47 protein-coding genes and 1 pseudogene are annotated in these 55,127 nt (G+C 35.7%); 28 read left to right on the forward strand and 20 right to left on the reverse strand.

Features of this window, described 5'->3' with window-relative positions; all coding sequences use genetic code 11:
* Window positions 1-876 (forward strand): S41 family peptidase (locus tag ACH2CJ_RS14745; protein WP_394993711.1); only part of this gene is annotated, 876 nt, incomplete at its 5' end.
* 131 nt (window positions 877-1,007) lie between these two features.
* Window positions 1,008-2,465: a S41 family peptidase gene (locus ACH2CJ_RS14750; protein WP_394993712.1), complete on the forward strand. Its 1,458-nt coding sequence runs from the start codon at window positions 1,008-1,010 to the stop codon at window positions 2,463-2,465.
* 49 nt (window positions 2,466-2,514) lie between these two features.
* Here ACH2CJ_RS14750 and ACH2CJ_RS14755 read toward each other — a convergent pair whose 3' ends face one another.
* Window positions 2,515-2,925 carry a hypothetical protein gene (locus ACH2CJ_RS14755; protein WP_394993713.1) on the reverse strand — a complete coding sequence of 137 codons (411 nt, stop codon included), beginning with the start codon at window positions 2,923-2,925 and terminating at the stop codon, window positions 2,515-2,517.
* Between the two features lie 37 nt (window positions 2,926-2,962).
* A complete protein-coding gene (locus tag ACH2CJ_RS14760) occupies window positions 2,963-3,577 on the reverse strand; it encodes a 2OG-Fe(II) oxygenase (protein ID WP_394993714.1) in 615 nt (204 codons plus the stop codon).
* A gap of 203 nt (window positions 3,578-3,780) precedes the next feature.
* Here ACH2CJ_RS14760 and ACH2CJ_RS14765 point away from each other — a divergent pair, with 203 nt between their 5' ends.
* The 7 genes and pseudogenes from ACH2CJ_RS14765 to ACH2CJ_RS14795 all read left to right on the forward strand — a co-directional run bounded on the left by ACH2CJ_RS14765 (window position 3,781) and on the right by ACH2CJ_RS14795 (window position 12,288).
* Complete coding sequence (locus tag ACH2CJ_RS14765; RefSeq protein ID WP_394993715.1) at window positions 3,781-6,306, forward strand: DEAD/DEAH box helicase; 2,526 nt, start codon at window positions 3,781-3,783, stop codon at window positions 6,304-6,306.
* Window positions 6,307-6,573: 267 nt separating this feature from the next.
* Window positions 6,574-7,866, forward strand: coding sequence for an OmpA family protein (locus ACH2CJ_RS14770; protein WP_394993716.1), 1,293 nt, complete (start codon window positions 6,574-6,576; stop codon window positions 7,864-7,866).
* Window positions 7,867-7,983: 117 nt separating this feature from the next.
* A complete protein-coding gene (gene mqo / locus ACH2CJ_RS14775; RefSeq protein ID WP_394993717.1) occupies window positions 7,984-9,477 on the forward strand; it encodes a malate dehydrogenase (quinone) in 1,494 nt (497 codons plus the stop codon).
* Between the two features lie 20 nt (window positions 9,478-9,497).
* Window positions 9,498-9,677 carry a GNAT family N-acetyltransferase gene (locus ACH2CJ_RS14780; RefSeq protein ID WP_394993718.1) on the forward strand — a complete coding sequence of 60 codons (180 nt, stop codon included), beginning with the start codon at window positions 9,498-9,500 and terminating at the stop codon, window positions 9,675-9,677.
* A gap of 15 nt (window positions 9,678-9,692) precedes the next feature.
* Window positions 9,693-10,019 (forward strand): annotated as a pseudogene (locus tag ACH2CJ_RS14785) (GNAT family N-acetyltransferase); the annotation flags it as partial.
* Between the two features lie 32 nt (window positions 10,020-10,051).
* The gene (locus ACH2CJ_RS14790) at window positions 10,052-11,173 is read left to right on the forward strand and encodes a lactonase family protein (protein ID WP_394993719.1); all 1,122 of its coding nucleotides are present in this window, start codon (window positions 10,052-10,054) and stop codon (window positions 11,171-11,173) included.
* Between the two features lie 482 nt (window positions 11,174-11,655).
* Window positions 11,656-12,288, forward strand: coding sequence for a pyridoxamine 5'-phosphate oxidase family protein (locus ACH2CJ_RS14795; RefSeq protein ID WP_394993720.1), 633 nt, complete (start codon window positions 11,656-11,658; stop codon window positions 12,286-12,288).
* Between the two features lie 20 nt (window positions 12,289-12,308).
* On the opposite strand, the gene ACH2CJ_RS14800 is transcribed toward ACH2CJ_RS14795, so the two are convergent.
* From ACH2CJ_RS14800 to ACH2CJ_RS14820, 5 genes are all read right to left on the reverse strand, one after another.
* Window positions 12,309-12,494: a hypothetical protein gene (locus tag ACH2CJ_RS14800; RefSeq protein WP_394993721.1), complete on the reverse strand. Its 186-nt coding sequence runs from the start codon at window positions 12,492-12,494 to the stop codon at window positions 12,309-12,311.
* Between the two features lie 61 nt (window positions 12,495-12,555).
* Window positions 12,556-12,984 carry a hypothetical protein gene (locus tag ACH2CJ_RS14805; RefSeq protein ID WP_394993722.1) on the reverse strand — a complete coding sequence of 143 codons (429 nt, stop codon included), beginning with the start codon at window positions 12,982-12,984 and terminating at the stop codon, window positions 12,556-12,558.
* Window positions 12,985-13,123: 139 nt separating this feature from the next.
* Complete coding sequence (locus tag ACH2CJ_RS14810) at window positions 13,124-14,479, reverse strand: ATP-binding protein (RefSeq protein ID WP_394993723.1); 1,356 nt, start codon at window positions 14,477-14,479, stop codon at window positions 13,124-13,126.
* The gene (locus ACH2CJ_RS14815) at window positions 14,476-15,165 is read right to left on the reverse strand and encodes a response regulator transcription factor (RefSeq protein ID WP_394993724.1); all 690 of its coding nucleotides are present in this window, start codon (window positions 15,163-15,165) and stop codon (window positions 14,476-14,478) included. The genes ACH2CJ_RS14810 and ACH2CJ_RS14815 overlap by 4 nt, the downstream gene beginning before the upstream one ends.
* 330 nt (window positions 15,166-15,495) lie before the next feature.
* Window positions 15,496-16,989 (reverse strand): hypothetical protein, encoded by a 1,494-nt coding sequence (locus tag ACH2CJ_RS14820; protein ID WP_394993725.1) that lies wholly within the window; start codon window positions 16,987-16,989, stop codon window positions 15,496-15,498.
* Between the two features lie 181 nt (window positions 16,990-17,170).
* On the opposite strand from ACH2CJ_RS14820, the gene ACH2CJ_RS14825 reads away from it, so the two are divergent.
* The 6 genes from ACH2CJ_RS14825 (at window position 17,171) to ACH2CJ_RS14850 (ending at window position 28,991) form a co-directional block, all read left to right on the forward strand.
* Entirely contained in the window at window positions 17,171-18,118 is a 948-nt protein-coding gene (locus tag ACH2CJ_RS14825; protein WP_394993726.1) for a nucleoside hydrolase, read from the forward strand.
* Window positions 18,115-19,017, forward strand: coding sequence for a ribokinase (gene rbsK / locus ACH2CJ_RS14830; protein WP_394993727.1), 903 nt, complete (start codon window positions 18,115-18,117; stop codon window positions 19,015-19,017). Before ACH2CJ_RS14825 ends, rbsK begins: the two co-directional genes overlap by 4 nt.
* A gap of 232 nt (window positions 19,018-19,249) precedes the next feature.
* Window positions 19,250-20,857: an ADP-ribosylglycohydrolase family protein gene (locus ACH2CJ_RS14835; protein ID WP_394993728.1), complete on the forward strand. Its 1,608-nt coding sequence runs from the start codon at window positions 19,250-19,252 to the stop codon at window positions 20,855-20,857.
* 96 nt (window positions 20,858-20,953) lie between these two features.
* Window positions 20,954-21,949, forward strand: a complete 996-nt coding sequence (locus tag ACH2CJ_RS14840; protein ID WP_394993729.1) for a GRP family sugar transporter — start codon at window positions 20,954-20,956, stop codon at window positions 21,947-21,949.
* A 139-nt stretch (window positions 21,950-22,088) separates the two neighbouring features.
* Window positions 22,089-27,131, forward strand: a complete 5,043-nt coding sequence (locus ACH2CJ_RS14845; RefSeq protein ID WP_394993730.1) for a 3-coathanger stack domain-containing protein — start codon at window positions 22,089-22,091, stop codon at window positions 27,129-27,131.
* Window positions 27,132-27,209: 78 nt separating this feature from the next.
* Window positions 27,210-28,991 carry an ABC transporter ATP-binding protein gene (locus ACH2CJ_RS14850; protein ID WP_394993731.1) on the forward strand — a complete coding sequence of 594 codons (1,782 nt, stop codon included), beginning with the start codon at window positions 27,210-27,212 and terminating at the stop codon, window positions 28,989-28,991.
* Window positions 28,992-29,251: 260 nt separating this feature from the next.
* On the opposite strand, the gene ACH2CJ_RS14855 is transcribed toward ACH2CJ_RS14850, so the two are convergent.
* The 5 genes from ACH2CJ_RS14855 to ACH2CJ_RS14875 form a co-directional block, all read right to left on the reverse strand.
* Window positions 29,252-29,758 (reverse strand): hypothetical protein, encoded by a 507-nt coding sequence (locus tag ACH2CJ_RS14855; protein ID WP_394993732.1) that lies wholly within the window; start codon window positions 29,756-29,758, stop codon window positions 29,252-29,254.
* A gap of 325 nt (window positions 29,759-30,083) precedes the next feature.
* Window positions 30,084-30,542 (reverse strand): DUF1569 domain-containing protein, encoded by a 459-nt coding sequence (locus tag ACH2CJ_RS14860; protein WP_394993733.1) that lies wholly within the window; start codon window positions 30,540-30,542, stop codon window positions 30,084-30,086.
* Window positions 30,543-30,568: 26 nt separating this feature from the next.
* Window positions 30,569-30,910 (reverse strand): YciI family protein, encoded by a 342-nt coding sequence (locus tag ACH2CJ_RS14865; protein ID WP_394993734.1) that lies wholly within the window; start codon window positions 30,908-30,910, stop codon window positions 30,569-30,571.
* 337 nt (window positions 30,911-31,247) lie between these two features.
* A complete protein-coding gene (scpA, locus tag ACH2CJ_RS14870; RefSeq protein WP_394993735.1) occupies window positions 31,248-33,389 on the reverse strand; it encodes a methylmalonyl-CoA mutase in 2,142 nt (713 codons plus the stop codon).
* Window positions 33,390-33,543: 154 nt separating this feature from the next.
* Window positions 33,544-33,837, reverse strand: coding sequence for a transposase (locus ACH2CJ_RS14875; RefSeq protein ID WP_394993736.1), 294 nt, complete (start codon window positions 33,835-33,837; stop codon window positions 33,544-33,546).
* A 527-nt stretch (window positions 33,838-34,364) separates the two neighbouring features.
* Here ACH2CJ_RS14875 and ACH2CJ_RS14880 point away from each other — a divergent pair.
* Complete coding sequence (locus ACH2CJ_RS14880) at window positions 34,365-35,420, forward strand: hypothetical protein (RefSeq protein WP_394993737.1); 1,056 nt, start codon at window positions 34,365-34,367, stop codon at window positions 35,418-35,420.
* 103 nt (window positions 35,421-35,523) lie between these two features.
* On the opposite strand, the gene ACH2CJ_RS14885 is transcribed toward ACH2CJ_RS14880, so the two are convergent.
* Together ACH2CJ_RS14885 and ACH2CJ_RS14890 are read right to left on the reverse strand one after the other, a co-directional pair.
* The gene (locus ACH2CJ_RS14885) at window positions 35,524-37,251 is read right to left on the reverse strand and encodes a lamin tail domain-containing protein (RefSeq protein WP_394993738.1); all 1,728 of its coding nucleotides are present in this window, start codon (window positions 37,249-37,251) and stop codon (window positions 35,524-35,526) included.
* The gene (locus tag ACH2CJ_RS14890) at window positions 37,252-37,716 is read right to left on the reverse strand and encodes a hypothetical protein (protein WP_394993739.1); all 465 of its coding nucleotides are present in this window, start codon (window positions 37,714-37,716) and stop codon (window positions 37,252-37,254) included.
* Window positions 37,717-37,875: 159 nt separating this feature from the next.
* Here ACH2CJ_RS14890 and ACH2CJ_RS14895 point away from each other — a divergent pair, with 159 nt between their 5' ends.
* The 4 genes from ACH2CJ_RS14895 (at window position 37,876) to ACH2CJ_RS14910 (ending at window position 39,710) form a co-directional block, all read left to right on the forward strand.
* On the forward strand, window positions 37,876-38,517 hold the full coding sequence (locus ACH2CJ_RS14895) for an MgtC/SapB family protein (RefSeq protein WP_394993740.1): 642 nt from the start codon (window positions 37,876-37,878) through the stop codon (window positions 38,515-38,517).
* A 117-nt stretch (window positions 38,518-38,634) separates the two neighbouring features.
* On the forward strand, window positions 38,635-39,027 hold the full coding sequence (locus ACH2CJ_RS14900; RefSeq protein ID WP_394993741.1) for a hypothetical protein: 393 nt from the start codon (window positions 38,635-38,637) through the stop codon (window positions 39,025-39,027).
* Entirely contained in the window at window positions 39,024-39,461 is a 438-nt protein-coding gene (locus tag ACH2CJ_RS14905) for a hypothetical protein (RefSeq protein WP_394993742.1), read from the forward strand. The genes ACH2CJ_RS14900 and ACH2CJ_RS14905 overlap by 4 nt, the downstream gene beginning before the upstream one ends.
* A gap of 66 nt (window positions 39,462-39,527) precedes the next feature.
* A complete protein-coding gene (locus ACH2CJ_RS14910; RefSeq protein WP_394993743.1) occupies window positions 39,528-39,710 on the forward strand; it encodes a hypothetical protein in 183 nt (60 codons plus the stop codon).
* Window positions 39,711-39,756: 46 nt separating this feature from the next.
* Here ACH2CJ_RS14910 and thrC read toward each other — a convergent pair whose 3' ends face one another.
* The 5 genes from thrC to ACH2CJ_RS14935 form a co-directional block, all read right to left on the reverse strand.
* On the reverse strand, window positions 39,757-41,082 hold the full coding sequence (thrC, locus tag ACH2CJ_RS14915; RefSeq protein WP_394993744.1) for a threonine synthase: 1,326 nt from the start codon (window positions 41,080-41,082) through the stop codon (window positions 39,757-39,759).
* 92 nt (window positions 41,083-41,174) lie between these two features.
* A complete protein-coding gene (carA, locus tag ACH2CJ_RS14920; RefSeq protein ID WP_394993745.1) occupies window positions 41,175-42,275 on the reverse strand; it encodes a glutamine-hydrolyzing carbamoyl-phosphate synthase small subunit in 1,101 nt (366 codons plus the stop codon).
* Between the two features lie 161 nt (window positions 42,276-42,436).
* On the reverse strand, window positions 42,437-43,150 hold the full coding sequence (locus tag ACH2CJ_RS14925; protein WP_394993746.1) for a carboxypeptidase-like regulatory domain-containing protein: 714 nt from the start codon (window positions 43,148-43,150) through the stop codon (window positions 42,437-42,439).
* A 10-nt stretch (window positions 43,151-43,160) separates the two neighbouring features.
* Window positions 43,161-43,994: a phosphatidate cytidylyltransferase gene (locus tag ACH2CJ_RS14930; RefSeq protein WP_394993747.1), complete on the reverse strand. Its 834-nt coding sequence runs from the start codon at window positions 43,992-43,994 to the stop codon at window positions 43,161-43,163.
* A complete protein-coding gene (locus ACH2CJ_RS14935; RefSeq protein WP_394993748.1) occupies window positions 43,966-44,193 on the reverse strand; it encodes a putative signal transducing protein in 228 nt (75 codons plus the stop codon). The genes ACH2CJ_RS14930 and ACH2CJ_RS14935 overlap by 29 nt, the downstream gene beginning before the upstream one ends.
* 141 nt (window positions 44,194-44,334) lie before the next feature.
* On the opposite strand from ACH2CJ_RS14935, the gene ACH2CJ_RS14940 reads away from it, so the two are divergent.
* Window positions 44,335-44,967: a response regulator gene (locus ACH2CJ_RS14940; RefSeq protein ID WP_394993749.1), complete on the forward strand. Its 633-nt coding sequence runs from the start codon at window positions 44,335-44,337 to the stop codon at window positions 44,965-44,967.
* On the opposite strand, the gene ACH2CJ_RS14945 is transcribed toward ACH2CJ_RS14940, so the two are convergent.
* A complete protein-coding gene (locus ACH2CJ_RS14945; protein ID WP_394993750.1) occupies window positions 44,942-47,056 on the reverse strand; it encodes a histidine kinase in 2,115 nt (704 codons plus the stop codon). The two genes, ACH2CJ_RS14940 and ACH2CJ_RS14945, sit on opposite strands and share 26 nt — an antisense overlap.
* Window positions 47,057-47,219: 163 nt before the next feature.
* On the opposite strand from ACH2CJ_RS14945, the gene ACH2CJ_RS14950 reads away from it, so the two are divergent.
* The 7 genes from ACH2CJ_RS14950 to ACH2CJ_RS14980 all read left to right on the forward strand — a co-directional run bounded on the left by ACH2CJ_RS14950 (window position 47,220) and on the right by ACH2CJ_RS14980 (window position 55,101).
* On the forward strand, window positions 47,220-48,818 hold the full coding sequence (locus ACH2CJ_RS14950; RefSeq protein WP_394993751.1) for a hypothetical protein: 1,599 nt from the start codon (window positions 47,220-47,222) through the stop codon (window positions 48,816-48,818).
* Between the two features lie 7 nt (window positions 48,819-48,825).
* A complete protein-coding gene (locus ACH2CJ_RS14955; protein ID WP_394993752.1) occupies window positions 48,826-51,309 on the forward strand; it encodes a WD40/YVTN/BNR-like repeat-containing protein in 2,484 nt (827 codons plus the stop codon).
* A 165-nt stretch (window positions 51,310-51,474) separates the two neighbouring features.
* On the forward strand, window positions 51,475-52,659 hold the full coding sequence (locus tag ACH2CJ_RS14960; RefSeq protein WP_394993753.1) for a hypothetical protein: 1,185 nt from the start codon (window positions 51,475-51,477) through the stop codon (window positions 52,657-52,659).
* Window positions 52,660-52,739: 80 nt separating this feature from the next.
* Window positions 52,740-53,489, forward strand: coding sequence for a hypothetical protein (locus ACH2CJ_RS14965; protein WP_394993754.1), 750 nt, complete (start codon window positions 52,740-52,742; stop codon window positions 53,487-53,489).
* A gap of 13 nt (window positions 53,490-53,502) precedes the next feature.
* Complete coding sequence (locus tag ACH2CJ_RS14970; RefSeq protein ID WP_394993755.1) at window positions 53,503-53,772, forward strand: LytTR family transcriptional regulator DNA-binding domain-containing protein; 270 nt, start codon at window positions 53,503-53,505, stop codon at window positions 53,770-53,772.
* Between the two features lie 4 nt (window positions 53,773-53,776).
* Window positions 53,777-54,211, forward strand: a complete 435-nt coding sequence (locus ACH2CJ_RS14975) for a hypothetical protein (RefSeq protein ID WP_394993756.1) — start codon at window positions 53,777-53,779, stop codon at window positions 54,209-54,211.
* Between the two features lie 2 nt (window positions 54,212-54,213).
* Window positions 54,214-55,101, forward strand: coding sequence for an IS3 family transposase (locus ACH2CJ_RS14980; RefSeq protein WP_394993757.1), 888 nt, complete (start codon window positions 54,214-54,216; stop codon window positions 55,099-55,101).
* The last annotated feature ends 26 nt before the right edge of the window (window positions 55,102-55,127 follow it).

Consider the following 55,127-nt stretch of genomic DNA (forward strand, 5'->3'; position numbering starts at 1 on the left):
GACAAACCAAAAACCAGCAAAATTGAAGGTCAAAACGCTGATTTTATGGAAAAAATGTATGAAGTCCGTTATCCTGATGTAGATGAAGACACAACAGGAATTGTATCTTATCGAGTTATTGATTCGACTCAGAAAGTAGCAATGGTTGATATTCGCTCTTTTATGTATGACATGAAAAACCTTGGAAAAGGTAATTTTGAAGGCGAAACACGCAAGATTTTCAGAAAACTACAAGAGAACAACATAGAAAATTTGATACTTGATTTGCGTGGAAATTCGGGTGGAATTATTGATTATTCTATCTTTTTTCTTCGCTATTTTGTCAATCAACCATTCGACGCTTATAAATTAGGTTTTCGAGATGAAGGCTTGCAACGATTGAAACAAGACTATAAGAAATTTGATAGTTATCGTGCTAAAGAAGCTACGTCGAGGCTCAATGCTGAATTTACGATTCGAGACAAGGAGGGGTATTTACAAAGTAAATATTACCAAAAACAACGTCCGCACGACGAGTTTCTCTACAATAAAAATGTGTACGTTTTGATGAATGGTGGTACTTTCTCAGCCGCCGCATTATTAGTTTCAAAATTGCATAATATGGACGTTGGAACTTATGTAGGCATGACTTGCGGAGGTGCATACGATGGCTGCTCAGCAGCACAATTTTCGTCTATTCAACTACCTAATACAGCGTTAGAAATTTCATTACCGCTTGGCAGAATTCTTTATAATATTGATTCAAAAAAGTATAATAAACCCATTTTACAGCCCGATTTTGAAGTCAATCCAAACCTTGAAGATTTCCTAAAAAATGAAGATACCGTATTGAAATTTACTTTGAATTTGATTAAAAACAAGGTTAAGATAAGATAAAATTTAGTGAATAGGTAATTTTCGGATTGAGTGATTTTTTTTAAATATTTTACTCACAAAATCAATCACTCACTAAAATTGCATGGTCACTAAATCGTAAATCACTCAATCAAAAACCACTTAATTGCCTAATGAAGCAACTATTTCTACTTTTTTTACTTACCTCCTTATTCGTTCACGCCCAAAACAAAAAGACAATTTTCACTCCCGAAGAAGTCAAACAAGATATGTCTTTCTTGAAAAAAAGGTTTGAAAAAATTCATCCAGGAATGTACTATTATGTAAACAAAGAGGCTTATAACAAAATGTACGATTCGTTGTATAATACTGTTAATCAGCCACTTAGCTATTTGGAAACTTACCGTGTGCTTTCTATATTAGTTACTAATGTAATGGATGGACATACAAATATAAAATTTGACAAAACCAGATTTGATGTAAAAAAGGCAAAATATGTACCTTTTTATCTTCGTAAAATTAATAACAAATATTATATTTCGCTCAACTATGCCCGTGATTCCACTATTTTGCGAGGCTCTGAGGTTTTGGCTTTCAATGACGAACCAATCAACAATCTGATGGAAAAACTAAGATCTTATGTTTCGAGTGATATTGGCAATGAGGCAGTAAAAAACTATTCTACAACAGGGGCTTTTCCAAGCTATTTTATGAAAAAATATGGCGAACTTGATTCTATCAAAATCACCTATCGTTTACCTAACAATGATTCTATTATTTCTAAAAAAGTTGCCTGTCTGACAAATGCAGAAATCAATAAGACCTCAACTAAACGCTATAAATATTTGACAAGACCAAATTTGGCTCTGAAAATTATTGATAGCGTCAATCATATTGCCAAATTCGACATTACGGAGTTTACTATGACGAGCAAGTTTTTTGATTTAAATAATCGAAAATTTAAGCGAGTTTTGCGAGCAAGATTCAGTGAAATCAAGAAACTAAAAGTAGAGCATTTGATTATTGATTTCAGAGCCAACGGCGGGGGATATATCCCAAATGTAGGCCGTTTTTTAAAGTATCTTTCACCCAAACCTTTCACTTTGGTCGATACAATCTCATTCAAGAAAAAAGCCTATTTCACTCTTTTCAAGCCGCAATGGTTTGGGCCTCCGTTGGTGATGTGGATGGCTTTTCCGAAACGTAAAGGTGAGTTTATGTACCGAGTAAATAAGAAAAATAACAAACAAAAGCCCGAAAAACACTTAGCTTACCGAGGAAAAACCTATTTTATTACGGACCCTGGCTGTTACTCTGCCACAACTTTTGCACTCAGTTTAGCAAAAGATTTAGGCATTCCTGAAAAAATCATTGGTCAGCAAGTTGGTGGTGCAAGCTGGGGAAGTTTTGCAGTCAATTGGCAAGATTTTAAACTACCAAACACCAAATACATCGTGCATACACCATTAATGAAAATGAACCACCGATTGAACCAAGCTAATAAAGATTTTTTCCTGCAACCCGATTACAAAATAAATCGTAATACAGAAGAATTGATAAAAAACAATACCAGTGTCATTGATTTTACTGTTGAGTTGATAAAGACACAGAAGGCGGTGGGTGTGAAGTAAATATGAGTTGTAAGTCGGTTATATTCATGAAATATAACCGACTTATTATTTAAACAGTCAAAGAAGGGAATAAATCATACTTTACTGTATATGAATTTCCATCGCCATAGTACAAGTCGGTACCGCCTTCTGGATTTTTGATACAAACAATCGCTACAAGGCAATCGGCTTGTCTATCGCTCGAAAAACGCATAAATTCTGATATTTGCTCATTTGAAAAGACACTTTTTGGAAAAGCCTCAGTATCACTAATATTCACAAATACCAGCGTCTTGACCTCGTTTTTAACTGCTATCAGTTGTGGCATTGACATAAAATCATCGTCAATTGGTTCAGCTAAATAATTTGATTTCTCCAAATCTTCTTTTACAAACATTGTACCTTCGTAAAAAATTGCTTCGGGCGACATTCTTTTCTTTGTTGAAATAGACTCATTTGACTCGTGAACACTCTTATCCATTTTATAATAAATTAAGGTTGATTACAATTATAAAAAATTACCTCCGATTCAGCAACCAGCCCGTCACACTATAACGTTCGGCAAAGGTTTCTGTTACTTCATGGTCAAGCTTTTCACTTTCAAAACACACCAAACGCCCTGCCAATGGAGTAATAGTAATGGCTTTTTCAACACCATTTTCTTGTGCATAGATAATTAAATTCCCACCGTTTTCAGGAATCCAATGTGTATTTAAATAGTAAATCACCGACAAAACTCTGCCTTTTTGAGTTTGAAAAGTATCTCTGTGACGGCGATAATACTTCCCGACATCATATTTTGCAAAATGAATTTCGGTGTCTTTGATTCCTAAATAGCAAGTTTGGTTAAGGTAATCAACAAAAGCCTGATTTTTGTCGAGAAGCATTCGTTCGGCAGCATCAATTGAATTTGTCTCAAGCCATAAAATCTCATCACCTCTCACGAGTGATGCCTTATGCACTTCGCTTTGTTTGCCAATGCTTGCCTCCCTAAACTTCCCCGATTTGTAACGTTGAGCAAAGGTCTCTAAAAGATTTTCGACTTCATTCGATTCCAAAAAATCATCACAAATAGCATAGCCTTTGGCCACAATTCCTTCGATAAGGAATTCAAATTGTTGTTCTTGAGTCATTTTTGCCTAAAAAACCTTGTTAGTCTTGCAGATTTACAAGGTTTTTTGGGCTTGAGGTAAAGGTAAAGAATTGTTTTCCACTAAAAACGAATTTTCACAAGAATCTTTAAAAAATAACCTTCTCATTATATCACAAAACTTTTCAAATCACGAAAAATTCGTAAATTCGAGCAGTTTTTAATTACACTCTCAAAAACCTCGAGATGGCAAATAAAATTTCTTTCAAAAGTAAATCTGCCAAGAAAAAAAAGGTAGAAGCTCCTAAGAAGATTCCTTACTATCGCAAACCCGAAGAACTAACGCTTGACCAATGGCAAATTGGTTTGAGAAAACAGTTTGGGCAAGATAATGAGTTTGTAATTAATAATATTGGACAAGAAAAATTCTTTTCTGATTTTCAAGTAACAAATAATGCCACCAATAATTCATATAAAGTTGCCATTAGAAGTGCTGACGATTCTCAAAATTTTTGTGAGTGCCTCGATTTCAAAACTAATCGTTTGGGTGTTTGCAAGCACATAAGTGCTACGATGCAACATTTGAGCCGAATTCATGGGTCAAAAAAAGCTTTCAAAGAGGGCATTTTTCAAGCTCGCTATTCGTCGGTTTACTTAGATTATCGCAATGGGCGTGAGATAAAAATACGAGTTGGCTCAGAAAATCAAGCGGCTTATACTACACTGTCAAAAACCTACTTTGACCAAAATTCTGTTCTAAAACCTGCTTCATTTAGTGTTTTTGAGTTATTTTTGGAAGAAGCGAATAAACTAAGTCAAAGTTTTAGGTGCTATCCCGATGCCTTGGACTTTGTCATTGCCGAGCGTGATAAAATTCGCCGCCGTGATTATTTATGGCGAATAATGCCCGACGGCGATGAAGATAAATCATTTGATAATTTATTGAAAGTACCACTTTTTCCTTACCAACGAAAAGGTGTTTTCTTTGCTGCTTTGGCGGGTCGTAGCCTTATTGCCGACGAAATGGGTTTGGGCAAAACTCTTCAAGCCATTGCTACTGCCGAACTTTATAAAAACGAATTGGGCATCAATCGGGTGCTAATCGTTTGTCCAACTTCGCTCAAATACCAATGGAAATCGGAGATTGAAAAGTTTACTGACAACACCGTTCATGTTGTAGAAGGAACTTTATTGAAACGTAAGGCACAGTACGAATTTTCGGAAGCTTTTTATATAATTGTAAGCTATCACACCATGACTAACGACCTTGATTTGCTCAATAAAATGGAAGCAGATATGGTTATTTTGGACGAAGCTCAACGTATAAAAAACTGGAAAACGAAGGTTTCGCAACAAATAAAAAAACTCGTAACGCCTTACGCTATTGTGCTTACAGGCACCCCTTTAGAGAATAAATTGGAAGAATTATATTCCATTACTCAGTTTATTGATGTATATCGTTTAGGAACAATGTATCGTTTCCTAAATCAATATCAAACGACTGATGATGCAGGAAAAGTGATTGGTTATAAAAATCTTCGAGAAATTTCGCAACGCCTTTCTGACATATTGATTCGTCGCACTAAAAAAGAAGTTTTGTCGCAATTACCAAAGCGAATGGACAAAAATCTATTTGTACCAATGACGCAAGAACAAATGGATTTGCACAACGAATTGGGCGATAACGTAGCAAAATTGGTCAATAAATGGCGTAGATATGGTTTTTTGAATGAAATTGACCGCAAGCGTTTGATACTCTCTTTAAGCCAAATGCGAATGGTTTGCGATAGTACGTATATACTCGACCAAAAGACTCGGCACGATACCAAAATTGAAGAGGTAATGAATATTTTGGATGAGTTTTTTGATGGAACCGATGAAAAAGTAGTCATTTTTAGTCAATGGGAACGCATGACTCGCTTGGTTGCCCAAGAACTCAATGAGCGTGGTTTAAAATATGAGTATTTGCACGGTGGTATAGAAAGCTCGAAAAGAAAAGATTTATTAGATAATTTCCGAAACGACCTGAATAGTAGGGTTTTCCTCTCAACCGATGCTGGTGGTGTGGGTTTGAATTTACAATCTGCTTCATTGATGATAAACTTGGATATTCCTTGGAATCCTGCGGTTTTGGAGCAACGAATTGCCCGCATCTATCGCTTCGGACAAGAGCGAAATGTATCAATTATCAACTTGGTTTCGACAGGCACTATTGAACACAAAATGCTGGATGTGCTGAAATTTAAAGGTGCAATGGCTGAAGGGGTGCTTGATGGTGGTGAAGACACCATTTTCTTAGGCGATGATAGATTTAAGCAATTTATGAGTTCGGTAGAGAATTTAACTGATTCTCCGCAAAATAAAAATGCCATTATTGATGCCATAGAAGAGCATAAAGTGGAGGAACAAGAGCTTGCCAATATTTCAGAAAGTATTTTAATTGATACGCCCGAAGCGGAAGTCCGCTCTGGAACAACAACTTTCGTGGGTGATGATGATGTAAATGAACCCGAACAAGAGGTGAGTTTTGCCAGTTCTTCGGGAAATATCCTTACGCCAAATGACGAAATGATACAAAATGGAGTTAAGTTTTTTACACAATTGGCACAAACTTTAAGAAACCCCGATGCAACAAAAAATTTAGTAGAATCTATTACGCAAAAAGACGAATCAGGTAAAATTTATTTGAAAATTCCTGTCGAAAATGAAGAGGTTATTAGTAATACTTTACAAACCTTAGCAGCACTATTTGGAGCATTTATAAAACAGTGATTTTAACAAATAATTGAGAATGTGGAAGATATACGAATTAAGCAGAATTTTGACTGGTTCACCCAGTTGGAGTGGTTCATTTCCAATGTTTTGTTTATATTTTAACGCATAAATTACCAAAAATACTATCCTGCCGACTTCGTCAGGTTCCCTCCTCGAAAAAAGGAGAAAAAAAACACTAACAATCAATAAAATACACAAAATCCTAAAAAAACAACCCTAACCTAATCAATGAAGCGATGCCCTCTTATGCTGATTTTTCTGACAATGTTAACTACATTCGCAGTAAGTCAAGGAAGTAAAAATATAACAGTCAGAGGAATAGTTCGAGACCTCAAAACCAAGATACCTCTGACAGCCCAGATTACAATTATTTATAAAGATGCCGAAACACTCACAAAAGAAATTAATAATAATAGTGATGGCAGTTTTGAAATAAATGCATTGCCAAAACAGTTAATTCTTCAAGCAAAATCGAACAATTATATTGTTTCTAATGTGTTGATAAACTTCGAGAATTTGGAAAATATCAGCGTTGTATGCGACATACCGTTGCTGTTTGATAGCAAGTCTAAAAACAACCAACTTTATTTACAATTTGCGGCTCAAAAGAAAAGTACAGATAGTGTTTCCAAGAGTTTTATTCCTAAAAATACGCAGGTTTTTCAAGCAATTGATGCCCTTGATGGGCATATCATACCAGCACAATTTCGATTGACAAATGCCAATAAAATGGAAGTTATCAATGTAAAAACAGGGAAAGAAAATTCAGTTTTTGAACATAATTTTACACAAAAAGACAATATTGTAGTTGAAGTAACAGCCGATGGTTATCAGAATTTTTTAAGCAATATTGTTATTAATACTTTTGACGAAACTGTGCATGAAAATACCGCTAAACTCGTCAAAAAATTGTCTTTTTTGAATTTAATTATCAAAAAAGAAGAAAATTTATCAAAAATAGAGGTAATTGAAACAAGTCAGTCTAAGCCTGTTTTATTATTAAAAAAAGAAGAAATCCATTTAGGAAACCTTAATTTTGGCAGTAAATATAAGATTACAGTTAGTTCAAAAAATGCTTTACCGATTATCAAAGAATTTGAAGCCATCGAAGGGTTGAATCAAATAATTGTTAGTCTTGAACCAAAAACCAAAATAATAGCCGAAGTTGAAACAAAATCAATACAGATTGAAAAGCAAGCCTTCAAACCTGAAAGTAAAGTGGTCAATCTTGAAACACAGAGCATTTTCTTCGACCAAAGTAGCACTGTATTGAAACAAGAATCAAAACAAATTTTGGAACAAATCAGTAAAAAAATGTTAGAAGCTCCCGATATTAAAATTGAAATTACTGGACATACCGATAATATTGGAGATTCTCGACAGAACCTCTATCTTTCTGAATTTCGGGCAAAAGTTATTTCGAATTTCTTGTTCAATAAAGGTATCAAAGATAAGCGTATTACGCTGAGAGGTGATGACAGTAAACAAGCAAATGCAGGAAATGACACCGAAGAGAATCGCCAAAAAAACCGACGTGCAGAGTTGCGATTTTATTGAAACCTTAAAACGGATTTCCAATCCGTTTGTTATCGAATAGAAGAAAAAGGCGTAGTTTAAACAAGAAAATGAACAGAGTAGTCCGCAACCGAGGTAGGAAACCCGATGTACTGAATTATGAAAAAAAATCAAACAGCAAATTATAGTGAAGTAATCTTGATTGGAGCGGGTATTATGAGTGCAACCTTAGGCACTTTTTTAAAAAAACTGGAGCCTCAATGGAAAATAAATATTTTTGAACGAATGGATAAAGTAACAGCAGAATCTTCGGAAGCGTGGAATAATGCTGGAACGGGACATTCCGCTTTTTGCGAACTGAACTATACAACTGAGCAAGAAGATGGAAGCATAAATATCGAAAAAGCTATCAAAATTGCCGAATCTTTTGAAAAATCAAAAGAATTCTGGACTTCTTTGGTACAAGAAGGTATTATTGAAAATCCAAAAAATGTCATTCGTCCGATTCCTCATATTAGCTTTGTTTGGGGCGAAAACAACACTGATTTTCTCCAAAAACGCTATGAATCAATGAGTAAACATCATTTTTTCAGCGAAATGAAGCTTACTACAAATCATGCCCGACTCAGAGAATGGATGCCTTTAATTATGCAAGGGCGTGAGGTGTCGCAAGAACTGGCTGCCACTCGCATGGACATTGGCACAGATGTAAATTTTGGTGCTTTGGCTCGCTCGATGTTTGCTTATTTGCAAGAAGACGAAAACGTAAACCTTCGTCTAAACAATGAAGTGGAAGACATCAAGCGTCTTTCGAATGGCTTGTGGGAATTGACCATAAAAGATTTGGATAGTAGTGAACAAAACATTTATACGTCTAAATTTGTATTTATTGGGGCAGGTGGAGGCTCACTTCTCTTACTCGAAAAAGCCGATATTCCCGAAGGAAACGGCTACGGTGGCTTTCCGATAAGTGGGCAATGGCTCGTGTGCAACAAACCCGAACTTATTGAAAAACACTATGCAAAGGTTTATGGCAAAGCCAATGTAGGTTCACCACCAATGTCGGTTCCACACCTTGATACTCGCATGATTGATGGCAAAAAAGCCTTGCTTTTTGGACCTTTTGCTGGCTTTTCAACTAAATTCTTGAAACATGGTTCGTATTTAGATTTACCTCTTTCGGTAAAATGGAACAATATTTTGCCACTTGTTTTGGCAGGAATCCATAATATTCCATTGACAAAATACCTCATTGAGCAAGTAACTCAATCGCCCGAAGACCGTTTAGATGCACTGCTCGAATATTTCCCAAATGCACAATTAGACGATTGGGAATTAATGCAAGCTGGACAACGAGTACAAGTAATAAAAAAAGACGAAAAAGAAGGCGGTATATTGGAATTTGGCACAGAAGTGGTTTATGCCCACGATGGTTCGCTGGCTACTTTGCTCGGAGCATCGCCAGGAGCATCGACTTCGGTTTCTATCATGCTTGATTTATTGAAAAAATGTTTCCCTGACTTAGAAGCCACGCCAAATTGGCAAAGCGAACTATCAAAATTGATTCCATCGTATGGCAAATCATTGGCTACTGATACCAAATTAGCTAAAAAAACTCGTGAAAGAACTGCTGAGGTTTTGGGTTTGAAATAGAAATATTAAAAGTTTGAAAAATGCACACAATCATCGAAACCGAAAGGCTAATTTTACGAAAATTTACATTGCACGATGCCGCTTTCGTGCTTGAATTACTGAATACACCAACGTGGCTACAATTCATTGGTGATAGAAATGTACTTTCGATTGAAGATGCCGAAAATTATCTAAAAAATGGCACTTTGAAAAGTTACTAAGAACACGGCTTTGGGTTTTATGCAGTAATTGAGAAAGCCGAAATGTCGGACCGAAGCAGCAAAACAATTGGTATGTGTGGACTTATAAAACGAGATTCTTTGCCTGATATCGACATTGGGTTTGCTTTTTTACCCAACCTTGTTAGCAAAGGATTTGGCTACGAAGCAGCTTCTGCAACTCTTGATTATGCCAAAAATACACTCAAAATTGACAGAATCATTGCCATTGTAAATCCTGATAATGAAAAATCAATTGGACTTATACGTAAGATTGGAATGCAGTTTGAAAAAATGATAAAGTTTGGAGATGAAGAAAAAGAATTAATGTTATTTGAAATCTAAACAAGGCAATCTTAAACGGATAAAACAATAAAATGGCAAAAAAAGCAGCAATATTCATACTTTCCTTATTATTTAGCGTTCATTTGTACGCACAAAATAATTATGTTTTCATTGGCTCATACAATTTAGACAATACACAAGAAGGCATTTATGTTTATCAATTGACCTCAAAAGGAGCTTTAAAGAAAATCACGAGTGCTAAAATTCATAATCCCTCTTATCTGAATTTATCGCCCGATGGGAAATTTCTTTATGCTTGCACCAACACAAAAACGCCCAATGCTGGAAGCATCAGTAGCTATGAATTTGATGCAAAACAAAAAACCTTGACCTTCATTAATAGTCAAAGAAGTGGTGGCGAAAATCCTGTTTATTTGTCGGTTCATAAAAGTGGCAAATGGCTCGTCAATGCCAATTATACCGAGGGAAGTGCATCGGTATATTCACTTGAAAATGGCAAAATAAGTCCTTATATTCAGAATTTTCAATATACTACCGAACACAGTATTGACCCAAAAAGACAAGAACGCTCGCATGTACATTCGTCGGTATTTTCACCGAAAAATGATTATGTTTTTATGCCCGATTTGGGTGCCGATAAAATTAGATGTTACCAGTTCGATATTTCACAAAAGCAGCCATTGCAAGCAGCTCAATATCCATTTACCAAAACTGTGGCAGGAAGTGGTCCACGACATTTTACTTTTCATCCAAATGGAAAATTTGCCTATTGTATTGAAGAACTTTCGGGGACAGTGAGCGTTTATGCTTATGATAATGGTAAATTAGATAGTATTCAGAGAATAGAAACGCACTCAAGTCGATATGTGGATGGTTTTGGCAGTGCCGATATTCATATTTCGCCAGATGGACGTTTTTTGTATGCTTCCAACCGAGGGAAAGAAAACAATATTGCTATTTTTTCCATCGAAAATAATGGTATTCTAAAAAACATCGACTATCAATCTACCTTGGGCGAACATCCACGCATGTTTGCCATTGACCCAAAAGGTAAGTTTGTGATTGTAGCCAATCAGGTAAGTGGTAATGTGGTTGTTTTCAAGCAAAATGCTAAAACTGGTTTATTGAAAAAAGTTGGTAACAGCATAAAAATTACAGAGCCTTCTTGTGTACAAATCAGACAATACAAATAGACTTGTTGCAATGGGCGTTTCGATTTATAAAATCAAGTCATTTTTTGGTGATTAAGACTTTACGAGTTCGTAGTGAAGCTACGGACGAAAATTTAAACGAAGAGCAATCGGACAGATTTCTATGATTTAAACAAGTGAAATGCAAGCCCTAAGCCCGCATCTGACACCTTAATTATTTTTGGAATTATTGCCAATAATGCAAGCAAAAAACTATTCTTTGATTTAGATTGAAGAAAATAATGAAGCAGTTTCGGCTTGTGGTTTTCGATATCTTACCACACTTTTTGACGGTCGTTATATTTTCACAACGCTTCCCGAAGAGCGTGGTAAAGGTGAAAATTATTTGATTATAAACTAGAAAAAGCCAGATTTGAAGGTTTAAAAGCAGTTCATCTTGATTCGGGACATCAACGATATGATGCTCACAGGCTTTATCTCAACAAAGGAATGAAAATTGTTTATCACCATTTTAGACTTGAATTATGATACAACAAACCCCACGGACAACAACAAGCCGTAACGCTAAAAAAACGCAATACGACGAGGCACTTATTTACTCAATTTTAGACGAGGCTCTTTTTTGTACAATATGCTATTCGGTTGATAATCAGCCATTTTCGATTCCAACAGCCTTTGTTCGCAAAGAAAACAAACTATATATTCACGGTTCGGTGGGTAGCCATTTTTTACGAGAAATCGAATCGGGAATTCCTGTTTGCATTTCGGTGATGCTGACCGATGCTTTGGTTGTGGCAAAATCGGCGTTTAGTCATTCTGTCAATTATCGTTCAGTGATTATTTTTACAAATGCAACAAGAATTGATGATTTTGAAGCAAAAGCCTCATTTTTCAAAGAATTAACTGAGAAAATTGTGCCAAATAGTTGGGAATATCTTCGCCCTATGAAAACAAACGAAGTCAATAAAACCATGCTTTTGGTTTTTGAAATTTCGGAAGCCTCTGCTAGAATTCGAACTGGAATGCCCAATGATGAAGATGAGGATAAAAATTTACCCATTTGGTCAGGAATCATTCCTATTCCGAGTAATAGGCTCGCTCCGATTGCTGACGAATCAAGTGTAAATATTCCTTTGCCTGAGCATTTGACCAGATAAATATTAGATAGTTACAGAAATCATTGCACCGTAAGAGTGTTTTTCAGTTCTTTTTTTTTACTGAATTTCTCTCGACACCAACTCATGAGTTGCTTAAAATCATCTTTTGTTGATTGTCGTAGAGCTTTTCTTAGTTCTTTTTTGAAAATTTTAGGTTCAAAACTTACTTTTTCAAGTATTATCTTGCTGTATTCGTGCATTGTCATAGTTCAAAATATTAAAATGAATTTCCCAAGAAACAGAGATTTACTTGGAAAAATAAGGTTACTATTTAACCTCGACAATTGCCGAGTCTTTTTTACTTATATTTATCGTAGTCCGATTTATACTATCCTTAATTAGGGCCATTTTCTGGTTATATTTGGTAGTTTGAGATTGACTTTTGTAGTGATTAGGCGACAAAAGCGGATTTAAAGTCGTGGGTTTAGTAGCGGGCATTTGCACGACCAAAGCGGATTCCGATACAAAATCTACACTTCCTTGACGCTTATAGTTATGAACCGAACTAATATCGTTTTTGATTTGATAAGTTGGCTGTATAGATACCGTTACATTCTTACTTTCAGACAGGGCTTTTCTTTGCTGAAAAACTGGACGTTTGTAATTATGAGGTGAATCTATTGAAGATTTTTGGGCATAAACCGACCCAACACCTAATGCTATAAAAGCAAAAATGCACATTAGAAACGTTTTCATTGCATTATAATTTATATTTTTTTCGAATAATTATTTGTCTCTTCAATCAATAATCTGCAAATCTTTCTCTGAAGACAATGCAAAGATATACTATTTATATTAGGCAGGAATTAAGCTAACATTAGAAATAGCTTAGAATTTATTTGGGAAGCAAAAGCGTGAAAACTGTACCTTTGTCTTCGGAAGAAACTACGCTAATTTGTCCTTCATGAAGTTGTACAATTCGACGGGTTAATGATAGCCCAACGCCATGCCCTTTGGTATTTCGGGCGTTTGAGCCACGCTTAAATGGCTCAAAAATTTGTGATATTTCAGTCGCTGGTATCACAGAGCCTTCATTATGAAAAGTAATAGTTAAGGCTTGATTTTCAATCATAATTTTAACTTCAACCGTATGGTTTGGCGAGAACTTCGCTCCGTTTTCTATCAAATTAAGCAAAGCTGTGTAAAGAAAGCTCTCGTTACCTTTTACTTCTGGCATTAATTCGGCACTATCATCTAAGCTGATAAGTATCTGATAATCAGGGTTTTTCTTGCGTAACTCGGTGCGAATTTGCCAAATAATTTCTAATACATTGACCAGTGTATGCTTGAATTTTGTATCGTCGGCATCAATACTTGTGAGGTCTAAAAGATTGTTGGTCAGCTTGTTAAGTTGTTGAACATCATCTAAAACTGACTGGATCATGAGTTTCAAATCGGTATGATTATCATTCGCCAACAGCGATACTTGAATTTGTCCCGTAATAGCGGTCAAAGGCGTACGCAATTCGTGCGAAGCGTGCGAAACAAACGAGCGTTGCGTTTGAAAAGCATTTTCGAGGCGGTCGATCATTTGATTGAATCGTATCGAAAGCTGCTCTAATTCGTCGGATTTATTACCTTCATCGAGCCTTAGATTTAGCCGTGATGCTCGAATTTTATCAATTTTTTTAATCATTTGTTGAATCGGCAGTAGCATTCTTCGGGCAAACAACCAGCCCGTAATAGCACTAACACAAACCAAAATTAAAGACGAAAAGCCTAAGATTAAAGCTAAATTTCGTTGTTTCTCTAAGCCATATTTATCAACTGACGAGGCTAAAACTATGTACTCTTTTTTATCATTTTTGATAACAATTCCGTACATTTCAAGGTTATTTTCTTCCCAAAAAAGTTCTTTTTTTTCTCTTATTTGGTTCAAAATCTCATGTTTCAGATTCGGGGAATCGGAACCACTTTCATAAATCACTTTATTATCCAAATCATAGATAATAATTTCTTCTTGGTTGAGAGCCGTAACATTGTTTTTATCTAAAAGTTTGAGCAGGTCGGGGCTGATTTCGTTTTTATTGAAAATGATTGTAGCGGCCGTGAGAGCCTCTTGACGCAACCGAATTTTGTATTCTTTTTGACGATAATTTTCGCTCTCGAAATATATTACCGCAGAAAAAATCAGTAATAAAACAGAATAGATGCCAAAAAATAGCACCGACATGCGTGTACGAATTGTCATTTGTTTTTTAGCATATAGCCCATTCCAACAATTGTATGAATGAGCTTATTAGAAAAACCTTTGTCTATTTTATTACGAAGATAATTGACATACACTTCAATAAAATTAGTACCGGTATCAAAGTTAATATCCCATACTTTTTCGGCAATATCAACCTTCGATACTACTCGACCTTTATTTATCATCAGGTATTCGAGCAAACTAAATTCTTTGGCGGTCAGTTCAATCACTTTACCATCTCGGCGAGCTACTTTTTCTTTCAAATCAAGTTCTAAATCGGCCTCATGAAGTTTCTCCGAAGGTTGTTCTACGTCATTGGTTCGTTTAAGCAATGCTTTTATTCGTACCAGAAGTTCCATAAAGTCGAAAGGTTTCACCATATAATCATCAGTTCCGACTTCAAAACCAGATAATTTATCAGCTACTGTTCCTAAAGCCGTCAGCATTAAAATAGGAACTTTAATATTTTTAGATCGAATGTACTCACATACCTCTAAGCCACTCATATCGGGCAAGCCAATATCTAAAATAATGAGGTCGAAAGAATTTTCATCAAATAGTTTTTTTGCTTCGCTCCCCGACTCAGCTATTTCAGCATCGAAACTTTGAGTTTGCAAACCTTTCTTTATAAAAGTTGCCACCTTTACTTCGTCCTCAACGATAAGTATTTTTTTGTTTTCTGCCATTTTTATCTAATAAATACCCCCAATTTACTAATTCTTTTGCATTATCTTTAAACTTAAAAAAGCAGTTGAATATCAACTGCTTTTTTGCCTACTCTAAACTAAAAACTGAATTTTTCTTAACTACCTTTTATCATTGAGTTACAAAGCTACACTCTACAAATTAGAACTAAATTAAGCTCACATTAGAAAAGGCTTAGAATTAGTTAAATCCTAATCATACAAAACACAGATAATTTGGATATTTGCCCTTCAAAAAAACCTCTAAAACCTATATATTCTCAGAATTTGCTTAGATAAGGCATCAAAAATTAAAGGAAAAAATTTAATTGATTATGTTTGGCAAATTCTATCCACTAAAGCAAAATTTGCGTTTTTTATCTTGAACCAATGCTCAATTTGTAAGACTTTTAAAATCCGTTGTTGGTCAGACGAAGCATCTAAATCTTTTAGTTTTTCTTGGAAATTTTCAAAAATCTTTGAGGTGTTTTTCTGGTTTTGTATCAATTTTTTCAAAATATCAAGCAATAAATTTTCAAGAAAACTTTCTTGCTTATCGGCTTTTAGTTTTCGTTCAAACGAGCGAATTTCGTAGCGTAGATAATCAAAATTGGCTAATTCGTATTGCGTAATTAAAAACAAAAACCTTGACTGAACATAAATTTGGTACGAAAAAGTATTACGATAATTATTGAGTATAAAATTCAAAAAGCGAAGAGTTTGCTTGTATTCTTGCTGCCAAAAGTGCGTAATGGCAATTGTCAGACATAATTGAGCTTGTGAATTGAAAGGCGTATTCGTGGTAAGTTTTTCAATAAATTCTTTTTGGACTTCAAGAAATTTGGCCGCATTCTCAAATTGGTCTTTATGATTGGAAATCGTTAGTTGATGATGCAAAGTTAACAACTCAATCTGCCAATTCAAATCTTGTGAATCGGACGAAATATTTTTCAATTGATTGACAAAAAAAGGCATTTCATCGAACCGTTCCATTGCACATAAATCGGTCAAAATTCCATCTAAAAGAAAAATATAATACGTTGGCGAATCAGTCCAAAGATGCGTATTTCTCTGAAACAGTGAATCCAATTCATAAAAAATCTTTAAACTTCCTTCGTTGTCTCCAATCATCATAAAATACGCTGATTGAAAATTGAGATGAAGTTTTTGTGACTCAAACGAACGATAATTTCGATTGTTCAAAATATTGTATTCCTCTAATAATAAGTCGTTTAGCTTAGTTTTTTCTTGCAAACTATTCACCGTACCTTTTCTCCAATAGCGTATCAATATAATTTCGTGCAAACTCGAATGACGATGTACTTGCATTTCATGTTCGAGAATTTCTTCAATTTTTCGTTGTTTTTTTATCAGCTCAAATTCATCCAATCCTGCTAATTGTAAGCGTGTCAAATACTGCAATTCGAGTCGAGCAGCCATCAAAAAACACGGATATAATTCGTTACTAAGAGCCGTTTGTTTTATCTTGTCCAAATACTCAAAACTCTCTTTCACAAATCCTTTTCTGTGTAAAATTTGAGTGTCTTTCAAGTCATTTATTAAACGATTTTCGATATTTTTATCATTTTCGGCTTGCCTAAGTGCCTTCATTAAGTTATAATACAAATGTTTTCGAGCCGATTCCAGACCATTTTTAGTATATGATTTTTCTAGGCTTTCCACATCAATATCTTTACTCATCAACAAATATTCATACAATTTCAAATATTTTTTATCACCCTCCTGCATTCCTGCAAGCAAGCTAAAACTTTTCTTTTCTCCTTTCGAGAGTGAATAAATGAGATTTTTTAAAGTTAAAAGGTTCATTTGTTGTTAAACTATAAGTTTATATTAGCTATATAAATAAGTTAAAATATTGATTAACAATAGTTTAAAAATATAAATTTATTTTATAATTAGCCAAAAATACACAATATTGGTCAAATAAATATTATTAAACAATGAAAAAATTGTATTTAATTTGAATTCAATTTAAGCAATCAAACAAATGAAAAAACTTCAATTTTTACTCTTGCTTTCTTTAATATTTTTTACTCTGCAAGCACAAAAGCAAAAAGTGATTCTCGACTGCGATTTAGGCGATGATATTGACGATGCCTACGCTGTTGCATTGATGCTTTCAAGTACCGATAAATTTGAAATTTTGGGCATTACCACCTGCTACGGACGTACCAACGACCGAGCAGAATTGGCTTGCAAAATGCTCTATGAAACAGGTTTGGAGAAAATTCCTGTAGCAATGGGGCGAAATACTTCCAACAAAAATGATCGAGCCAATTGGTACGCCGAGCAATATTACTGGTCGAAAGGATTCGATAAAGTCAAGCCGATTAAGCAATCAGGTGCAGATTTTATCATTGAGCAATTGCATAAATATCCCAACGAAGTGATTCTGTTTTCGGTAGGCCCCGTTACCAATATGAAGGATATTATTGAAAAAGACCCACAGGCATTAAAATTGGCCAAGAAAATAATTGCCATGTTTGGCTCATTTTATATTGGCTATAATGGTAGTCCAACCATCAATGCAGAATGGAATGTAGTAGCAGATGTGGAATCAGCGAAAAAATTTGTCAATTCGGGAGCAAATATTGTGTATGCAGGGCTCGATATTACGGCCTTTGTAAAATGGGATAAAGCTCTTAGAGAAAAATTATTGTACCGTCAAAGTCCACTCACCAATGCTTTGTGCGGACTTACCACACTTTGGTCTTACGAGCGAACACCCACACTTTTTGATGCAGTAGCCATCGGAATGGCACTTTATCCTGACTTATTCAAAACCGAAAAAGTGTTCGTAGAAGTTGATGATAAAGGCTATACAAGAATCGATAAAACCAAAACGCCGAATGCCGAAATTGGCGTTAGCATCAATACCGAAGAGTTTTTGAAGCGAATAATGGACGTTTATTTAAAGCAAAATTTAGGGCGATGAAACAAAAAATATTCGTTATCGGTAGTTCAAATACCGATATGGTTGTAAAATCACAAAAATTACCCGCCCCAGGAGAAACAATCATTGGTGGAACTTTCTTGATGAATCCAGGTGGAAAAGGAGCAAATCAGGCAGTTGCCGCAGCAAAATTGGGGGCAGCAGTAACTTTTGTAAGCAAAACTGGCAATGATATTTTCGGAAAGCAAGCCGTACAAGGTTTTCAGCGGGAAGGAATCAATATTGATTATATTTTTACTGACCTCGAAAATCCCTCGGGTGTTGCTTTAATTTTAGTTGATGCCAAAGGCGAAAATAGTATCGCTGTAGCTTCAGGTGCAAACGGAAATTTGCAAATAGCTGAAGTTGAAAAGGCAATTGGACAAATCATGCCCAACGATACGGTTTTATTACAATTAGAAATTCCTATTCCAACAGTTGAGTTTGCTATCAAAAAATGCTTCGAACGTGGAGCAAAAGTTATCTTAAACCCTGCTCCTGCTCAGGTATTAGATGAGTCAGTTTTTAAATACCTCGACATCATCACGCCTAATGAAACCGAAGCTGAATTGCTCACAGGAATCAAAGTCATCGATTTGACATCTGCCGAACAAGCCGCCTTGAAATTTCATGAAAAAGGCGTAAAAAATGTTATTATTACATTAGGCTCACGTGGAGCATATTTGCATAACGATACCATTAATCGCCTTATTCCTGCACCAATTGTTGAGGCAACAGACACTACCGCTGCTGGAGATGTATTCAATGGAGCATTGGCAGTAGCATTATCTGAAGGACAAGACTTGGAGCAAGCCATTAGTTTTGCTTGTCGTGCAGCTGCTATTTCGGTTACTCGCATGGGGGCTCAAGCCTCTGCTCCGATGCGTAATGAGCTAAATTAAATGAGTGAATTCATAATTAGACTTCCTGCGAAAGTATTTTAAGTCGAAAAACAACATCTTTTCGGCTACAAACTGAGCAAATTTTTCAACCGTAGCGGTGCTATGCTTTCAAAATTTCCTCAATTTTCGCATGAAAATCTACTATTTTTCAATCATAAAACACTTTCGCAAGAAGTCTATTAAGTGAATGAAAAAAATTAAATTTTAAACATAAAATTTCTAATATACAAATATGAAAACCACCTCAATTCTCAGTCAAGTTTTCGGAAAAGTCTTTAAAAACAAGACTTTATTGCTATCATTATTACTATTATCAGCAACAATTGCCGATGCTCAAAAAATGATAAGTATGACCAAAGAAAACCTCAAAGACAAAATTATGGGCGGTTGGGCTGGACAAACCATTGGCGTTACATTTGGAGCTCCAGTAGAGTTTAAATTCAACGGAACTATGATAAATGATTACCAAAAAATTCCGTGGTATGATGGTTTATTAAAAAAATCTATGGTCAATGGGCCTGGAATTTATGATGATCTCTATATGGATTTGACTTTTGTTGAAGTATTTGAGCGTGAAGGGCTCGATGCTCCCGTTGAATCACATGCCAAAGCTTATGCCAATGCTGGCTACATGCTTTGGCATGCCAACCAAGCAGCTCGCTACAATATTTTGCAAGGTATTCTGCCTCCTTCCTCTGGACATTGGCTCAATAATCCTCATGCTGATTGCATAGATTATCAAATTGAAGCTGATTTTGCAGGTCTAATGTCTCCTGGAATGCCCAATACCGCTTCCAAAATTTCAGACAAAATTGGTCATATTATGAATTACGGCGATGGTTGGTATGGTGGCGTTTATATAGGTGCAATGTATTCGCTCGCTTTGACTTCAAATGACATCAATTATGTGGTAAATGAGGCTTTAAAAACCATTCCTAAGAAATCAAAGTATTATGAATGTATTGCTGATGTAATCAAGTGGCACAAAATGTATCCTAATAATTGGAAAAAGACTTGGTTTGAACTTCAGCAAAAATGGACAAATGACATTGGTTGTCCCGATGGTGTTTTTGCTCCATTCAATATTGATGCCACTATCAATTCGGCTTACGTTGTTTTGGGCTTACTTTATGGAAAAGGAGACTTTACCCAAACGATGGAAATTACGACTCGTTGTGGTCAAGATGCCGACTGTAATCCATCTTCAGCGGGAGGAATTTTAGGGGCAATGTTAGGCTATAAAGCCATTCCAGAATATTGGAAATTAGGCTTGAAAGAAATCGAAGATATGGATTTTAAATATACCTCAACATCGCTCAACGATGTCTATGAAATTGGAACCAAGCACGCTATACAAAATATCGAACGAAACGGTGGGAAAGTTTCAGGAAATACTATTACAATAAAAACTCAATTACCAACACCCGTTCGTTTTGAGGAAAGTTTTGAAGGACATTTTCCTTTAGATAAAAAATGGATAGGGAAAAATTTAGAAAATGAAGTAGAACTTGATTTTGAAGGAAACGGCTTCGTACTAAGAGGAGATACCAAACTCAAAGAAAGTAGCTCTCGAGAAACAAAAGGTGATAAATATGCTCAAATAGAAGTATATATTGACGACAAATTGAGTGAAACAATCAAACTTCCAGCAAAATTTACCACTCGCCGACTTGAAATTTGTTGGAAATATCAACTTGTAGATACTAAACATAAAGTCAAATTAAAACTCATAAATGTAGACCCTGAAATAATCTGTTATTTGTCAGAATTAATTTGGTATTCGAGCAAACCACAGAAACAAGTAACCATTGCCACTTTTGGGCCATATAAAAAGAAATAACTTGTACTTTACGAAGTACGAATTTTTACTCAAAGTCATTAAATCGCTTGCAAATATTGTAATATTAACAATTTGTAAATCGTAAATTCAAAAACCATGTTTATAATTCAAAACTATTCTATTGCTGTTGCTTTTACAATTGTAACAATGCTATGCTGGGGTTCGTGGGCAAATACGCAAAAACTGGCTTCAAAAGACTGGCGATTTGAAACGTTTTATTGGGATTATGTACTCGGAATTCTTCTCACATCAGTTGTCTTTGCATTCACATTTGGGAGCATCGGCGAAGGTGGTAGAAGTTTCATACAAGACATCGAACAAGCTGATAGTCAAAACATTCAATCAGCAATCATTGGTGGAGTAGTATTTAACGCTGCCAATATTTTATTAGTTGCCGCTATCACTATTGCAGGTATGTCGGTTGCATTTCCTGTGGGTATTGGTTTGGCTTTAGTAATTGGTGTAATTGTCAATTATCTCGACAATCCTGTGGGAGACAAAACCATGCTTTTTGGTGGAATGGCACTCATTGTTTTGGCCATTTTACTCAATGCCAACGCTTACCGAAAAATGCAAAGTGGCAAAGGTAGCGTATCAACCAAAGGCTTAGTTTTATCAGTAATAGCGGGTATTTTGATGGGGTATTTTTATAAATACGTAGCTGCTTCAATGTTTACTGACTTCAATGTTCCTGAAGTTGGAAAATTAAGTCCCTATACTGCCGTTTTCTTTTTTGCTATTGGTATTTTATTGAGCAATTTCTTGTTTAATACTTTATTGATGAAACGTCCATTTGAAGGAAAACCAATAGATTATGCCGCCTATTTTAAAGGTTCTTCCAAAAACCATTTGATGGGTATTTTAGGAGGAATGATTTGGTGCATCGGAATGTCGTTTAATATCATTGCTTCGGGCAAAGCAGGACCCGCTATTTCGTATGGCTTAGGTCAAGGAGCAACAATTGTTGCCGCTATTTGGGGAATTTATATCTGGAAAGAGTTTAAAAACGCACCAAAAGGCACTTCCACTATGCTGAATATTATGTTGCTGTGTTATATTATTGGTTTAGGAATGATTATCGCAGCGAGGTAAAATCAAATTTCTTATGCTAGCTTCTAAAAGTCTCGTTTTTAAGAATTTAATGTTTTCAAACGATTATTTTGACCTTAAAATAAATTTCACTCAAAGAAGATATTTTTTTTGACTATTTTTATGATATAAATAGCCAAAAATGAAAAAAATCTATCTTTCCTATGTACTATTCCTTGTTTCTCAATCAATTTTCGCTCAATCTTTGTCAATTTCATTTAATGGACAAACTATTTGCAAAGCAAAAGTTGGACATGTTGGTTTTCTGTCCACGGGTTCATTTAACCAAGACAATTACTTCAAAATTCAACTTTCAGATTCATCAGGTAGTTTTACAAAACCTATTGAATTAACTCGTTTTTTTAATGCTTCGTTTCAAAAAATTGCTTTTGTTTTACCCGATACAACCTATTTAGGCACTAAATATCGCATTAGAGCAGTAAGCACAAGTCCGCTGATTATTGGTAATGATAATGGAATAAATTTAGCCGTAGTTGATACTTGCAAAATTCCAACTAAGCCAATTATAAGCTTGCAAAATTTAAGTTCTAATCTCATTTGTACGCCTGCAACAACTACACTCAATTGGACAATTACAGGTGGTACTTTTTCAAACGCCAATATACTGACTGTTCAACTTTCAGACTCAAGTGGAAGTTTTCACTCTCCATATAATCTTGCTATTGCTACGGCAAATGCTATTACGCAAAACATTTCGATTCCAGATGGATTCATAGAAGGTACAAAATATCGAATTCGAGTAATTGCTACTGATTCCAGCAGAATTAGCAACAATAGTGCTAATATTTCTATCCGAACCAAGCCAAAACCAGTAATTCAAATACTTCCAAACAATGCTTGTTTAGGCGATATCGTCAGGATTATTGCCAACGACAGTGGCTTAGGCGGCTCTTCGTTTCTGTGGTCGGGACTTGGAACTGGCACAAACGATACACTTATTTTCGATAAGGCTGGCATAGCTAATGTTGGAAATTACTCGGTTCAAGTTTCTAAAAATGGCTGTTCGGTTTCTACATCAAAAGAGCTTGTTTTATCAAATTGCAAACCCGATTGGGCATGGGCGTTAGCAGATACTTTTTGGACAAATACGTTTACATATCCCTCTACCATCGTTGACACAGAGATTGACAGTGAAAATAACCTATTTATTGCTGGTTTTTTCTCTCAAAAGATGGATTTAGGTAGTACCACCATCAATGCCATTGAAGGAAATAGTGCTTTTTGTGATAATACCGAAAAAAGAACTGGTTTTTTAGCTCGTGTAAGCTCGAATGGTCAATTATCTTGGTACAGAAAATGGAATACGTTGTCAGAAACGGGAGATTATCAATATTGCGACCTGACAATTGATAATGGTCAAATATTCATCGTTTCGGAGTTTAACGCAACTTCTCCTTGTAGCACCACACCTCGAAGTCAAGCATCATTAGTGATTACTGATGAGGAGGATTTTTCTTTAGGAACAATTAATGGTTATTGCCGATATGCTATTCCGAGTACAAGTCCAACACAATATAATTACCGATATAAAGGACGCTTTGCATGGGCAGCAAAATTCGATTTAAGTGGAAACTTAGATGTTTTGTCGAACCTTACTGAGCTAAAAGCTTGTAGTAGTTCGCCTACAAACTTTGACGCTCAACCAACATATGGCTTAGGCAACAAAGGATATTATTCGTTAAAAGCACGTAATAATAAGCTATGGTTATTATATACTTGGAATCAGGGACTTCCTAACATCATAAAATTTACAAACGGCAATCAATATATCAATGAAGCTGCTGGCTTAGTAATGGCAGAGCTGAATCATGCTAACTTGAGTATCATTAAGTTTGAGAAAATGACTGTAAGTTCACCAAACGGAGCTTTGGGTTTGTCGAATCTTGATATTGATACTCAAAACAATATTATTATAAGTGGCTCAAGTGCTACAACTGGCATTGGCACTGCCTTACAAGTGATTTTTGGTACAACCCAACTCAATTTTAGCGATGCCGATTACTTTGCTGCAAAATATAATACGACTTCAAATAGTTGGTTGTGGGCAAAAAAATCACAAATTGACCAAGTAAATACCAATTCGAGTGCTGCTCCAAATATCAAAACTGACTCTCAAAACAATGTTTATTTGGGTTTTTCTTACAAACCTGTCAGCGGAGGAAATTTTGCGGGTTTAACTTTTCCTGCAACACCAATTGGTTTTGATAATAACCAAACTGCTGCCTTGCTGAAAATAAATTCGAGCGGAACTGCCCAATGGATAAAATTAAATAATCATAGATTTCGAGAAGGAAGGAATATGTTAGGAATTGATTATCAAGATAATATTTACTTCACTTCTTTTCTAAATAACTCGCCTACCTCCGAATACTTTTTGATTGATAATCATCGCTTACAGCAAAAAGACCTTACAACAATCAGCAATACTTCTGGAACACCATTTGTGGCAATTTATAAACCATCAGGCAGTTTGGTTGGCACCATCAATAATATCAAAGTTTATAATGCCCTCACGCTCAATGGTTTAGTGATAGATTCCAATAAGAATATAGTTTTCAGTGGTCAAAACTTCGGCAAAGCTTCGTTTGGACAATTGACTTTAAACACTAATCATGGCATTCAGACCAATAATAATGACAACCGGAAAAGAGCATTTATTACAAAAATAGCTAATCCACAAAGTGTCGTATTAGACAGTGTTTCTATCCATGCTTGTGTTGGATCTCCCGTACAAATTAAGTTTATTAGTGGAGGAAGTTTTGTAAATAATACGTTGTATAAAGTGCAATTAATTGGTATTCGTGGCACTAAACAAGGAAAAATAATCGAGATAGCCAATGGCATAAGTAGCCCTATCTCGTTTACTGCTCCTGATAGTTTAGCCGAAAATACATTTTATGCACGAGTTCTGACTGGAGATAATAAAATTGTTGGCACTTATCGAACCGACGATACACTTGTAATAAATAGCATTCCTCAACCTGTCATTTTGAGTAATCAGTTAGGTTATTCTTTAAATCAAAATATCTGTACAACACTTTTACCAAATTACAGAATTCAAGGTTGGGGCGGAACTCAAGGAGTTTTGAAGTACAACGGAACTACGGTTTATACAGGTTCAAATATTGATTTTCAGCCCACCACCTCACAATCAGGCACTTATAATGTCCATTGGACTCAAAATGGATGTTCGGGAGTAAGTTCCAATTTGGTGTTAAACATATATAGTCAACTTACTGCACAACTCATGGGCAACCAAACGGTTAGTACCAGTGGCTCGCCTATTTATTTATCTTTACTAGTAAACGGAGGAAAAGACTACAATGTAAATATTTCGGGTTTAGCACCATTCAATTCGGATAAAGCCTCTCAAACAATTACAGTAACACCTACTCAAACTACGACTTATAACCTCACATCGGTTTCCAATTATTGTGGCAATGCAACTGTTATCGGTTCGGCAAACGCCGCTCAAGTTATACTTTGTCCAAATTCACTTTTACTTCAAAATCCAACTGATAATTATAATACTGGCAATATTTTAAAACAAACCAATAATGTTCATGGCGAAATTATTGCCAATAATCATATTACAAATAAAGCCAAAGTAATCTATAATTCTGGCAAAAAAATTGTTCTCAATCCAGGGTTTTCAACTGCCGACAGCGTTTCTTTCAAAGCCGAAATTGGAGGTTGTAAAACCATAGCATCTATCACAGACCCTGCTTTCAAGTTAGGGTATCAAAAGCTATTCATCAATCATAGTAATTTTGACCAGACTGTATTAGAAATGACCGAATTTGCCAATAAAGGAGCAAGATTATTTGAAATGACAATTCGTTTGGAACAGATTTTTAAATCTCTCTCACAATTCAATGAAACCAATCCTGCCCTACTCAATCAATATTGGTCTTTATTCGATAAAATCGCTGGTCATGCAAGTAATATTTATGATTTTGTGGTAATCCGTGTCGCCGTTGATTACGATGATTCAAGGTATTATTTTCAAGAAAGAGATGAATCCGACCCCAATCAGCAAATTTATAATACTTATGAAAATGCCCTTTTTGATTTATTTGGAGGAGAAATAATTCAAGACCAGTTTGGAAATCCTTCACGAGTTGGATATGGTTCTGGACATGGTTCTTTTGCCTCTATTAGTGCGAAAGCCAAAATGAAAGGCTTTATTCAAAAAATTATGGAAAGATATTCGCCTATTTTAGGAGAAAGACTTTATTGGGTTTCAGTAGTTACCTCAGCACAATTTGAAACAGGGTTTAATTACGAAAATACGTGGAATGGCACCAATTTTATTAGTCCCCGTGCATGCGAATTTGATTATACGCTTGCCAATGTCAATCAGTTTAGAAGTTGGTTAGTAACCGAGCGATATGCGGGTTTGACTGCCGTAAATAGTGCTTATGGCACAAGTTACAACAATCAAAGTCAAATTCAGCCTCCCAAAGTAAACGTCACTACATTAGATAACATGACAGGTACAAATGTTCAAGCTATGTATAATTCACTTTTGTTTGAAGATTGGTACAAATTCAATTACAAACAATTAAAATCATTTTTGCTTGAATGTAAAGCTGTTGTGAAAGCACAAAACCCCAAAATAAAATTTTGTTTTGAAGCAGGTTCTAATACCGATCAACTCAGTGCGGCACGCAAAACATTCAATATTCCTGATATTAATACGTATGCCGATGTTTTGAAAACAGCTTTTCAGACCAGTAGTTTTGCTGGCTCGAAAACTTGGGATGCAGATGTTGTTCGCACAAATTTTACTGGCGAAATTGAGTCCGAAATAAATGAAGCCGACGTAGTAAATATTGGAGGAATCACTGATCCAATCATTGTTAAACAAAAGATGCTTGAATATTCAAAGACAGCTTATTTGAATCATGCAAAGTCTATTGTTTTTGTTGCCGATAAGTCTACTCAATATTACAAAAACTCGTTGGATGCTTTAGGAGAGTTTAAAACGTGGATAGACAATCATACCGAACAACTAACCGAAGGTCAAACAATTAATGTTAACCTTTCTCAATTAATCAAAAACTTTTCAAATGCTATTGCTCCATTCAATGCCATTGCTCCTACATTACCAACAAATGGCTATCAAAATAGACCAAAAATTATCATTAATCCCAATAATTAATGACTAAAAAACTAATTTCATAAGATAATTTCATTGCTTTTCCTGCAACATTTTTCAAGAAATTGGTGTTAGAAAAACATGAAACAACTCGCTTATCTCAACAAATATTTTCTTAAATACAAATGGTACCTGATTTTGGGTATCATTTTTACCATCATTTCTAATCTTTTTGGTATAATTCCTGCCCAAATTGTGCGTCATGCCCTTGATTTGGTGAAAGAAACGATTGACATTTATTTCCTTTTTGATAACTCGCAGACTCAAAAAACCATGTACGATGTATTTACAACGAGCATTGGCATCTATGGTTTACTTATTTTGGCGATGGCAATCTTAAAAGGGATTTTCTTGTTTGCTGTTCGTCAAACAATAATTGTCATGTCTCGTCACATCGAATTTGATTTGAAAAACGAAATTTATGCTCATTATCAAAGTCTGCCTTTGAGTTTTTATCGTCAAAATAATACTGGTGATTTAATGGCAAGGATTTCGGAAGATGTAGGAAAAGTGCGGATGTACGTCGGTCCGTCACTCATGTATTTGATGAATATGTTTGTTTTGGTAGTTTTGGTTCTAAGTTATATGTTTTCGGTCAATACTCGTCTTACTTGGTGGGTTTTGTTGCCGATGCCTGTACTTTCGGCGAGTATATTTTTGGTGAGTACAACCATGAATAAACGTTCAGAAGAAATTCAAAGAAGCCTTTCAAATCTTTCGACTTTTGTTCAGGAAGCTTTTTCAGGAATTCGAGTCTTAAAAGCCTTTGCTCGTGAAGATGATTCTGCCAAGCGTTTTACTGCAGAAAGTGATGTTTACAAATCAAAATCTTTGGCTTTAACTCGTGTCGATGCCCTGTTTTCACCAACAACTGCCCTACTCATCGGTTTAAGTACAGTTTTGTGTGTATATGTAGGTGGACAAGAAATTATTGCAGGAAGGTTGACGCCAGGAAATGTCACCGAATTTATCATGTACGTTTTTATGCTCACTTGGCCACTTATTGCTTTGGGCTGGACTTCAAGCCAAATCCAGCGAGCGGCGGCTTCTCAAAAACGTATCAACGAATTTCTCAATATCAAATCAGAAATCGTTTCTGCGAAGAATATTACTAAAGCCATCGAAGGCAATATTAGCTTCCAAAACATTGATTTTATTTACCCCGATTCGGGCATTCAAGCTTTAAAAAACTTTAATCTTGAAATAAAAGCGGGTGAGTCAGTTGCAATTCTTGGTACGACTGGTTCTGGAAAAAGTACAATTGCCAACCTGATGGTACGAATGTATGACACCACCAATGGTCAGGTATTATTCGATGGAATTTCGATAAAAAATTATAACGTTCAGTACCTCCGTAGTCAGATTGGTTATGTACCCCAAGAAGTATTTTTATTTTCAGATTCGATTATGAATAATGCCAAATTTGGTTCACCACATTTATCCGAAGAACAAGTTATTCAAGCTACAAAAGATGCCGATTTATACCAAAATATCATGGATTTTCCAGAGAAATTTGACACTAAACTCGGCGAAAGAGGAATTACACTTTCGGGCGGACAGAAACAAAGACTCTCAATTGCTCGTGCCATTGCTCGTGAACCTAAAATATTAATTCTTGATGATTGTCTTTCGGCAGTTGATACAAATACCGAAAACATTATCTTGAATAACCTACAACGCATCATGCAAAATCGTACTTCGGTGATTATTTCTCACCGAGTTTCTTCGGCAAAATTAGCCGACAAAATCTTGGTTTTAGACAATGGGCAGGTAGTAGAGGAAGGCACTCACGATGAACTTTATGAAAAAGGTGGCACGTATCGTGAGCTTTACGAAAAACAATTGCAGACTGAGGATGTTTAGGCATCAAACAACTTGTCAAGTATCACTTTTTTTTATAAAAAAACCTTGCAGGATTGAAAAAATCGTGCAAGGTTTTACAGTTATTACTTCCTCAAAATCAATAGACTTCCTGCGAAAGTGTTCTATGATTGAAAAATAGTAGATTTTCAAGCGAAAATTGAGGAAATTTTGAAAGCATAGCACCGATACGGTTGAAAAATTTGCTCAATTTGTAGCCGAAAAGATGGTATTTTTCGACTTAAAATACTTTCGCAGGAAGTCTAATATCTTCTGCCATTACGCTCATCGTAACGGTCGTCGCTACGACGGTCGTTTGTATTACGATTTCCTCTGCTGAAATCATCGTAAGTTACACGGTCGCCATCACGTTTTTCACGATTAATCCAACGATTCAAAACTGTTAAATCTTCAATCAAATCTTTTCGTTCACGTGGGTCTAAATTGCCATCACGTTTATAGCGATTTTCTTTGTATTCGATTTGCTCAACTTCACGCAGTAAACGCTTCGACTCACGAGAAGTAATACGTCCGCTCTCAATTCCAAATGCAATTTGGCGACGAGCCTCACGTTGATAGCTATCTATGCGATCGAAGTTATTGCCTCCTCGAGAATCTCTACGACTATCTCCCCGTCTGTCATAACCACCATTTCTATTATCGTAGCTGTCTCTGTTGTTATAACCGTTGTCTCTTCTATCATTTCCTCTTTGTGCATCGGCTGCGATAGCACTTGCTACCAACATTGCCACAATCATTAGCTTTCTCATAGTTTTATCTGTTTTGGTTTTTTTGTGCTATTAAATATTCCTTAATTATTGGAATTTAATACTTAGATGCAAAACCACAACCAAAGGTTTACTCGGCAATTTGTTAATGATTGTTAATAAAGATTAAACCTCGTTAATCTCTATTAACCCCATTTTTCTGTCAAATCATAATTCCATAAATTTCTGTTTTGATTTTAATATAAATTATGCTCTCAGCATCGTCGGCTATTTAGATATGAACAATTCCAAACAATTTACAGAGTACCGAAATAATTTTTCGGTACTCTGTTTTGAATAAATATGAAATTAGCTCTTTTTCTTGCATTTATACACCAAATTGAGTCAAATGATGGTTTAAATGCTTAAAAAGCATATTATTCCATTCGATTTTGTTCAAAGCTCCAAACGAATGAGATTCTTTGCTATCAAAATGGCTTTCGCCTAATTGCTGTGTTTTAGTAATATAATCAATCAAACGTTTTTTCTCTATCTCAAAATTTTTGGCTTCCTTGATAATAAACTGTGGAGCGGTTTGATTATTTTTTTTGTAAGGTGCTTCGTTCACTACCATATTTTTAACAAGCATTTTCAAGATGAATTTCATAAAAACATTCGGTTTTTGGTGAATGTCATCATAAATCATTTCATATGTTACATTGCAGTGAGCCAACATTTGGTCCACACTCATTTTGCCCCAAATAGGCTGAGTGCTTGGTGACAACTGATTAATTCTCTGAATGACTGCATCAGAAACTGTATTTGTAAAAATATTAGGTAGTGCCATATTTATTGTTTTTTGAGATGAAATTACTACATTTTTATTATACTTCTTAGTTCTACATTTCCGCCTACAAACAAGATTGGGCAACCTTCAGCTAACTTTAAAGCTTCATCCATTGAATCTGCTTTTACTACTATATTTCCTCCAACAATTTCTTTTAGTTCGGCATAAGGTCCGTCTGTAATAACGTTATTAGCTTTAAGTATTTTACCGCCAATTGAACTTAAACGGTTTGTACTTACAAATTTGCCTTGTGCTGCAATTCCTCCTATCCAATCTTGCCATTGCTTGATACTTGCTTGCATTTGTTCGAGTGAAGGCTTAAAATCTGGATTGTAAGGATTGCGAAAAATCATCATCAATTCGTTCATTGCTTTAAGATTTAAAAGGTTGTCACTTTTGAAGTTACAACGCTATTACTATTGGCTTTTGAGGAATTGGACAAATTTGAAGTATTTTTTTTGAAATTAAAATTTACAAAAGGTTTCACTCAACCAAAAATCGCACAAATACTTGATAATCAAGAACTTATGCGATTTGTATATTATTGTAAAATTATTAAGTAACTCTTTCTATGCCACTTTATAATTTTTCCATAACCATCATTTGACAAATAATCGGCTTGAGATAATGCTAATTAATAGTTTGGTTTGAATTTTGTTTTTTATGCTAACATTTTTTTTATTTGAATACTTAGACATATCATGCCTACTCTCCTATCAACTCCTTCAAAATCTTCTGAGCAGCAATTGAAATAACAGTTCCAGGCCCAAAAATACCTTTTACACCAGCATCATATAAATATTGGTAATCTTGGGCAGGAATTACACCACCTGCAATGACCATAATATCTTTTCGACCCAATTTCTTTAACTCTTCAATGAGCTGTGGTACGAGCGTTTTATGTCCAGCCGCCAAGCTTGATGCACCTACAACATGCACATCATTTTCGGTAGCTTGCCTTGCAGTTTCTTCGGGTGTTTGAAAAAGTGGGCCAATGTCCACATCAAAGCCTAAATCAGCAAAACTTGTGGCAATTACTTTTGCTCCACGGTCGTGTCCGTCTTGCCCCATTTTGGCAACCATAATTCTTGGGCGGCGACCTTCAATTTCGGCAAAATGATTGGCCATTTCTTTGGCAATTTTAAAATTCTCATCATCCGAAACCTCCGCTTGATATACACCTGATATTGAGCGAATTACGGCTTTGTGTCGTCCTGATACTTTTTCCATAGCATAAGAAATTTCGCCTAAAGTAGCCCGTTTTCGGGCAGCGTCAACTGCGAGGGACAATAAATTTTCTTCTTGTTCGCCATTTTTACTGGCTTCCGTTATTTTATCTAAAATAGCATTGACTTCTTCCGTATTTCTTTCGGCTTTTATTTTCTCAAGTTTTTCGATTTGCTTTCTCCTAACTTCCTGATTATCAATATCTAATACATCAATAATAGTTTCTTCGTCAGTTCTGAATTTATTGACTCCTACAATAATATCTTTACCCGAATCAATTCTTGCTTGCTTTCTTGCGGCCGCTTCTTCAATTTTCATTTTTGGCAAGCCCGTTTCGATTGCCTTTGTCATGCCACCCAAAACTTCTACTTCTTCAATCAAAGCCCATGCTTTTTCAACCAATTCTTTGGTCAAATACTCGACATAATAAGAGCCACCCCAAGGGTCAACTACTCGGCAAATCTCGGTTTCATGTTGAAGATACAGTTGTGTATTTCGAGCAATTCTTGCCGAAAAATCTGTCGGCAAAGCCATCGCTTCATCCAGCGAATTGGTATGGAGCGACTGCGTATGCCCTAAAGCCGCCGCCATTGCTTCGATAACTGTTCTGGCAACATTATTGAATGGGTCTTGCTCAGTAAGCGACCAACCCGAAGTTTGGCAGTGTGTACGTAAAGCCAAAGATTTGGCATTTTTAGGATTAAATTGCTTCACAATTTTTGCCCAAAGCAGGCGTCCTGCACGCAATTTAGCAATTTCCATGAAGTGATTCATACCAATTCCCCAAAAAAATGAAAGTCGTGGAGCAAATTCGTCTATGCCCATTCCTGCAGCAATTCCAGTGCGAATATACTCCAAACCATCGGCCAAAGTATAAGCCAATTCCAAATGTGCGGGAGCTCCAGCCTCATGAATATGATAGCCAGAAATAGAAATGGAGTTAAATTTGGGCATAAACTTGGCTGTATATGCAAAAATATCTCCTACAATTCGCATCGAAAACTCAGGTGGATAAATATAGGTATTGCGTACCATAAACTCCTTCAAAATATCGTTCTGTATCGTTCCAGAGAGTTTTTCGGGCGAAACACCTTGCTCTTCGGCTGCCACAATATAGAATGCCATGATTGGTAAAACCGCTCCATTCATGGTCATCGAAACTGACATTTCGTTTAAGGGAATTTGGTCGAAAAGAATCTTCATATCTTCAACCGTATCAATGGCAACACCAGCCTTGCCAACATCGCCCGTTACTCTTGAGTGGTCAGAATCGTAGCCTCGATGTGTAGCTAAATCGAAAGCAACTGATAAGCCTTTTTGTCCCCCAGCTAAGTTTTTTCTATAAAAAGCATTCGATTCTTCGGCAGTTGAAAAGCCCGCATATTGCCTAATTGTCCAAGGTTGCATGACGTACATCGTGCTGTATGGCCCTCTTAAAAATGGTGGAATTCCTGCTGAAAAATGCAAATGTTCAGCGTTTTTAATATCATCAGCCGTAAATTGAGTCTTAATATTTATTCCTTCGGCAGTGTGAAAAGCAGATTCGATGGTCGAGTACCGAGTGTCGACTGCTGACTGCTGACTATCGTCTAATGATATTTTTGAGAAATCTGGCTTCATTTGTTGTTGATACGTGAGGATAATTTACAGCTCGGTGCACCTATCAATTCCACAACGTTGGAAAGTTGTGTTACAAACATACGAAACAAAAAAAAGTTTGCCACTATAAGCGACAAACTTTCCTGCAATTTAAAGTAGATTTGTTTCAAAAGTTTTAGTTATATATCAAAGATTTCGTTGAGAGTGATTTGCTACTCAGCGAAGTATCATTCAATTGCTTTGGTAAATCTTTCAACCCACCTAATCCACGAGTTTCCCATGCATCAAGCCAATTGGTAATTGTGCCACGACTAACTTCAAAAATATCAGATAAAACGGTTACATTATAGCCTTTATAGCTCAACAAGATAGCTTTCGCTCGTTCACGCTCGCGATAATTGCGGCTACGGCGAGAAACATCTCTCAAATATTCAACCTGATCTTGGGTTATCTGTCTTACGTAACGCATATAAGTAAATTTATTAAGTACGATTTATATAACAATCGGGCGGTATTCCGCAATCTGTCATTTTCACTGTACATTTATCAAGACGATTAATCAAGAATAAACGCTGTGAGATTATCAAGATTTTTTTTATACATACGTAAAATGATAATAAAAGGTTGCAACATATCTTTTACTGAAACTGAAACTTTTTTCCAAATCAAACTTATATTCTTAACTTTACTCCATCCAGTTATTTATAACCTCCGCAAATTAATAGTGAAATACATAAACCTAAATGAAATACAGTCGCAGTGATTTGAATAAATTTTTGTTAAGCAAGGGTTCTATTCTCAAAATTGAATCGTGCTGAATTATATATAATATAGGTTGTCAAAAAGTATCGAAAATATTTCGGTACTTTTTTGTTTAATAAATTACCAGAATATTTGCCTTTTATCATAGTTTTCTTTGGGTATTTCCTCTTATCTCCGTTAATTTGTTTGAAAAATTTAGTTTTTATTTTCAACAAAATAAACCTCAATAAAAAAATGACACAATTAACCCCATTTGCAAGATTCCTCATCATGCTTGCCATTCTTGGAGCAATTTTTTTTGGAGGAAAGTACATCCTCGAAAATACAGGCTTTGGCAAATCTCTACTCAATAAAAGTGCTGAACAACAGACAACAACTACCGATACTAAAGCCCCTGAAGAAGGACCTGCGAACGAAAGTACTGCAACTGCCCAAGGTTCGGGTTCATCAAATTCTTCTTCTTCGAGCAATAGCGAAGCAAGTGGCTCATCATCGTTTAGTTATGTTGCACCTGAACCTATCAATGGCAAACTAAAAGGTGTAGTTGAGCTTGGAGCAAGTGGTTTCAATTCGTTTATTGTCAGAATTGATAAAAGCAAAAACTGGAAACTTGAAAAAGCCGAATTTGGGAATAGTTTAGTAACCGAAAATATGGCAACGGATGAAGATATTCGTGCGGGCTTGAAACAATATATCGGAAAAATGCTTGATTTTGGTGTAAGCGGACGTGATATTCACTTTGTAGTAAGTTCGGGTGCAGTTAAAGCAGATGTTACACAAAAAATTGTTAAAAACTTAAAAACCTTAAACTACTTTGTAAATACCGTTACGCCTGAGCAAGAAGGAGCTTATGGTTTAAAATGTGTATTGCCCCAAGAGTTTGAAGACGAGTCATTTGTAGCAGATATTGGCTCGGGGAATACCAAAATTTCATGGAAAAACGGAGGCGTTTCTGCGTTTGAAACCTATGGAGCAAAATACTTTCAAGATGGTACAGATGATGGAAAAGTATATAATGAAGTAAAGACAAAATGTGCGGGTATTCCATCAATGAAGCGAAAAACTTGTTTTATTATCGGTGGTGTGCCTTTTTCAATGGCAAAACAAGTACGAGAAGGTAAAGAACGCTATACGATTTTGAAAGCCCCGAAAGATTATAAATTGGATGATGCCAAAGGCAAGGCAGGCGTAAATATTTATAGAGCTATTAAAGACGCTACAGGTTGTGACAAATTTATATTCGACTGGGATGCTAATTTTACAATTGGGTTTTTGTTGAATTTGCCCTAAGAATTAAAAAAGAGATACCAAAAAAAAATCTTGTGGTTCTCTAAAATTTAAAAAAAACATAAAAGTCCTTTTCAATAAAAATATTGAAAAGGACTTTTATATTTCAATATCGACTTCCTACCACTACCTTACGTTTAAATTCTTTCTTTTCGCCTAAAGGATTAAACAACTCTACCAACATAATGTAATATCCCACAGGTACAACTTCGTTTCCATCATTTTTGCCGTCCCACTCAAGATTACCATTAATGCTTAGCAGTTGGTTTTGAGCCAATTGTTTCATCATTCTTCCATTTATATCAAAAATGCTGACATTTGCTACAAAACCATTTTGGTCAAGTTGAAACATCAGATTCGTTACTTCATCTTGACCGTCACCATCGGGAGTAAAAATTTCGGGTTTTATTTTGAAAACAGTTTCTTGATTATCTAAAACTTCCTGAGAATTGGCATATCCAGGCGTTGCGTAACCCTCAGAAGTTGCAGAAGAATGCCAGTTTTTACTATTAGATGATGCTAAATTATAATTGGCTTTTTCGAGGGAAACCCCCGACTTATCATCAATCAATGGATGATGGAAAGCTTCATTATAATCAAATCTATCAAATACCTTTTTCGTTTCATTCAAAAGCACTACCGAACCTGCATCATCAGGAAAAGAAGGTAATGAGGGCATATCTAAAAAATTCGATTTGACAGATTTAAAATATTGACTTTCAACAGTTTTTGCGTTGCGTGTAAGCACCAAAAATTGCTTAGGTTGCAGTATAAAATCTGTTGCGATGATTGGTTTTATATTAGCAATATTTCCAGTAACATCAATATTTGCTAAAGACCAGTTTTTGAGCGAAATCATCTTGTCTGAGCGATTATAAATCTCCACAAAATCTTCCCCACCACTTCTTGGATTAAACAAAATTTCGTTCAAAACCACATTTCCAGAATCGGCAGGCTTTACATTTCCCAAAGCTACTTTGGTTTCTATCAAAACATTTCCTGAGCAATCGGCTATGTTTTTTATCGTTAGGTTATAAATCGTATTTTCTTGCAAAACTGAATTTAAAGTCAAGTTAATATTCATATTTTGCGGACTCTCTACCCCTATTTGCTTGATTGTCAATGACTTATCGAAAACATAAGCGTTTGTACTGACTGAAGAAAGACTGTCTAGTTTTTCCGAAAAAATCACTTTGATTGTCAACGAATTAGCAATTTCAAAGCGAAGCAATGACGGTGGTGTAAGGTCTGGTTTATTAGATTTTACCGAATTTTCTTTAGCAGGTGTTCCTTGCAAAGTAGCTGTACTTGAAATCCAATTACCCTGTTCCACGCACGGGTAATTGAGGTCTATCATTTCCAACGAAAAACCTTGGTCTTTTCCTTTTTCATACCATTTATCAGAATATGTTACCGAGAAAATAGTCTTATTTTTATCATTTCGCAAAGTAAGTGTAATGCCCGTATTTAGCAATGAAAAACTACTCAACCCAATAACATTTCCATAAGGTTGAAAATCCTTTTCGTTGGTTTTACTCGAAATAATCACATAACTTTTTGCTTGAAGTAAAAAACTTGGGAAAACAACAATTGTAGTACCGTAAATAAGTTTAAATTTATTGAGGTCAATAGCCTTATCGGTGCGGTTATATAGTTCAATATATTCTTTTTCAGGCAAACCCTTTGTAGGAGTCGGGTCTGCCATTATCTCACTGATAATCAGGTCATTAAGGCTTTGAGAGAAGGAAATTTTGGCAATAAAAACAAAAAAAGCGGTGCAAGTCAGAATAAAAATCTGACGATAAGCTACTGACTTGCTCCGTTTGTCTAACATTTATTCATTTGTTTCGGTTGGTTTCGTAACTTTCGTTGGAGCAACAGGCTTAGGTTTTGCTGCAGCAGGTTTTGCCGGTGCTGTTGGTTTTGGAACAACTACTTTTGCAGGAACAGGAGCTAAAACAGGCACTTCTAATTTCATTTCTTTCTTTTTGCTCTTTTTATCTCCCTTTTTGTCTGATTTTTTAGTCGTTTTTTTATCACTTTTCCCTGCTTTTTTGGCTGATTTTATAGCATCTTCAACGGCTTTTTCAGCGAATTTTTTTGCTTTTTCTTCTGCCTTTTTAGATTCTTTTTTTGCTTTTTTTTCAGCATCCTTCTTAATTTCGGCTATTTCTTTTGCCAATTTCTCAGCCGATTTATTAATTGCTTTCTTTATTTTTTTATTAGTAGTTTCGCCCCTAATTACTGCTGCAAGTACATCTGCAATTTCAGTCGCTTTTTGTTTAATTTCTGGTTTCATCGTTATAAAGTATTTAATATTATTATATTGTTAAATAATTATTATTTAATTATTATGCAAATACAACAAACTATGGACACAAAAGCAAAAAATGTGTGTTAAGTTTTTCATAATACAGTAAAAAATAACATTAAATAAATCAAAACTCCTATTATACTCATGAATTTCATTACAGAAGATGTTATAAAATTGCTTATCTCAGCAGGAACGGGAGCAATTATTGGTTTTGAACGAGAGTATCACAGCAAATCGGCAGGGCTTCGCACCATGATTTTGATAAGTTTGGGTTCAACGCTTTTTACGCTCATTTCTATGAAACTTGGCTCAGACCCTTCTCGCATTGCAGCAAATATTGTTACAGGAATTGGCTTTGTTGGAGGCGGAATTATTTTTCGAGATAATTCTAATGGACGAGTAACAGGCATCACTACGGCAGCTGCGGCATGGGTAACTGCCGCTTTGGGAATGTGCGTAGGTTTTGGTGATGGACTTTATGAAACTGGTTTCGTATCAATGATTTTGGTTATTTTTGCTTTATATGCCCTAGTTCCTCTTCAACGAATCATTAAACGTAAAAATACTATCCGCACTTACCGCATCGTTTGCCGATTTAGGAGCAAGTCGTTGAAACACTACGAAGAGAAATTTGAGCAGTTTGGCTTAGAGGCAGAGCGTGGCACTCAAAGCAAAAACAATGAAACCATCAGTGGCATTTGGATTGTAAAAGGTCCCGAAAAAAACCACGAAAAAGCCATTAAAACATTAATGAATGACGACGAGATTTTGGAGTTTGATTTTTGATACTTTGTTTTCAGTGGGTCTAAAAGTCCTTTTGATTCAGATTTTAAACACTCGAAAAATTTCATTTACAACCTTTTAAGCCAATTTAGCATCATTATAGAAAAACAAGTCCAAACAATGAAAAATTACTTGATATTTCTCTTGGTTTCTATGAGTGTGGCCTGCCAGGTGTGTAACAAAACGAGTAGTAATTATCCAATTATTGAAGCCAATGCCATTTTGTATAATAATAATTTGGCTGTTGATGGTTGTGCCGAACATATTTCGTTGGTGGATAAGAAAGGCGATGAAATAAAAATATTACTTCCAACCGAGGCAACAAAACCATTTTTCACCAACTTGATGAATGCCGAAATTGCGAAACTTCCAAAAGATAACTATTCAGGCAACTTACGCTTTTCTGTTTTATTAAAATATAAAGAAACCCAACAAAAAGGTAAACTTGTTTGTGGTTGGAATAAAAAATCAATGGTTGAACAAATCGAAATTATATCTATATCAAAAAAATGAAAATGATACTATTAACCTTATTTATTACATTCTTGATGGCAAATTGCCAGCTTGAAAACTCGCAAGAAGTAAGTCCAGAAATGGCAAAATTGGAAGGAAAATGGAGATTATCGAAGATTGGCTATGGTTTTCCTCCTCCAAATGGGCCAACAGAATATATACCTACTTATCAAGAAATTTTAGAGTTTAATACTCTCAAAGGAACTTTTACACGTACAAAAGATGGCAAAGTCATCGAAACCAGTAACATCAAAATATCAAATCTATCAGATGGGGGTATTTCAAAAAAAGAGGCTCTTATTTTCGAAAAAGACAATACCTATTCTTTCTATTCATTTACCGAAAATCCTGTTTACCTGGTTTTATATCAACCTACACCAATTGGAGCAGTTTTAGCCGATGGTAATAGTTATTTTTATGAGAAAGTTAAGTAAAATTATATATTTTGAGGCTTTTTTGATAAATTGCGGTCAGAATTTAACTCATTTATAAAATATATTATGGAACATCATTCAGATTCTCAAAAACTTCCAAATTGGCTCATGTTAGTTATATTTATAACAATAATGACAGTTCTTTTTATTTTCGGTGATTTATTTACTTTTATCATCGGCATATTTATTATGGCTGGTATTTTTGCTGGTGGGTATGACAAAAATCCAGCTAACCACGAACATCATTAATATCAAAACTATTGTAGCACGTTTTTGAAACGTGCTACAATAGTTTTTAGAGATTCTTCATCAACCAAGCCTTAAAATCTATAAATTCTGTACTTATTGGCGTAGCTTGTTTCTTTTTGCTCAACAATGCTTCTAATCTTTCAGGAATTGCTTGTTGGCCTACCACTTCTTCTACCACATCCAAAAACTTGGCGTAATGTGCCGTCGAAAAGAAAATACCAATGACAGGTACGCCTGCCGCAGGATTTTTCAAAGTTTTTTCGTAAGCCTTCAATCCCAAATACGCCACAGCAGTATGCGGACACATCACATATCCCGTGCTATCATACACAGTTTTCATCGCTACTTTAGTTTCCTCATCAGTATAAAAATATCCTTCCAATAAATCTCTCATTTGTTGCAAATCGTTACCAAATAAAGCCTTCATTCGAGGAAAATTGCTCGGATTTCCAACATCCATTGCATTAGAAATAGTTGACAATGAAGGGTTAATGGCTTTATAAACACCTTTTTTGATATATTCTGGCACAACATTGTTTATATTGGTAGCTGCAATAAATTTCTTCACGGGCAAACCTAACTTCCAAGCAATAATTCCTGCACTGAGATTTCCTAAATTTCCACTTGGCACCGAAATAACCATTGGCAAATCAATTCCTTGTTTTTTTAGCTGTGCATAAGCATTAACATAATAAAAGGCTTGCGGAATAAGTCGAGCAATATTGATAGAATTTGCCGAAGCTAAATCAAACTTTTCGGTCAATTCTTTGTCCAAAAATGCTTGTTTAACTAATTTTTGGCAATCGTCAAATGTTCCACTTACTTCCAAAGCTCGTACATTTTCGCCAACTGTAGTCAATTGTTTCTCTTGAATATCACTTACTTTTCCGCTTGGGTAAAGAATCGTAACATCAATATTTGGTATTTTATAAAAACCTTGAGCTACAGCACCGCCAGTGTCGCCCGAAGTAGCCACTAAAATATGGATTTGTTTTTGCGATTTTTGAAGAAAATACGACATCAAACCTGCCATAAATCTCGCTCCAAAATCTTTGAAAGCCATCGAAGGACCATGAAAAAGCTCTAAACAATAAGTATTTTTTTCAATTTCAACAATCGGTGCCGGAAAATCAATCGCACTTTCAACCAATTTCCTTAAATCATCAGCAGGAACATCATCACCGATTAGTGAATTTGAAACTTCAAAAGCGATTTCTTGCAAACTCAAGTTTTCGACATTATCCCAGAAAGATTTTGGCAATTTCGGCAACTCTATTGGCATATAAAGTCCATTGTCGGGTGGCAGTCCACGGAAAATAGCTTCTTCTAAATCTACGTCGGGGCTTTGGTGGTTTGTGCTATATAATCTCATAAATAATTGTCTATATAAAAATAATCCTGCAAAGTTCTAAAACCTTACAGGATTTATTGAATGTTTCCAAAGAAAAATTTGGTATATATTTCTTAACCTAACATCTTCACGAAATCGTCAAACAAATAACGAGAATCATGCGGACCGGGTGATGCTTCAGGGTGATATTGCACCGAAAATGCAGGTTTATCTTTTCTACGTATGCCCTCAATAGTATTATCATTAAGATTTATATGAGTCAATTCGATATTTTCCATGCTTAAAACTTGGTCGGATTTTACGGCAAAACCATGATTTTGAGAAGTAACTTCACAAAGTCCCGTCATTAGGTTTTTCACAGGATGGTTCAAGCCTCGATGACCATTTTTCATTTTATAAGTATCTATTCCACTTGCTAAAGCTAGGAGTTGATGCCCCAAACAAATGCCAAAAACTGGCTTATTGGTTTCAACTATTTGTTTGATAGTTTCGACCGCATACGACATTGCCGAAGGGTCTCCCGGGCCATTTGACAAGAAAAAACCATCGGGATTAAAGGCTATAATCTCATCAAAACTTGCTTTGGCATTGAAAACCTTACAGTAACAATCTCGCTCTACAAAGTTTTTGAGGATACTTTTCTTTACGCCAAAATCTAAAACTGCTACTCTATATTTGGCATCTTCGTTACCGATAAAATAAGCACTTGGTGTACTTACCACTGACGAAAGCTCAAGACCGTCCATCGAAGGTACTTTCTTTAATTCGAGTGCTAAAACTACCGGGTCAAGAATTTCTGAAGAAATAATACAGTTCATTACGCCCGCATCACGAATATGACGAACAATCTGACGAGTATCTAAATCGCAGATGCCAACGATATTGGCTCTTTCAAAATACTCTTGGAGTGAAAAATCAGCTGTTGTACGTGAATAATAATGATTGGCGTAGGCATTGCAAACCATTCCACTAATTTTGACGGTTGAAGATTCCTCTTCATCATCTAAAACAACGCCATAGTTTCCGATATGAGAGGTAGTATTTATAACCACTTGACCAAAATATGAAGGGTCGGTATAAATTTCTTGGTAGCCTGTCATACCTGTATTAAAACAGATTTCACCAGCCGAAGTGCCAATTTTGCCAAGTGCTTTTCCTTTGAAAAAAGTGCCATCTTCAAGAAGTAGAAGGGCATCAGAGGGTTTTTGATTCATTGAAGAATGGTAAAAGAGTTCCGAAAATTACTATTGGCGGTATGCTACCCGCTATCGGAGAACAAAGGTAGTGAAAAAAAGTTTATGCAGTTGAATTTAAAATCAGATGCTTGTTTATTTCTTTTGAAAATACAATTGTTACACAAAATAGTAATAAATACTTATTTTTTCTTCCCAGTATTCCTAAAAAACTCATCTCTTGTAACATTATCGGCGGGAGCGGTATTTGCCCCAGCTTTCCATGCTTTGTCTTTCCAAGCACCACTTTTAACTGCTTTTACAAAGTTTACCCAAGCAAACGGGTTTAGCAAAGGATTCATCGTTACTTGTCCTCGGCTTTCGATTTGCTTCAAAAATTGATTGTTGGCATAACGGTAATTGGCATCTGCACTCATGCCATGCACCGATGCCATTCGAGCAATGTTTTCGGGACTGTATGTTTCTTGTAAAATCTTTCGTTCTCTATCGTCGGGTAGTTTCATATCGACCAAGGCTTGCTTAAATTCTTCCTCTGTGCTAAAAGGATAAACTTTAACTTCTTTTAACATTTTGGAATCGACTTGTAACTCTACAAATACCGAATAATCAAGCTCGGTTTTTTTTGGAATAATATGAAATTGTTTTTTGAAACCTAAGTAGCTAAAATTAATGGTATCACCTGGAAATACGCCCAAAACAAAATATCCTTTACTATTTGAGAGTGTTCCACGACCAGCTCTTGGAATCGTGATATAAGCTCCAGGTAAAGGTTCTTTGGTTTGGCTATCAATCACTAAACCCGAAAAAGTTATGTATTTTATTTCTCCTTGACTAAATGCTAAATTGCTTATAATCAAGGAAATAAACATTAAAAGAAATGTAATTTTATTTTTCATCGTGTATAATTCACCCGAAAATTTTCAGAAATGTAACAATAAAAGGCATTGAAAGCAATAGTCCGTCGAACCTATCCATAAAACCTCCATGACCCGGAATTGTATTGCCCGAATCTTTGATGGCGATACTACGCTTAAAAAGCGATTCAACCAAGTCGCCGAGGGTGCCTGTTACGAATATAATGACTGCTACGCCATACCATTGCCAACTTAACAAACTGTCGAAATACTTTGTTAGAATAAACGCTATAAGAAGTGAAGTTATTGCCCCTCCAAAAAAGCCTTCCCATGTTTTTTTCGGCGAAACTCGCTCGAAAAGTTTACGTTTTCCCAAAAATCTTCCTGCAAAATATGCTCCAGTATCATTTGCCCAAAGTATAAATAAACAACCCAAAATCAGTTGCGGAGCATAACCATTGTCGGTCAGTACCATTTCGTTGATAAGTGCAAAAGGCACGGCAACATAAATAATTCCAAGAAAAGTGTAGCCAAGGTTTGCAAAAGGTTTTTTGTCTTTTACTCGGTATAATTTTATAAAAAACGTGGTGGTGAGTAAAGGTACAATGACATAATAATATTTGAAAGACAAAATTTCTTTTTCAATTAAAAAGGTCAAGGAATTCAATACAATTCCACAAAAAATTCCATACACACTAAGAGGAAGGTTTTCATCAAGTTTGAGTAATTTATAAAATTCTCGTTGGGTGAGTATGCTTATTGCTAAAAACAAAACCCAAAAAGTCCATTCATTATATAAAACGCCGCACAAAATAATGGTAACGCCTACTACAGCAGCAATGGCTCGTTGGGCAAGGTTAGAGAGTTGGTTCAGTTTCGAGGTCATTTTGGTTGAATATGTCAATTACTACTTTTGCGATTGATTCCTGCTCGTCAAGCACTTGGATTTCATAATAGCCGATAAGATAATTACTATCTTGCTTGTTCAGAACTACCGCCATTATTTCATGCGTAAGCAGTTCGTTTTTCAATAGCTCGGCTTTGAAAACATTTTTTGTTTCAAAAACTTTTACCCAGTTTGCCATTTTTTTATTGGAATTTGTTTCAAAGATAGGAGGAAATTGTTGAAAATGGTATGAGTTTTGAAGGATGGTTAAGTGTTTTGTTTTTTTATATCACAAGAAAAGTTTTAAATTGCTTCAAAAATATGGGTGAAAGAATAATTTATGCAGATAATCTTAGTTGATGACCACCATCTTTTTGGGCAATCCCTTTACTCTTTACTAATACAAATGAAAGAAGTTGAACAAATCAACGTTTTTCAGCGTGGAGCGGAGGTTTTGGCATTTTTGGAAACGAATAAAGTTGATGTAGTTATTTCAGATTTGCAAATGCCCGAAATGAATGGGATTGAACTAACTGCCAAAATTCATGAGCAATTCTCCGATGTTAGGGTACTTATTTTGACCATTGATGATGAACCTTATAAAATCAGACAAGCCATTTCAGCGGGTGCTTCGGGCTATTTATTGAAAGATACTGATAAAGCCGAATTGGAAGAAGCCATCAGAAAACTACACCAAGGCTTGCCATATTATAGCGAAAAAGTGCTAAAAATAATTACTACCAGAGAAAAAGACAAATCACTTATAATCAAAGAATTAGCTCAACTTTCAGCTCGTGAAATTGATGTTTTAAAATTAGTTGCTCAAGAATATTCGACCAACGAAATTGCCGATTTGTTATTTGTAAGTGTCAATACCGTAGAAAGCCATCGAAAGAGCTTAATGAAAAAATTGGACGTGAAAAATGTTGTTGGACTAATCAAATTTGCTATGCGGCATAAGCTGGCTGAATAATAGGTATGCTGATATGCGTCCGAGTTCCCTCTCCTATTTTCGACTCTATTTCCAATACACCTCTCATTGCTTCTACTCTGTCTTCTACACTCATCAAGCCTTGCCCTTTCGAATAATTTTGTAGTCCTTTTCCGTTATCTCTCACAAATAATTCGAGTGTTTTTTCATTTTTTCTGAAAGTCATCGCTGCATCTGTCGCTCCCGAATGTTTCAAAATATTATTTATCAGTTCTAAGCAAATCGAGTAGAGATGAAAAGCCGTTTTTCGGTCAAGAGTAATGTCGCCCAATGCTGTTTCACCAGAAAAGTTTTCTTTTAAGCCTTTTGTATTCAAGGTAAACTCAATGGGTGTTGAAAAATTAAGCCGTTCTATCATTTTCTGCAAAGCAACTTCTAAACCATATTTTTCGAGTTCTTCGGGTAGTAAATTATGCGAAATTAGTCGTACTTCTCGGCAAGCATTTTCTACCATCTCCTGAATTTGAGTGTATATTTTTTGGTCGTGATTTGGTAATTTACCGCTATTCAAAGTTAATAAACTCACTCGAACTGCCGACAATAATGACCCAATGTTGTCGTGCAATGCCGAGGCTACTCGTTTACGCTCAATCGTTTGACCTTTCAACAAAGCCTCTTGAATTTCATGGTTTTTATTCAACAACTCTTTGTTCTTTTTTCGTAGAATAAAACTATAAGCAATTGCTGAAACCCCAAGTAGAGTAATCAAGCCAATAACTAACAAAAGTGATTTTTGTTGCTGATTTTCAAGTGTCAATTTATTCGACAAATCATTAACTTTCAGTTGTTTAGCTAACTTTTCTTGCTCGTTTTTTTGTTTATCTGATTCTATTTTTAAAGCCTGTTGAGTAGCAAGAGCATGTTCGTTTTCGAGTTTTCGACTGATAGATTCTAAACTAAAATCTTGAGCTAATTTTTCACTTCTTAGTTTAGTAATTTCATATTGTTTTTGCAGGAAATCTGTTCCTTTTTGCTGTATTAGTTTTTCGTTTTCATAACGAATCTGCATTTTTTCAATATCATATCGTCTCTGTATTTCGGTCAAATCATTTATTCGCTGTTCTTTTTGAATACTATCTCTCAGAGCGATGGCTTTCTTATAATACTCAAAGGCGACTTCGGTATTATTTTTTGATTCGTTTATTTCCGACAAATCTACTAATGCTTGAAACCTGACCGTATTGTTTTGTGAATTAATGGAGTTTTCAAGCATCAATTCGGCATATTTTTCGGCATTTTCATAATCTTTTTTTAATTTAAATAACGTTACATAACTCGAATACAATGAAGCTTTTCCTTGTAAATAATTTTTTTTTGTAAACAAAGAATCAGCTTCATCGAAATACTTTTTAGCTTCCGCAATATTGCGTTCAGCATGTAGATAATGATCCCCCATTATAGATTTTGCAAAAGCAATCTGAATATCGTTTTCTGACAATTCGCAATGCTTTATTACTTTCAAAAACATGTTTTTGGCTGTTCCTTTCCGACCTAATATTTGATAAGAAACTCCTGCAATTCTATAACATTCAGCCAATTGAAGGTGTAAATCAGGAGTTAGTTTAGGCTTTGCTACTAAGTATTCGATGGCTTTTTCGAGGTAACTTGTAGCTTTTTCATATTCCTTTATATTATAATATATCTGCCCAAAACGAAGGTTTATTTTCCAAATATCATCACATTCGATATTTGTTTCTTCACACTTTTTTAGGGTATTCAAATTAGTTTCTAAGGCTTTTGTGTAAAGGTTTTTTTTTAAGTAAAAATTAGAAAAATAAAATAAAGCCCTTAGTTGATATACATTGTTTTTGGAAATGATGGATTTTTGATAAAGTTTTTCGGCATAATGTAAGCCCGAATCAGCGGAAGTTCGACTCAGCAAAGAATAGTTTTTGCATATTTTATTCAAATAAAACATTTCTAATGTATCATTGACCACAGTAACTTTTAAAACACCAATTTCTTTGAGGCGTTGTTTGGACTGTTCAATTTCTACCAAATTAGGCAATTGAGCTTTTGAGCTAATATTAATTATAAAATAGAGAACAAGCAGCGATAGAAACTTCTTCATATAGGGCATGATTTTACCCTAAAATTATCTTTTTATTTTATACAAACATCAAAAAGCACTAAAAAATCACGGTTTCCCGTGATACGATTCACGGTTTACCGTAATTGACTGATGCTATTTAATCATAGATCTTTGTTGAAATCTTTTCTTAAACTTTATTCCCATGAAAAAAACCTTATTCTTATTTCTATTTATTAGCTTAGAAATGTTTGGGCAGTCGGTTCTTTTAACGCCAAGTGCCATGAACAAACAAAATTCTATTCTAGATGATATTACGATGCAAAGCTATTCTATTTATCCTTCCATAATTGGATTAAGGGCAAATGGAACAATTGCTTCGCCAACAGCATTAGCTACTGATGATATAATTTTTCAATTGGGCGTAAGAGGTTATACGGGTGGCGGTTTCTCTACATCAAGAGCAAATATTAGATTCAAAGCTACCCAAGCTTGGACAAATACTGCAAACGGGACATCGATCACTTTTGAAACAACGCCTAATAATTCTACTATCAAAGCTGAAAGAATGGTGATAAATCAAGATGGATATGTTGGAATAGGTATAACGCCAGCAAATTATATTTTAGATATCAATGGTAGATCCAGAATTCGGCATTTTGGTAATACTGCGGGTTTATGGTTCAACAAATCTGATAATGCCGAGGGTACATTTGCCGGAATGTATAACGACGATATTTTTGGTTTTTTTGGCATGGGTACAGTTTCCAACTGGAAATTTGGTTTCGATTTGGTAAATACAAAAATGGGTATCGGCACAATGACACCCAAGCACCCACTCACTTTTCCGAGTGCCCTTGGAGATAAAATATCTTTTTGGGGAGGTAACACTCTCGCTACCGACAATCATTATGGAATTGGAGTGCAAGGAGCGGCATTTCAGTTTTATGTGCCAACAGTTAGTGATAATATTATTTTTGGGGTTGGTAGAAGTGCTTCTTTGACCGAAAAAATGAGAATTGAGGGTAGCGGAAATGTTGGAATTGGAATCAATAATCCTAATGGCACTTTGGAAGTAGCAAGAGGAACTGGCACCAATGGCACAGCGGCTTTTTATGGAACAAGTTGGACATCACATTTTAATTACTCTACTGAAGAAACTACTTATATTAGAGGAGGTAAAAACAATGCTAAAGTTTTAATCAATGATTTAGCAGGGTTGGGCAATGTGGGTATCGGTACAGCTTCGCCAAACTATAAATTACAGGTAAATACCATAGGCAACGGAGCAGGAATTGTTCATGCCAACAATGCAGGTATTCAGGTTGGAACATACGTAGGATATGGGGCGGGTTGGTACGGCACTCTGTCAAATCACCCATTGGTATTATTTGTTAATAACGGCAATGCGGCCGTTACTCTTACAACTTCCGAGCAACTGCAAGTTGGAGGCACAACCACGCCAGCAGGCTACAAAATGAGTGTTGATGGCAAAGTTATTTGTACAGAATTGGAGGTTTTGATCACGCCGTGGCCCGATTATGTTTTTAAGCCAAATTATAAGTTAAAACCTTTACAGGAAATTGAAAATTTTATTACTAAAAATGGTCATTTGCCAAATATCCCGAAGGCAGAGGACATTGAAAACAAATCACTTGCCTTAGGAAATATGGCAAAACTTCAAATGGAAAAAATTGAAGAACTAACACTTTATTTAATCGAAATTAATAAAAGGTTGCAAAAAGTAGAAGATGAAAACCAAGTTTTGAAAAGCGAATTGAAAGCCATTAAATCTCAAAACTAATAACGCCATGAAGAAAATTCTATATTTTTTGTCATTTATTTCTTTTTTTGCCTTCGGGCAGCAAAAAGAAGAAGATTCTCCACAAGGAAGAGCCGAGTTTGAATACCGCCGCATTGCCCCACCCGATGGCTCAAAAATTCCGTTTGGTGAGTTAAACAGGGCTAATCAACAAATTGATGCCTACTTTAGAAATCGTCCAAAAACAGCCATTCCCAATATTGCATGGCAAGAACGAGGGCCAAGTAATATTGGTGGTAGAGTAAGAGCCATTATGTTCGACCCCAACACCACCAATAAAATTTGGGCAGGTAGTGTTGCAGGAGGGCTTTGGTACAACTCCAATGTATCAAATATCAATACTAATTGGACAAAAGTAGATGATTTTTGGGAAAATCTTGCAATTACTTCTATTGCTTATGACCCTACCAATACGCAACGTTTTTATGTAGGTACTGGTGAAGGTTTTGGCAACCTCGACCAAGTATTGGGCGGTGGCATGTGGCGAACCGAAGATGGCGGTGCTACTTGGAACCGACTACCTAACACAGTGCCAAACCATGATAATACTGATACTGATGTAAAGGCGGTATTTAGAAGTGTGCAGAAAGTTATTGTAAATTCGTCAGGAAGAATTTTCGTGGGTGGTAATCATGGCGTAGCGTACTCCGACGACAATGGCGATAACTGGCTGATGGTAAGCAACTTACCATCAGGTTTCTTTGTAGACGATATGGAGATTTCGAGCATCGGTACGCTCTACGTAGTCATGAGGCAATGGGGCGGCAATAATAATCCTTGGCTTAGACGCATATATAGGTCAACAAATGCCGCTTACTCAGCTTGGTCGCTCATTACACCTATCGATAATAGCATTTGGGGAGTAAGAACCGAAATAGCCCTTGCTCCATCTACAAGTGGTAATAGTCAAGTAATTTATGCCATCTGCCAAAACGATACTACTAACAATAGCAATGGTGTATTATGGTTCAAGAAAAGTAGTGACAACGGAGCCAACTGGTCTAATATTACGATTCCGAGTTTTACGGGCAATGTCAATGACCATTTTACAAGAAATCAAGCTTGGTACGATTTAATTTTGGCGGTACATCCCACCAATTCCAGCCTTGTTATTGCAGGAGGTGTTATTTTGGCTCGAACAACCAATGGTGGCACTTCTTGGCACGTATATGATAGCTTTCCTGTTCATGCCGACGAACACGGACTAAAATTCGACCCTAATGATGCTAATAATGTGCTAATCAGTAATGATGGAGGGGTTTATTATTCCACCAATTTCGGTAACTCATCTACTGCTTCGGCCAGTGTTACCTTTGAAGATAGAAACCGAAATCTTCGTATTACACAGCCTTATCATGTAGCCATGAAAAACATTGCAGGTGATAATTATCTAATCGGTGGCACACAAGACAATGGCACAATACGCACCGACCACCCTTATGTTGGCACAGGAAACGAGGTACTAGGTTCTGACGGTTGGCGGTGCTTTATTGACAACAATGAGCCTAATATCAGAATTTTATCAACACAATATATTAGTCATTATTTTTATGATGGCACCAATACTCCTGTTCAATTTATAAATGGTGGCACAGCAGCATTCTATAATCCTTGCGATTACGACGACATAAATAATACTTTTTTTGCCTTTCGAGACAGTAGCCAACAAGCAGGAAATATTTATACAAGATTTTATCGGGTTACAGGCATGGGCGGTACTCGCACCGTTAATACTTTTAAAATCAATATTGCCATACCCGTTAGTTTTATAAAAGTTGGGCGGGCAGCCAATACTATTATTGTTGGCTGTGGCGATGGGCGAATCTACCGTATTTCGAGTGTTAATCTTGCTACCGCCACGGCTACAATCTTGCGAAATGCCAGCAATACATATATTTCATGTATTGACGTTGGCGTTGATGATAATGAGATTTTGGCTATTTTTTCAAACTATAATACCAGTTCGGTGAGATATACCAACACGGGCGGCACAACTTGGATTGATAAAGATGCTGCAACCCACGGGCTGCCCAATATTCCTGTCAGATATGGCCTATTTAATCCTACCAATCGAAATCAAGTTTTAATTGCCACCGAATCGGGAGTATGGTCAACGATGAACATAACTGGAGCAAACCCTGGTTGGGAACCAACCGACCAACTACTTGCCCACGTACGGTGTGACATGCTTTTTTATCGCTCTGCCGATAATATGATTGCCGTTGCCACCCACGGGCGAGGAGCTTTTACGGCGATTCTGAATACTTGCCCAAGCGATTTGAGTTTATTTGTAGATTCTAATGGTTCGAAACATTATGAGGTTAGTAATGCGATCACCTCACAAGCTGAATTACAATTAAATAAAAAGGTAAGATATGATGCGGGCTACAAAGTAAGGCTTACCAATGGTTTTAAAGTAAAAGCTGGCACGCATTTCAAAGCCTATATTGATGGTTGCGGAGGAATAAGATAATCAAAATCACAAACTTTACTATAAGGCATCATCAAATTGTGTTACATTTTTTGAAGAAAACAGGCTTTTATTTGCGTTTTTTATTAATAATCACGGTTTACCGTAATTGACTGATGCAATATAATAACAGACCTTTGTAGAAATCTTTTCTTAAACTTTATTCCCATGAAAAAAATCTTATTTTTCTTTTTATTGATTAGTCTAAAAATGTTTGGACAGTCTGTAACCATTGTGCCAAACGACCCCAACAAAACGGTTGAAATCCGAAAATCAGGTAAAGGATTTGAACATCGTAACATTGATGGATTGGTAGGAATTGGCACTTGGGTAAATCAAGACTTTGCTTTCCTTCGAACCACAACTAACAATAATTTAAGTTTTGCGACAAACAATGGAGGACCTCAAATGACATTGATGACCAACGGGCGTTTAGGTATCGGTTTTAATCTTATACCCGATGGTCAGTTGGACGTAGAAAGAGGCACAGGAACAAGTGGCACGGCGGCTTTTCGTGGCACGCAATGGATTTCGCATTTCAATTATGCTACAAATGAAGGCACTTACATCAGAGGTGGTAAAACTGGCTCAAAAGTTTTTATCAACGATTTGGCAGGTTTGGGAAGTGTCGGTATTGGGCATAGCAATCCGAATGAATTATTAGACGTAAACGGCAGAATGAGAATTCGGCATAATGGAAGTACTTCGGGACTTTGGTTGAGCAATTCTACCAATAGTTTGAGCAGTGCTGATGGAACATTTTTTGGCATGGAAACCGATAATAAGGTAGGTTTTTACATCGGAAATGCTTGGCGTTTTGGAGTAAATAGTTCGGGTGAAATTTCAACTTCCTCTATGGTCGGTTCGGGTTTTAGAATGGTTTTAGCCAGTCCTACTGGTGTTCTTCTCTCTAATTTTCAGCCGCAAGTTTGGTCTATTACTGGTGGTGCTTTTGAGTCACTTACCAATGGCTCTGCTCAATTTTTTAAAACCTTCAATTCTGCAAATTTCACTTCGGGGTCTTCTATTATGGTTGCCCCAGTAAATCTGCCAACTGGTGTTAGTATTAGTGAAGTAGTTGTTTTTTATACAAACTCAGACCCCACAAACACTTTAAGAGTAGAGTTGGGTGCTGAGGTTTTAGCAAATAGTAGTGCGGGGTCGGTAAGCAACCCAATAATTGCATCTAGGAATTTAGGAACTGTAACTGGAATCCAAAGTGCATCTTTAACATTATCTCCCGCCGAATTATCCATCGATAATTCAAATAGAGCATATTTTATAAAAGTATCGTCAAATGTGTGGAGTAATAATATGGCCATTTATGGAGTCAAAATAACATATTCATACTAAAAATACAAACATAAAAAACTCATTAATTTTATCAAATTCTTTAGAAAATCGCTTAGATAAAAGCAAAAAATAATATAACTATGAAAACTAACACACTTTTTATCTTTTTAGCCGCATTACTTTTTGGTTTCTCATGCAAGAAATCAGAAGTTGCTACCAGTGATTTCGCTTGCGACAAAATCGCTAAAATTACCAAACAATCGTTCGGGGATTTGGCGATGACCATTGAATATGTCAATGGAAAAATCTCGAAAGTTTATCGAGCCGATGGTAAAGGTTTAGTCGAAAACTATACTTATAAGTCCGCCACCGAGCTATTAATTACCCGTAATTTTACCGATGGTAGCATAGGCAATACTTTCAATACTATTTTGAACGACAAAGGTTATTTCTTGCGATTTGTTACCGAAGGTTATTCTATTAACTATATCTATGATAATAATGGATACTTGATAAGTAATGCGACAACTTACCCTAACGCAAGTCAAAATACCAATACTACTTATAGCTATCTCAATAATAATCGAACACAAGGTTTGACCTTTACAAATAAGGTTTTGAGCTATACCGAAGATTTTACTTACTACGAAGACAAGCTCAATAAAGTTGATAATTTTGGCAATCAAAATCGCCCTGATTTTTATGGAAAGTTCTCAAATAATTTGGTAAAAACTTATAAAATCACTTATCCAGATAAGAAATTCGATTTATACGAATATTCGTATGAGCAAAATATCAATGGTTTTGTAAAAACTTTGACCGAAAAATACACCGACCAAACTGGCAAAATAACAAGCCAAGTGAATAAATACGAATACGTTTGTCTATAAAACCTCCGAAACCATGAAAAATACTATAAATAGAGAAAAAAAATATAACTCCGAAATGCTGTGGTTTAATCATCGCAAAAAGAGTGTTCATCCCGAAGAGGTTGTTTACCTCAAAAGTTATGAAAACTACACACGGTTTCATTTAAAAAGTGGACAAATCTTGTTGGCATCTTATACCATGAAGACTTATGAGCAAAAGCTTTCAACAAAAGGTGGCTTTACGAGAATTAATCGGGGAACATTACTGTCTTGTCCTGAAATAGGTTTACACAAATTTATGTAAACAAATGGCAAGAACCAAGACAAACAAGGGGTCGGGTTACAACCGACACAAGTTACATTATGATTCAGAATTCAAGTGGCGAGTATGCCACGAATATTTGAATGGAAATGAAACAAAATTAGCAGTACAGCTACGAAACGGCATCAAAGGTAAGACGATGATAGTAGTTTGGTTGCGGCAATTTGGAATAAAAGACAAGCCAAAAACGTTAACACAAAGTGAACAATTAAGTTTAAATATGCCACAGCCAAAACCAGGAATAGTACAATTTTGTGAAACAGAACTTGATAGACTAAAAAAGGAGTTAGCTGAGGCTAAATTGCGGGCTGATGCCTATCAAAAGATGATAGAAATTGCCGAACAAGAATTCAAAATAGACATCAGAAAAAAGTTCGTTGCCAAACAATCTACGCCCTCAAAGAAACTCGACCCGAAATAGGTTTGGGTCGTTTATGTAGTTTGTTTGGCATAACTCGACAAGCATATTATCAATATTTTTGGAGAGAAAGTGACTATCAGATTGAAGAAGAATTACTCATACAAGAAGTAAGAACAATTCGTAAAAGGCAACCAATGATAGGCACACGAAAGTTGTATGGAATACTTGAGACATTTATAGTCAAACATCAAATAAAAGTAGGTAGGGATGCACTTTTTGACCTTTTAGCGAAAAATGGGATGCTTGTGAGGAGAAAAAAGAGAAAGGCTCAAACAACTTTTTCTGCTCATTGGTTACGAAAATACCCTAATTTAATTAAAGGAATTGAGCCAATGAAGCCTAATCAAATATGGGTTGCTGACATTACTTACTTAGAAACAGAAATCGGATTTGTGTATATCTCACTCATTACTGATGCTTACTCAAGAAAAATTGTTGGTTATCATGTGGCTGATAATCTTTTAGCAATTAGTTCGGTCGAAGCTCTAAAAATAGCATTAACAAATATGCCTAAAAATTTAGAAAGTCTAATTCATCATTCTGACAGAGGAATTCAATATTGTTCACAAGAATATGTAAACGTATTGCAGGATTATCAAATAAAAATCAGCATGACACAAAATGGAGACCCTTTGGAAAATGCAATTGCTGAAAGGGTAAACGGTATTCTAAAAAATGAACTTTTGCCGAATGAGATTGTCAAAAACTTGGAACACGCACAAAAATTGCTAAAAGAGATAGTATTGATTTACAATGATGAAAGACCGCACATGAGCGTCGCCCTTTTAACTCCAAATCAAGCTCATCTACTTGATGGAAAATTGAAAAGATACTGGAAAAATTATTATAATAAATCAACTGTAAACCTATATCAGGATTTTCAACTATAATTGTAAACTTATTTTAGGACAAGACA

Origin of the sequence: Emticicia sp. (assembly GCF_043780375.1) — a bacterium.
Lineage (GTDB): Bacteria > Bacteroidota > Bacteroidia > Cytophagales > Spirosomataceae > Emticicia.

Coding starts and splice junctions, on each gene's coding strand:
- scpA (WP_394993735.1), bottom strand. CDS start 33,389: ATGAAGCCAGATTTCTCAAAAATATCATTAGACGATAGTCAGCAGTCA.
- carA (WP_394993745.1), bottom strand. CDS start 42,275: ATGAATCAAAAACCCTCTGATGCCCTTCTACTTCTTGAAGATGGCACT.
- ACH2CJ_RS14755 (WP_394993713.1), bottom strand. CDS start 2,925: ATGGATAAGAGTGTTCACGAGTCAAATGAGTCTATTTCAACAAAGAAA.
- ACH2CJ_RS14790 (WP_394993719.1), top strand. CDS start 10,052: ATGGCAAAAAAAGCAGCAATATTCATACTTTCCTTATTATTTAGCGTT.
- ACH2CJ_RS14895 (WP_394993740.1), top strand. CDS start 37,876: ATGAATTTCATTACAGAAGATGTTATAAAATTGCTTATCTCAGCAGGA.
- rbsK (WP_394993727.1), top strand. CDS start 18,115: ATGAAACAAAAAATATTCGTTATCGGTAGTTCAAATACCGATATGGTT.
- ACH2CJ_RS14945 (WP_394993750.1), bottom strand. CDS start 47,056: ATGAAGAAGTTTCTATCGCTGCTTGTTCTCTATTTTATAATTAATATT.
- ACH2CJ_RS14805 (WP_394993722.1), bottom strand. CDS start 12,984: ATGAAAACGTTTCTAATGTGCATTTTTGCTTTTATAGCATTAGGTGTT.
- ACH2CJ_RS14795 (WP_394993720.1), top strand. CDS start 11,656: ATGATACAACAAACCCCACGGACAACAACAAGCCGTAACGCTAAAAAA.
- mqo (WP_394993717.1), top strand. CDS start 7,984: ATGAAAAAAAATCAAACAGCAAATTATAGTGAAGTAATCTTGATTGGA.
- ACH2CJ_RS14855 (WP_394993732.1), bottom strand. CDS start 29,758: ATGAGAAAGCTAATGATTGTGGCAATGTTGGTAGCAAGTGCTATCGCA.
- ACH2CJ_RS14760 (WP_394993714.1), bottom strand. CDS start 3,577: ATGACTCAAGAACAACAATTTGAATTCCTTATCGAAGGAATTGTGGCC.
- ACH2CJ_RS14905 (WP_394993742.1), top strand. CDS start 39,024: ATGAAAATGATACTATTAACCTTATTTATTACATTCTTGATGGCAAAT.
- ACH2CJ_RS14815 (WP_394993724.1), bottom strand. CDS start 15,165: ATGGCAGAAAACAAAAAAATACTTATCGTTGAGGACGAAGTAAAGGTG.
- ACH2CJ_RS14765 (WP_394993715.1), top strand. CDS start 3,781: ATGGCAAATAAAATTTCTTTCAAAAGTAAATCTGCCAAGAAAAAAAAG.
- ACH2CJ_RS14965 (WP_394993754.1), top strand. CDS start 52,740: ATGAAAACTAACACACTTTTTATCTTTTTAGCCGCATTACTTTTTGGT.
- ACH2CJ_RS14800 (WP_394993721.1), bottom strand. CDS start 12,494: ATGACAATGCACGAATACAGCAAGATAATACTTGAAAAAGTAAGTTTT.
- ACH2CJ_RS14940 (WP_394993749.1), top strand. CDS start 44,335: ATGCAGATAATCTTAGTTGATGACCACCATCTTTTTGGGCAATCCCTT.
- ACH2CJ_RS14875 (WP_394993736.1), bottom strand. CDS start 33,837: ATGCGTTACGTAAGACAGATAACCCAAGATCAGGTTGAATATTTGAGA.
- ACH2CJ_RS14850 (WP_394993731.1), top strand. CDS start 27,210: ATGAAACAACTCGCTTATCTCAACAAATATTTTCTTAAATACAAATGG.
- ACH2CJ_RS14820 (WP_394993725.1), bottom strand. CDS start 16,989: ATGAACCTTTTAACTTTAAAAAATCTCATTTATTCACTCTCGAAAGGA.
- ACH2CJ_RS14880 (WP_394993737.1), top strand. CDS start 34,365: ATGACACAATTAACCCCATTTGCAAGATTCCTCATCATGCTTGCCATT.
- ACH2CJ_RS14885 (WP_394993738.1), bottom strand. CDS start 37,251: ATGTTAGACAAACGGAGCAAGTCAGTAGCTTATCGTCAGATTTTTATT.
- ACH2CJ_RS14770 (WP_394993716.1), top strand. CDS start 6,574: ATGTTAACTACATTCGCAGTAAGTCAAGGAAGTAAAAATATAACAGTC.
- ACH2CJ_RS14950 (WP_394993751.1), top strand. CDS start 47,220: ATGAAAAAAACCTTATTCTTATTTCTATTTATTAGCTTAGAAATGTTT.
- ACH2CJ_RS14845 (WP_394993730.1), top strand. CDS start 22,089: ATGAAAAAAATCTATCTTTCCTATGTACTATTCCTTGTTTCTCAATCA.
- ACH2CJ_RS14970 (WP_394993755.1), top strand. CDS start 53,503: ATGAAAAATACTATAAATAGAGAAAAAAAATATAACTCCGAAATGCTG.
- ACH2CJ_RS14960 (WP_394993753.1), top strand. CDS start 51,475: ATGAAAAAAATCTTATTTTTCTTTTTATTGATTAGTCTAAAAATGTTT.
- ACH2CJ_RS14930 (WP_394993747.1), bottom strand. CDS start 43,994: ATGACCTCGAAACTGAACCAACTCTCTAACCTTGCCCAACGAGCCATT.
- thrC (WP_394993744.1), bottom strand. CDS start 41,082: ATGAGATTATATAGCACAAACCACCAAAGCCCCGACGTAGATTTAGAA.
- ACH2CJ_RS14975 (WP_394993756.1), top strand. CDS start 53,777: ATGGCAAGAACCAAGACAAACAAGGGGTCGGGTTACAACCGACACAAG.
- ACH2CJ_RS14935 (WP_394993748.1), bottom strand. CDS start 44,193: ATGGCAAACTGGGTAAAAGTTTTTGAAACAAAAAATGTTTTCAAAGCC.
- ACH2CJ_RS14835 (WP_394993728.1), top strand. CDS start 19,250: ATGAAAACCACCTCAATTCTCAGTCAAGTTTTCGGAAAAGTCTTTAAA.
- ACH2CJ_RS14900 (WP_394993741.1), top strand. CDS start 38,635: ATGAAAAATTACTTGATATTTCTCTTGGTTTCTATGAGTGTGGCCTGC.
- ACH2CJ_RS14780 (WP_394993718.1), top strand. CDS start 9,498: ATGCACACAATCATCGAAACCGAAAGGCTAATTTTACGAAAATTTACA.
- ACH2CJ_RS14840 (WP_394993729.1), top strand. CDS start 20,954: ATGTTTATAATTCAAAACTATTCTATTGCTGTTGCTTTTACAATTGTA.
- ACH2CJ_RS14910 (WP_394993743.1), top strand. CDS start 39,528: ATGGAACATCATTCAGATTCTCAAAAACTTCCAAATTGGCTCATGTTA.
- ACH2CJ_RS14750 (WP_394993712.1), top strand. CDS start 1,008: ATGAAGCAACTATTTCTACTTTTTTTACTTACCTCCTTATTCGTTCAC.
- ACH2CJ_RS14810 (WP_394993723.1), bottom strand. CDS start 14,479: ATGACAATTCGTACACGCATGTCGGTGCTATTTTTTGGCATCTATTCT.
- ACH2CJ_RS14955 (WP_394993752.1), top strand. CDS start 48,826: ATGAAGAAAATTCTATATTTTTTGTCATTTATTTCTTTTTTTGCCTTC.
- ACH2CJ_RS14925 (WP_394993746.1), bottom strand. CDS start 43,150: ATGAAAAATAAAATTACATTTCTTTTAATGTTTATTTCCTTGATTATA.
- ACH2CJ_RS14860 (WP_394993733.1), bottom strand. CDS start 30,542: ATGGCACTACCTAATATTTTTACAAATACAGTTTCTGATGCAGTCATT.
- ACH2CJ_RS14890 (WP_394993739.1), bottom strand. CDS start 37,716: ATGAAACCAGAAATTAAACAAAAAGCGACTGAAATTGCAGATGTACTT.
- ACH2CJ_RS14865 (WP_394993734.1), bottom strand. CDS start 30,910: ATGAACGAATTGATGATGATTTTTCGCAATCCTTACAATCCAGATTTT.
- ACH2CJ_RS14825 (WP_394993726.1), top strand. CDS start 17,171: ATGAAAAAACTTCAATTTTTACTCTTGCTTTCTTTAATATTTTTTACT.